Annotated in this window: 56 protein-coding genes and 4 tRNA genes (1 of these 60 running past the window's edge); 22 read left to right on the forward strand and 38 right to left on the reverse strand. The window is 59.7% G+C overall.

Annotated features, from left to right (window positions below; translation table 11 throughout):
* Positions 1-48 precede the first annotated feature (48 nt).
* From sugE to rdgC, 3 genes are all read right to left on the reverse strand, one after another.
* Entirely contained in the window at positions 49-363 is a 315-nt protein-coding gene (gene sugE / locus BSF44_RS21390) for a quaternary ammonium compound efflux SMR transporter SugE (protein WP_007977599.1), read from the reverse strand.
* Between the two features lie 118 nt (positions 364-481).
* Entirely contained in the window at positions 482-1,447 is a 966-nt protein-coding gene (locus BSF44_RS21395; protein WP_095945199.1) for a bile acid:sodium symporter family protein, read from the reverse strand.
* A gap of 147 nt (positions 1,448-1,594) precedes the next feature.
* The gene (rdgC, locus tag BSF44_RS21400; protein ID WP_007969735.1) at positions 1,595-2,515 is read right to left on the reverse strand and encodes a recombination-associated protein RdgC; all 921 of its coding nucleotides are present in this window, start codon (positions 2,513-2,515) and stop codon (positions 1,595-1,597) included.
* 159 nt (positions 2,516-2,674) lie between these two features.
* Between rdgC and BSF44_RS21405 the strand changes: the two genes are divergently transcribed.
* The 4 genes from BSF44_RS21405 to BSF44_RS21420 all read left to right on the forward strand — a co-directional run bounded on the left by BSF44_RS21405 (position 2,675) and on the right by BSF44_RS21420 (position 3,217).
* Positions 2,675-2,750: transfer RNA gene (locus tag BSF44_RS21405), tRNA-Val, on the forward strand.
* A gap of 19 nt (positions 2,751-2,769) precedes the next feature.
* Positions 2,770-2,846, forward strand: a tRNA-Asp gene (locus tag BSF44_RS21410).
* Positions 2,847-3,045: 199 nt separating this feature from the next.
* Positions 3,046-3,121, forward strand: a tRNA-Val gene (locus tag BSF44_RS21415).
* 19 nt (positions 3,122-3,140) lie between these two features.
* A tRNA-Asp gene (locus BSF44_RS21420) sits at positions 3,141-3,217 on the forward strand.
* A 190-nt stretch (positions 3,218-3,407) separates the two neighbouring features.
* Here BSF44_RS21420 and BSF44_RS21425 read toward each other — a convergent pair.
* Together BSF44_RS21425 and BSF44_RS21430 are read right to left on the reverse strand one after the other, a co-directional pair.
* Complete coding sequence (locus BSF44_RS21425) at positions 3,408-4,544, reverse strand: catalase family protein (protein WP_095945200.1); 1,137 nt, start codon at positions 4,542-4,544, stop codon at positions 3,408-3,410.
* 28 nt (positions 4,545-4,572) lie between these two features.
* Entirely contained in the window at positions 4,573-6,375 is a 1,803-nt protein-coding gene (locus BSF44_RS21430) for a di-heme-cytochrome C peroxidase (RefSeq protein WP_095945201.1), read from the reverse strand.
* A gap of 269 nt (positions 6,376-6,644) precedes the next feature.
* On the opposite strand from BSF44_RS21430, the gene BSF44_RS21435 reads away from it, so the two are divergent.
* The 5 genes from BSF44_RS21435 to BSF44_RS21455 all read left to right on the forward strand — a co-directional run bounded on the left by BSF44_RS21435 (position 6,645) and on the right by BSF44_RS21455 (position 9,341).
* On the forward strand, positions 6,645-7,361 hold the full coding sequence (locus BSF44_RS21435) for an FKBP-type peptidyl-prolyl cis-trans isomerase (protein ID WP_007974985.1): 717 nt from the start codon (positions 6,645-6,647) through the stop codon (positions 7,359-7,361).
* Positions 7,362-7,653: 292 nt separating this feature from the next.
* Positions 7,654-8,109 carry a YkvA family protein gene (locus BSF44_RS21440; protein ID WP_095945202.1) on the forward strand — a complete coding sequence of 152 codons (456 nt, stop codon included), beginning with the start codon at positions 7,654-7,656 and terminating at the stop codon, positions 8,107-8,109.
* Between the two features lie 114 nt (positions 8,110-8,223).
* On the forward strand, positions 8,224-8,565 hold the full coding sequence (locus tag BSF44_RS21445; protein ID WP_095945247.1) for a helix-turn-helix transcriptional regulator: 342 nt from the start codon (positions 8,224-8,226) through the stop codon (positions 8,563-8,565).
* Positions 8,562-8,933 carry a hypothetical protein gene (locus BSF44_RS21450; protein WP_007898892.1) on the forward strand — a complete coding sequence of 124 codons (372 nt, stop codon included), beginning with the start codon at positions 8,562-8,564 and terminating at the stop codon, positions 8,931-8,933. The genes BSF44_RS21445 and BSF44_RS21450 overlap by 4 nt, the downstream gene beginning before the upstream one ends.
* On the forward strand, positions 8,934-9,341 hold the full coding sequence (locus BSF44_RS21455; protein WP_095945203.1) for a hypothetical protein: 408 nt from the start codon (positions 8,934-8,936) through the stop codon (positions 9,339-9,341).
* A gap of 24 nt (positions 9,342-9,365) precedes the next feature.
* Here BSF44_RS21455 and BSF44_RS21460 read toward each other — a convergent pair whose 3' ends face one another.
* A complete protein-coding gene (locus tag BSF44_RS21460; RefSeq protein WP_095945204.1) occupies positions 9,366-11,156 on the reverse strand; it encodes a bifunctional diguanylate cyclase/phosphodiesterase in 1,791 nt (596 codons plus the stop codon).
* 145 nt (positions 11,157-11,301) lie between these two features.
* Positions 11,302-13,383, reverse strand: a complete 2,082-nt coding sequence (locus tag BSF44_RS21465) for a carboxy terminal-processing peptidase (RefSeq protein ID WP_172435380.1) — start codon at positions 13,381-13,383, stop codon at positions 11,302-11,304.
* 138 nt (positions 13,384-13,521) lie between these two features.
* Between BSF44_RS21465 and BSF44_RS21470 the strand changes: the two genes are divergently transcribed.
* Positions 13,522-14,484, forward strand: coding sequence for a zinc-binding dehydrogenase (locus BSF44_RS21470; RefSeq protein WP_095945206.1), 963 nt, complete (start codon positions 13,522-13,524; stop codon positions 14,482-14,484).
* 114 nt (positions 14,485-14,598) lie between these two features.
* Here the strand turns inward: BSF44_RS21470 and BSF44_RS21475 are convergent, their stop codons facing one another.
* The 6 genes from BSF44_RS21475 to BSF44_RS21500 all read right to left on the reverse strand — a co-directional run bounded on the left by BSF44_RS21475 (position 14,599) and on the right by BSF44_RS21500 (position 19,952).
* Positions 14,599-15,252: an HAD family phosphatase gene (locus tag BSF44_RS21475; RefSeq protein WP_095945207.1), complete on the reverse strand. Its 654-nt coding sequence runs from the start codon at positions 15,250-15,252 to the stop codon at positions 14,599-14,601.
* 34 nt (positions 15,253-15,286) lie between these two features.
* Complete coding sequence (locus BSF44_RS21480; RefSeq protein WP_095945208.1) at positions 15,287-16,276, reverse strand: ABC transporter ATP-binding protein; 990 nt, start codon at positions 16,274-16,276, stop codon at positions 15,287-15,289.
* The gene (locus BSF44_RS21485) at positions 16,273-17,073 is read right to left on the reverse strand and encodes an ABC transporter permease (RefSeq protein WP_095945209.1); all 801 of its coding nucleotides are present in this window, start codon (positions 17,071-17,073) and stop codon (positions 16,273-16,275) included. The genes BSF44_RS21480 and BSF44_RS21485 overlap by 4 nt, the downstream gene beginning before the upstream one ends.
* The gene (locus tag BSF44_RS21490) at positions 17,060-17,896 is read right to left on the reverse strand and encodes an ABC transporter permease subunit (protein WP_172435381.1); all 837 of its coding nucleotides are present in this window, start codon (positions 17,894-17,896) and stop codon (positions 17,060-17,062) included. The genes BSF44_RS21485 and BSF44_RS21490 overlap by 14 nt, the downstream gene beginning before the upstream one ends.
* Before the next feature lie 5 nt (positions 17,897-17,901).
* Positions 17,902-18,708 carry an alkaline phosphatase family protein gene (locus BSF44_RS21495; RefSeq protein WP_095945211.1) on the reverse strand — a complete coding sequence of 269 codons (807 nt, stop codon included), beginning with the start codon at positions 18,706-18,708 and terminating at the stop codon, positions 17,902-17,904.
* A gap of 179 nt (positions 18,709-18,887) precedes the next feature.
* Positions 18,888-19,952 carry an ABC transporter substrate-binding protein gene (locus BSF44_RS21500; RefSeq protein WP_095945212.1) on the reverse strand — a complete coding sequence of 355 codons (1,065 nt, stop codon included), beginning with the start codon at positions 19,950-19,952 and terminating at the stop codon, positions 18,888-18,890.
* Between the two features lie 363 nt (positions 19,953-20,315).
* On the opposite strand from BSF44_RS21500, the gene BSF44_RS21505 reads away from it, so the two are divergent.
* Positions 20,316-21,029: a UTRA domain-containing protein gene (locus BSF44_RS21505; protein ID WP_095945213.1), complete on the forward strand. Its 714-nt coding sequence runs from the start codon at positions 20,316-20,318 to the stop codon at positions 21,027-21,029.
* A gap of 183 nt (positions 21,030-21,212) precedes the next feature.
* Complete coding sequence (locus BSF44_RS21510) at positions 21,213-21,761, forward strand: hypothetical protein (RefSeq protein WP_095945214.1); 549 nt, start codon at positions 21,213-21,215, stop codon at positions 21,759-21,761.
* A gap of 82 nt (positions 21,762-21,843) precedes the next feature.
* On the opposite strand, the gene BSF44_RS21515 is transcribed toward BSF44_RS21510, so the two are convergent.
* The 7 genes from BSF44_RS21515 to minC form a co-directional block, all read right to left on the reverse strand.
* Positions 21,844-23,949, reverse strand: a complete 2,106-nt coding sequence (locus BSF44_RS21515) for a mechanosensitive ion channel domain-containing protein (RefSeq protein ID WP_371918289.1) — start codon at positions 23,947-23,949, stop codon at positions 21,844-21,846.
* 126 nt (positions 23,950-24,075) lie between these two features.
* Positions 24,076-24,252 carry a hypothetical protein gene (locus tag BSF44_RS30400; protein ID WP_172435382.1) on the reverse strand — a complete coding sequence of 59 codons (177 nt, stop codon included), beginning with the start codon at positions 24,250-24,252 and terminating at the stop codon, positions 24,076-24,078.
* Between the two features lie 171 nt (positions 24,253-24,423).
* Positions 24,424-25,713, reverse strand: a complete 1,290-nt coding sequence (locus BSF44_RS21520; protein WP_095945216.1) for a M18 family aminopeptidase — start codon at positions 25,711-25,713, stop codon at positions 24,424-24,426.
* Between the two features lie 213 nt (positions 25,714-25,926).
* On the reverse strand, positions 25,927-26,562 hold the full coding sequence (locus BSF44_RS21525) for an RluA family pseudouridine synthase (RefSeq protein WP_046037585.1): 636 nt from the start codon (positions 26,560-26,562) through the stop codon (positions 25,927-25,929).
* A 141-nt stretch (positions 26,563-26,703) separates the two neighbouring features.
* A complete protein-coding gene (gene minE, locus BSF44_RS21530) occupies positions 26,704-26,958 on the reverse strand; it encodes a cell division topological specificity factor MinE (RefSeq protein WP_007974947.1) in 255 nt (84 codons plus the stop codon).
* 3 nt (positions 26,959-26,961) lie between these two features.
* Positions 26,962-27,774: a septum site-determining protein MinD gene (minD, locus tag BSF44_RS21535; protein ID WP_007974946.1), complete on the reverse strand. Its 813-nt coding sequence runs from the start codon at positions 27,772-27,774 to the stop codon at positions 26,962-26,964.
* A 202-nt stretch (positions 27,775-27,976) separates the two neighbouring features.
* Positions 27,977-28,714 carry a septum site-determining protein MinC gene (gene minC / locus BSF44_RS21540; protein ID WP_095945248.1) on the reverse strand — a complete coding sequence of 246 codons (738 nt, stop codon included), beginning with the start codon at positions 28,712-28,714 and terminating at the stop codon, positions 27,977-27,979.
* A 118-nt stretch (positions 28,715-28,832) separates the two neighbouring features.
* Here minC and BSF44_RS21545 point away from each other — a divergent pair, with 118 nt between their 5' ends.
* Positions 28,833-29,765, forward strand: a complete 933-nt coding sequence (locus BSF44_RS21545) for a lipid A biosynthesis lauroyl acyltransferase (RefSeq protein WP_095945217.1) — start codon at positions 28,833-28,835, stop codon at positions 29,763-29,765.
* A gap of 164 nt (positions 29,766-29,929) precedes the next feature.
* On the forward strand, positions 29,930-31,102 hold the full coding sequence (locus tag BSF44_RS21550; protein WP_095945218.1) for a patatin-like phospholipase family protein: 1,173 nt from the start codon (positions 29,930-29,932) through the stop codon (positions 31,100-31,102).
* Positions 31,103-31,216: 114 nt separating this feature from the next.
* On the opposite strand, the gene BSF44_RS21555 is transcribed toward BSF44_RS21550, so the two are convergent.
* The 8 genes from BSF44_RS21555 to puuE form a co-directional block, all read right to left on the reverse strand.
* Complete coding sequence (locus BSF44_RS21555) at positions 31,217-32,002, reverse strand: outer membrane protein OmpK (RefSeq protein WP_095945219.1); 786 nt, start codon at positions 32,000-32,002, stop codon at positions 31,217-31,219.
* A 377-nt stretch (positions 32,003-32,379) separates the two neighbouring features.
* Complete coding sequence (locus BSF44_RS21560; protein ID WP_095945220.1) at positions 32,380-33,165, reverse strand: outer membrane protein OmpK; 786 nt, start codon at positions 33,163-33,165, stop codon at positions 32,380-32,382.
* A 167-nt stretch (positions 33,166-33,332) separates the two neighbouring features.
* Positions 33,333-34,691, reverse strand: a complete 1,359-nt coding sequence (locus BSF44_RS21565) for a nucleobase:cation symporter-2 family protein (protein WP_095945221.1) — start codon at positions 34,689-34,691, stop codon at positions 33,333-33,335.
* A 164-nt stretch (positions 34,692-34,855) separates the two neighbouring features.
* Positions 34,856-36,160 (reverse strand): urate hydroxylase PuuD, encoded by a 1,305-nt coding sequence (locus tag BSF44_RS21570; protein ID WP_095945222.1) that lies wholly within the window; start codon positions 36,158-36,160, stop codon positions 34,856-34,858.
* Positions 36,161-36,210: 50 nt separating this feature from the next.
* Positions 36,211-36,714 (reverse strand): ureidoglycolate lyase, encoded by a 504-nt coding sequence (locus BSF44_RS21575; protein ID WP_007960046.1) that lies wholly within the window; start codon positions 36,712-36,714, stop codon positions 36,211-36,213.
* A gap of 121 nt (positions 36,715-36,835) precedes the next feature.
* Positions 36,836-37,831, reverse strand: coding sequence for an allantoicase (gene alc / locus BSF44_RS21580; protein ID WP_095945223.1), 996 nt, complete (start codon positions 37,829-37,831; stop codon positions 36,836-36,838).
* 87 nt (positions 37,832-37,918) lie between these two features.
* A complete protein-coding gene (gene uraD, locus BSF44_RS21585; RefSeq protein WP_095945224.1) occupies positions 37,919-38,434 on the reverse strand; it encodes a 2-oxo-4-hydroxy-4-carboxy-5-ureidoimidazoline decarboxylase in 516 nt (171 codons plus the stop codon).
* Positions 38,431-39,357, reverse strand: a complete 927-nt coding sequence (puuE, locus tag BSF44_RS21590) for an allantoinase PuuE (protein ID WP_095945225.1) — start codon at positions 39,355-39,357, stop codon at positions 38,431-38,433. The genes uraD and puuE overlap by 4 nt, the downstream gene beginning before the upstream one ends.
* Positions 39,358-39,791: 434 nt before the next feature.
* Between puuE and uraH the strand changes: the two genes are divergently transcribed.
* On the forward strand, positions 39,792-40,145 hold the full coding sequence (uraH, locus tag BSF44_RS21600) for a hydroxyisourate hydrolase (protein WP_095945227.1): 354 nt from the start codon (positions 39,792-39,794) through the stop codon (positions 40,143-40,145).
* Between the two features lie 202 nt (positions 40,146-40,347).
* Here uraH and BSF44_RS21605 read toward each other — a convergent pair whose 3' ends face one another.
* The 7 genes from BSF44_RS21605 to BSF44_RS21635 all read right to left on the reverse strand — a co-directional run bounded on the left by BSF44_RS21605 (position 40,348) and on the right by BSF44_RS21635 (position 45,617).
* Positions 40,348-40,974 (reverse strand): LysE family translocator, encoded by a 627-nt coding sequence (locus BSF44_RS21605; RefSeq protein WP_046037555.1) that lies wholly within the window; start codon positions 40,972-40,974, stop codon positions 40,348-40,350.
* Between the two features lie 72 nt (positions 40,975-41,046).
* Positions 41,047-42,396: an NCS2 family permease gene (locus BSF44_RS21610; RefSeq protein WP_008048392.1), complete on the reverse strand. Its 1,350-nt coding sequence runs from the start codon at positions 42,394-42,396 to the stop codon at positions 41,047-41,049.
* 443 nt (positions 42,397-42,839) lie between these two features.
* Complete coding sequence (locus BSF44_RS21615; RefSeq protein ID WP_095945228.1) at positions 42,840-43,211, reverse strand: glutathione S-transferase N-terminal domain-containing protein; 372 nt, start codon at positions 43,209-43,211, stop codon at positions 42,840-42,842.
* Between the two features lie 104 nt (positions 43,212-43,315).
* The gene (gene folE / locus BSF44_RS21620) at positions 43,316-43,861 is read right to left on the reverse strand and encodes a GTP cyclohydrolase I FolE (RefSeq protein ID WP_003204506.1); all 546 of its coding nucleotides are present in this window, start codon (positions 43,859-43,861) and stop codon (positions 43,316-43,318) included.
* A gap of 77 nt (positions 43,862-43,938) precedes the next feature.
* Positions 43,939-44,496: a Smr/MutS family protein gene (locus BSF44_RS21625; RefSeq protein WP_095945229.1), complete on the reverse strand. Its 558-nt coding sequence runs from the start codon at positions 44,494-44,496 to the stop codon at positions 43,939-43,941.
* Between the two features lie 78 nt (positions 44,497-44,574).
* Positions 44,575-44,895 (reverse strand): hypothetical protein, encoded by a 321-nt coding sequence (locus BSF44_RS21630; protein ID WP_008048404.1) that lies wholly within the window; start codon positions 44,893-44,895, stop codon positions 44,575-44,577.
* A gap of 131 nt (positions 44,896-45,026) precedes the next feature.
* A complete protein-coding gene (locus tag BSF44_RS21635) occupies positions 45,027-45,617 on the reverse strand; it encodes a cysteine hydrolase family protein (protein ID WP_095945230.1) in 591 nt (196 codons plus the stop codon).
* Between the two features lie 238 nt (positions 45,618-45,855).
* On the opposite strand from BSF44_RS21635, the gene prmB reads away from it, so the two are divergent.
* Entirely contained in the window at positions 45,856-46,764 is a 909-nt protein-coding gene (gene prmB, locus BSF44_RS21640; RefSeq protein WP_095945231.1) for a 50S ribosomal protein L3 N(5)-glutamine methyltransferase, read from the forward strand.
* Positions 46,765-46,890: 126 nt separating this feature from the next.
* Here the strand turns inward: prmB and BSF44_RS21645 are convergent, their stop codons facing one another.
* Positions 46,891-47,682 carry a hypothetical protein gene (locus tag BSF44_RS21645; RefSeq protein ID WP_095945232.1) on the reverse strand — a complete coding sequence of 264 codons (792 nt, stop codon included), beginning with the start codon at positions 47,680-47,682 and terminating at the stop codon, positions 46,891-46,893.
* 99 nt (positions 47,683-47,781) lie between these two features.
* The gene (locus BSF44_RS21650) at positions 47,782-48,780 is read right to left on the reverse strand and encodes an alpha/beta hydrolase (RefSeq protein WP_095945233.1); all 999 of its coding nucleotides are present in this window, start codon (positions 48,778-48,780) and stop codon (positions 47,782-47,784) included.
* An 83-nt stretch (positions 48,781-48,863) separates the two neighbouring features.
* Between BSF44_RS21650 and aroC the strand changes: the two genes are divergently transcribed.
* The 5 genes from aroC to mtnC are packed head-to-tail and all read left to right on the forward strand — an operon-like array spanning position 48,864 to position 52,999.
* On the forward strand, positions 48,864-49,955 hold the full coding sequence (gene aroC, locus BSF44_RS21655) for a chorismate synthase (protein ID WP_095945234.1): 1,092 nt from the start codon (positions 48,864-48,866) through the stop codon (positions 49,953-49,955).
* A gap of 29 nt (positions 49,956-49,984) precedes the next feature.
* The gene (locus BSF44_RS21660; RefSeq protein ID WP_095945235.1) at positions 49,985-51,136 is read left to right on the forward strand and encodes an MFS transporter; all 1,152 of its coding nucleotides are present in this window, start codon (positions 49,985-49,987) and stop codon (positions 51,134-51,136) included.
* Positions 51,133-51,753, forward strand: a complete 621-nt coding sequence (locus tag BSF44_RS21665; RefSeq protein WP_095945236.1) for a methylthioribulose 1-phosphate dehydratase — start codon at positions 51,133-51,135, stop codon at positions 51,751-51,753. The genes BSF44_RS21660 and BSF44_RS21665 overlap by 4 nt, the downstream gene beginning before the upstream one ends.
* A 12-nt stretch (positions 51,754-51,765) precedes the next feature.
* Positions 51,766-52,311, forward strand: coding sequence for an acireductone dioxygenase (locus tag BSF44_RS21670; protein WP_095945237.1), 546 nt, complete (start codon positions 51,766-51,768; stop codon positions 52,309-52,311).
* 4 nt (positions 52,312-52,315) lie between these two features.
* On the forward strand, positions 52,316-52,999 hold the full coding sequence (mtnC, locus tag BSF44_RS21675; RefSeq protein ID WP_095945238.1) for an acireductone synthase: 684 nt from the start codon (positions 52,316-52,318) through the stop codon (positions 52,997-52,999).
* A 120-nt stretch (positions 53,000-53,119) separates the two neighbouring features.
* Here the strand turns inward: mtnC and BSF44_RS21680 are convergent, their stop codons facing one another.
* Positions 53,120-53,398 carry a DUF3509 domain-containing protein gene (locus BSF44_RS21680; RefSeq protein ID WP_095945239.1) on the reverse strand — a complete coding sequence of 93 codons (279 nt, stop codon included), beginning with the start codon at positions 53,396-53,398 and terminating at the stop codon, positions 53,120-53,122.
* Between the two features lie 357 nt (positions 53,399-53,755).
* Between BSF44_RS21680 and BSF44_RS21685 the strand changes: the two genes are divergently transcribed.
* On the forward strand, positions 53,756-55,328 hold the 5' portion of the coding sequence (locus tag BSF44_RS21685; RefSeq protein WP_095945240.1) for a long-chain-acyl-CoA synthetase. It continues 266 nt past the right edge of the window; the window shows 1,573 of its 1,839 coding nt (coding positions 1-1,573); it begins with the start codon at positions 53,756-53,758; the stop codon falls past the right edge of the window.

The raw sequence follows: 55,328 nt of genomic DNA on the forward strand, positions 1-55,328 counted from the left end.
CCCGCGATCCCTTTAGGAGTGAGCCTGCTCGCGATTGGCGGTAGTCGCTTAAGCGCTGACCTTGAGCCCAACGAGTCCGCTAATGATCAACGCCACACTCGCCAACCGCACCAGCGCCATGGATTCGCCAAACAGAATGATCCCGGCGATCACCGTGCCCACGGCGCCGACCCCGGTCCAGATTGCATAGGCCGTACCCAGCGGCAATTCCTTCATTGCAAGGCCGAGCAAGCCAAGGCTGATCGCCATGGCCGCAACGGTCAACACAGTGGGGAGCGGGCGGGTGAAGCCGTCGGTGTACTTGAGGCCGACGGCCCAGCCCACTTCGAACAGGCCGGCGAAAAACAGAATGATCCAGGACATGAAGACCTCCATCGTCTGACGGGGTCGTCCCCTGATTAATGACTCGATCGAGCCGCGAGGTCGTCCTCGCGATGGGCAATAGAGTGCCCAGCATTAACCCGGGGATCAAGTTTTTGAATCAGTCAGTCGCCTGCTGTGCAGCCATTTCCCGATCCTGTTTCTCGCTCATGCGGCGGAAATACGTGGAGAGCAATGCCCCGGAAATGTTGTGCCAGACACTGAACAGTGCACTTGGCACTGCCGCCAGCGGTGAGAAGTGTGCGCTCGCCAACGCGGCACCCAACCCGGAATTCTGCATGCCGACTTCCAGGGCCAGGGACTTGCGCTGGGCCAGAGGCAGCTTGAACAGGCGCCCGGTGAAGTAACCCAGCAGGTAGCCGAAGCTGTTGTGCAGCATGACCACGGCCATGATCAACAGGCCGGACTCTGCGATCTTCGCCTGGCTGGCGGCGACGACTGCGGTGACGATGATCACGATGCTGACCACCGATACCAGCGGCAACACGTCCACGGCGTGGCGAACCTTGTCGCCGAGCACCCGTTGGGCAACCACGCCCAGCACGATCGGCAACAGCACCACCTGCAGGATCGACCAGAACAACTCCATGAACGACACCGGCAACCAGGCCGAGGCCAGCAGCCAGATCAGCGCCGGCGTCAGCAGCGGGGCGAGGAGGGTGGTGACGGCGGCGATGGCTACCGACAGCGCCAGGTCGCCACGGGCCAGCCAGGTCATCACGTTCGATGAGGTGCCGCTCGGGCAGCAGCCGACCAGAATCACGCCGACGGCGATTTCCGGTGGCAAGTGGAACGCCTGGCAAAGCAACCACGCCACGCCGGGCATGATCACGAAATGGGCAACCACGCCCAAGGCCACGCGCCATGGATGGCGAGCGACTTCGGCGAAGTCTTCGAGTTTGAGGGTCAGGCCCATGCCGAACATCACCAGCCCCAGCAAGGGCACGATGGCGCCCCTGAGGCCGAGGAACCACGCCGGCTGCAGAAACGCCACGACAGCGAAAATCAGTACCCAGTAAGCGAAGGTGTTGCCGACAAAACGACTCAATGCAGCCAGTGCGCGCATGGCTTGATCCTTTTTTATAAGTAGCATCACTAAACCAATGTAGGAGCGAGCCTGCTCGCGATTGCGGACTGACATTCAACAATGATGCTGACTGACATTCCGCTATCGCGAGCAGGCTCGCTCCTACAATTTGGACATCGCCAGGGTTTAGATGCCCTGCGGAGTCTCTTCGCCGCCCAGCGCTTCAACCAGCGCCGGCAGGAAGTCGCCGAAGGTCAGCATCATCAGGGTGAAGCTGGCGTCCAGTTGGCCCAGGGCTTCGTCGCCGCCGTCCTGTTCGGCCTGGTCTTGCAGCAGGTCTTCGAACTTCAGGCGCTTGACCACCATTTTGTCGTCGAGGACGAACGACAGTTTGTCCTGCCAGGCCAGGGACAGTTGAGTGACCACTTTGCCGGTGCTCAGGTGCAACTGGATTTCTTCGCTGGTCAGGTCCTGGCGCTTGCAACGCACGATGCCACCGTCTTCGTGGGTGTCGCGCAGTTCGCACTCGTCCAGCACAAAGAAATCGTCCGCGGCTTTCTGGGTGGTAACCCACTCAGTCATGGTTGCGGTCGGGGACATCTTCACGGTCAGCGGGCGCACCGGCAGGGTGCCGATCACTTCACGCAGGGTCGACAGCAAGTCTTCGGCGCGTTTCGGGCTGGCCGAGTTGACCAGAATCAGGCCCTGTTTCGGCGCGATGGCGGCGAAGGTCGACGAGCGACGGATAAAGGCGCGGGGCAGGAAGGCCTGGATGATTTCATCCTTGATCTGATCGCGTTCCTTCTTATAGACCTTGCGCATTTGCTCGGCTTCGATCTCTTCGACCTTTTCCTTGACCGCGTCACGCACGACGCTGCCCGGCAAAATACGTTCTTCCTTGCGCGCGGACACCAGCAGGAAGTCACCGCTGACGTGCACCAGTGGCGCATCTTCGCCTTTGCCGAACGGCGCGACGAAACCGTAGGTGGTCAACTCCTGGCTTGCACATGGGCGCGCCAGTTTGGTGGCCAGTGCAGTTTCCAACGCCTCGGCATCAACAGGCAGATCTTGGGTCAGGCGATAGATAAGCAGGTTTTTGAACCACATGGGGTGAGTCTCTCCTTTATACAAAGGGGGGCATTATTGTCTTCGCCGTGCCATAGGCCAACCTTTCTCTAAGCCTTTGGAAGGGCTCGGAAAATTATTTTAAAAAGTGCTTGCCAGAGGTTGGGTCGCTCCGTAGAATGCGCGCCACACCGAAGCGAAGGGTGATTAGCTCAGCTGGGAGAGCGTCTGCCTTACAAGCAGAATGTCGGCGGTTCGATCCCGTCATCACCCACCATTCGTTTTCAGTGTTACGCGCAGCGGTAGTTCAGTCGGTTAGAATACCGGCCTGTCACGCCGGGGGTCGCGGGTTCGAGTCCCGTCCGCTGCGCCATATTCGGTAACCTGGAACACTGAACGCCAGGTCACCACGGGAAAGCCCGCTTAGGCGGGCTTTTTTCTGCCTAAAGTTTGACTGTTGTTCCTGTGGGTTGCATCGTTTCACCGGGTTTTTAGATTTTTTGAAAAAAACTTCAAATAAATCAACACTTTATAAAAACCTGTGGCATAATGTGCCCCGCAACGAAGGTAAAGGGTGATTAGCTCAGCTGGGAGAGCGTCTGCCTTACAAGCAGAATGTCGGCGGTTCGATCCCGTCATCACCCACCACTTACTTTCAACGCTACGCGCAGCGGTAGTTCAGTCGGTTAGAATACCGGCCTGTCACGCCGGGGGTCGCGGGTTCGAGTCCCGTCCGCTGCGCCATATTCGGTAACCTGGAACACTGAACGCCAGGTCACCACAGAAAGCCCGCCTTGTGCGGGCTTTTTGCTGTCCGGGATTTGGCTTTCCTCGCTCTGTGTAGGAGCGAGCTTGCTCGCGAAGGTCGTGAACGATAACGCGTAAATTCAGGTGCCCAGTGGCGGCCATGAGTTTTTCGCGAGCAGGCTCGCTCCTACAGTTCGGCATTGCGGGCGTGCCGGTAGTCACTGACGGCTTCGTAGACGGCCTTGCGCAGGCGATTGATCCCGCCGATGGGGCGGTGCGCCTCGACGCCAAACCAGGGATTGAACGACTGGTTGTCGCATTGCAGGTTCAGCGCCGGTGTATCGAAGTCCTGCGCCGGCACTTTGATTCGCGCCACTGTCTCGAAGGGCGCATCGCTTTCACGCCACTCAATGCTGGTGTCTTCAATCGGCATGTACTTGTTGGCGTTCTGTCGCTGGATTTGCAAGGCGAAACACGCCGGCACACGGTCAGTCGACAGCTGTTGGTTCAGCGCATTGCGCAGAAAGTTCGGCAGCTTGCGATTCTGTTCCGGCAGGTAGTAGGCCGGGCAGCTATCCGGATCGGGCATGACCCGGAACTTCGCATTGGCTTCACCGAACTTGTAGGGTGAAACCGAAAAATACGTCGTCTGGGTCGGGCTCGACGGGGCGGGGGCCAGTGTCGCCAGGGCAATGAACAGGTGGCGAACCTGCCACGTGCGTGGATCCCGGCCGGGGAAGAAGGCCATCATCTTTTTACCGTCGGCCTGGGCGGCGACGTTCTGACGGTATTCGGCGACATTACTGACAAAGAAGTTCGGGTGGCTGAACATCACAAAGTCCTGTTCGCTTCGCCCCTGCTGATCGCTCAACAGTTGCTTGCCCGGCACATCGAACAGTTTGATCGCCATGCCCCGGGCATCGCGGATGCTGTCGAACTGCGGGTAGGCATTGCCGTTGGACAGCCGCATCGTCGCTTGCCAGGTTTTGCCCGGCTCGCTGAACACGCCCTGGCGCAGTTCGCCTGGCAATTCCGGCAGCACCTGAACTTCGGCCTTCACACAGCCGTGGGCCTTGGCATGGGCGTCGCGCAAATAGCGGGTGCTTTCACGGTGCTGATCGACGATGCGCACGGCGGTCTGGATGATGTCCCGGGTCATCGCGGCTTCGTTGTCCGCAATCAACTCCTGCGTCGAGACCGGCCCGCGCTGCTGCCAGGCAAACCAGGCGCTGGCCAGGGCCCAGCCAAGCACGCCGAGACCCAGTAACCACAGCAACAGCTTGCCGAGAAAGGCGCCCAGGCGCAGCCAAAGTGTAATCAGCATGGGAAAGTCCTTTTGACTGAGGTGGTGGTCATGGCAATTGCGCTTCCAGCGGGCCGCCCAGCACTTTCAGGTATTCCAGCAGGGCCCAGCGTTCTTGCGGCTGCAACCCGCGGCCGATTACACCATTGCCGAGTTTGCCGGCGCGGAATTCATGGCCACTGTTGTGGTTGCCGGTGATTCGCGTATCGAACAGAAATCCGTTGGTAAAGGCTTCGGTGCGATAGCCCAGGTGTCCCGGGTCGTATTCGAACGTGCCTTTATAGAACGTGGTCGCACGCTCATCCTGAGGCGACAGCAATTGATAAAGGCTCGGCACCGAACCGTTGTGCAGGAACGGCGGTGTCGCCCATACACCCGCCAATGGCCTGGCCTTGTACGAACGCAACTCGCGCACACCGATTGGCAGGCCGAAACCGTCCATTAAAGGACGCTCAGCAGGGGTGACATTGGCGTCTTGATACGCGCGGTCCCGGACAAATGCGGTGACGTAGGCCAGCCCCTTGGCCACGGACATCTTGCTCAGGTCCAGTGGTTCGTCGGGTTTTGGCTCGACATCGAGTTTTTCCAGTTCCGCCTGCTTCCATTGCAGCGCTGTCAGGTCGAAGCGGTGGTCAGCGATGTTGTTGGCCGCGCCGGGGTCGGTGCCGATGTAATCCACCGGGAGCATTTTCAGGTGCTGAACGTATCGCCCCTCGCCCTGGGTGGTGCGCGGTACATGACAACCTGCGCAGTTTTCGGCGAACAAGGCGCGCCCCTTGGCTGCCAGGGGTTTGTCGACCGCGCCCAACAGTTCTTCCGGCCAGGCTGGAGGCGCGAGTCGTTGCAGGGTTTGTTCGATCAGGTGCAGATCGCGCACGCGGACACTGGAGGGATAGCGGGCATCGCCCGTCAGCGGCTGGCCGTTCTTGTCGAAGAAGTTCAGCGTGGCACCGACGCCCAGCGCCTCGCCGATGTTGCGGGCCATCGGTTGTTTTGCCGAGCCGTTCCACTGCACCCATTCGAACGTCCACATGTCCCACAACTGCGGATAATCGACCGGGGCATTGGCTACGCGGTAGTTGTCGGGGGATATCGCATCACCGAAGCTGGCATTGGCGATGCGCCCGAAGGCGTCTGTGCGCCCCGGGCCTTCCTCGGTCGGATAGAGCCCGCGATGGGTGTCGTTCCAGGCCACCTTGAGGAAGGTGTCCAGTGAAGATTTGAAATCTTTGCGCAACTGTTGGTGGCGCGTCTCGTAGTCCTGACCGAGCACGTTGCGTGCGAAGCGTTCGAATTTCCACGGGTTGTAGTAAGTGGAGGCGAGGCTGGCCACCAGGGCCTGTCCGAAACTGCCCCCTTTGAGCGTAGGAACACTGGACGGCAGCACATGCTGCGCCGAGCCGCCGTCGATACGCACGGCCTGGCCCTTGAAACGCAGTTCACCGGTGTGACAGGCCGCGCAGGTGATATCCAGAAACACATCCGGGCTCCCCGCGTTCTGGTGCCGGGTAAAGCCTGCGGGGAGGTTGCCAGGGTTGTTCGGTATCGGTTTCTGGCCGGGGTCCACCAGGAAACCGAAGCGGGCGAGGTATTCGGGGGCGGCGAATCGTTGTTGCGAGAAGGGCAGTTCGAGGGCGGTGAACCAGTCGTAGCGCAAGCCTTTGACCTGAGTGCCCTGGGGGGTGAGGTAATAGGTCTCGCGATCGGCGGCGCTCCATTGCTCCAGGTAATGCACCTGTTGTGCAGGCGACCAGGCCGGCAGCTTCGGGTTGGCGACGTAGTAAAGCACCACGGCCATGATCAGCCCGAGCAGTACTGTGATGAGAACCAGCAAGCGAAGGAAGAGGCGCAAGATAAACGTCCTTGTCGAATGATCATGCCGTTATGCCCGAGTACCCAGGATGCGGCAAGAGGCCATTACGCCAGATGTTGTAGGTTCAGGAATCGGCCTGCGTCGGATCAAGATGAAAGAAGCTTCATCAGCCGAATTGTGAAAAGCGTTTAAACACCTGAACTTATCAATTGTTTCCAGCTCTCATGCCGGTAGCCATTGGTCGTGGCGGCCTGATAAGCTCGCGGCTTTACTCGATTGCCCTTTAGGCGCATGAACAAGGAAATAGCATGAAACAGCATCGGTTGGCGGCGGCGGTAGCCCTGGTTGGCCTGGTACTCGCGGGTTGTGACTCGCAGACCAGCGTAGAGCTGAAAACTCCGGCGCAAAAAGCTTCCTACGGCATTGGTCTGAACATGGGCAAGAGCCTGGCTCAGGAAGGCATGGATGACCTGGATTCCAAGGCTGTAGCCCAGGGCATCGAAGACGCCGTCGGCAAGAAAGAGCAGAAGCTCAAAGACGAAGAACTGGTCGAGGCGTTCGCCGCACTGCAAAAGCGTGCCGAAGAACGCATGGCCAAGATGAGCGAAGAGTCGGCAGCCGCCGGCAAGAAATTCCTCGAAGAAAATGGCAAGAAGCCTGGCGTGACCACCACCGCTTCGGGCTTGCAGTACGAAGTCGTGCAGAAAGCCGATGGCCCTCAGCCAAAGCCGACTGACGTAGTGACCGTTCACTACACCGGCAAGCTGACCAACGGCACCGTATTCGACAGTTCCGTCGAGCGTGGCAGCCCGATCGATCTGCCGGTCAGCGGTGTGATCCCGGGTTGGGTCGAAGGCCTGCAACTGATGCACGTTGGCGAGAAGTACAAGCTGTACATTCCTGCTGACCTGGCTTACGGCGCTCAAAGCCCAAGCCCGGCGATTCCAGCCAACTCGGTGCTGGTATTCGACCTGGAACTGCTGGCCATCAAGGATCCGGCAAAAGAAGACGCCGCTGCCAAGTAACCAGCGCCTGCTTCGATAACAACGCCTCGCTCATGCGGGGCGTTGTTGCATCTGGCGTTCGGCGGGGGTAAACAAAACGAACAGACGCTCTAGGCCGGAGTCTTAGGCATAGTGGTGTTGGCGGTAGTCGCACAAGGCCGCCAAGTCAATGAAATTATGGGTTTTTTTTGATGAGTAAAAAACGCCCGATCTGAACGCAGACCTTGTAAAACGGGGCTTACAGCGATGAAAAGCAGCTCTGTTCACAAGGTTATCCACAATTTGTGTGGATAACATTTCAACGGGAGGAATGATGAAAGCACCCTGGAGTTTCGCTCGTTTCCTGCCACTGGCCGGACGCCTGTTGGCACGCGGTCGATTGCCGACCCTGTTGTTCGCGGTCGCCAGTAAAGTTGCAAGCCAGGGCAACCGGTTGGGCAAGCTCAAGGATGACTTGCGCCTGATGCAGGCACTCTGCCTGGCCTACTGGCGTGGTGAGTATCGCGCCATCAGCCCCAGGGCGCTGGTTTCGGTGGTTGCGGGCCTGATGTATTTCCTCAGTCCGGTGGATGCGATCCTGGATTTCATTCCAGTATTTGGCATGCTCGATGACATCGCGGTACTGGCATGGCTGATGAAAGTGCTCGACGACGAGCTCAATGCCTTCCGCGCCTGGCGCAAACGGCAAGTGCCGGAGAAGCTCGCGGTGGTTGAGCGTCTGCCTGATACCCCCGAGCAACTTCAACTTCAAGGCCCGAAAAAACACTGAGTCGATTTTGACCTGTTCACAGATTGATGTCCCCCGCGACCTTGGCCGCTGTTAGGATTACACTTCTAGGGAAAAGTGCTGACTCGCTAAGTGTTGTTGTCCTACGGGGTAGTGATGGATATTCAGATAATTACACGCGAAGGCGAGCCCGAATATGCGGTTCTGCCATGGGCTCAGTATCAGGCGTTACTGAAAGCAGCGGGTATCAAGGAGCAAGCGTCACCTCAAGCTGCAAAGCTTCAGGCGGCAACACCAGACGCGATTCTTCCGGGTCTGGATCAACTACGCAGTTTGCGTGAGGGGAAGGGCATCGCCATCGAGGCGTTGGCCCGCACGGTAGGCATCAGCCCGTCTTACCTGGCCATGATCGAAAGTGGCGAGCGTCTGCCCGACGCCGCGATTCGTCGCAGCCTGGCCTGGGAATTGACGGTGCCTGGGTGGAGGGATGAATCGTGAGCGTACGCATCAGTCGTCAACACTGGGACGGATTGTTGGGCGAACTGGATCAGGCGCGTCGCCAGCGCCATCTGTTGACGTATCGGGCATTGCTGGAGCGTTTGCAGCTGCCGACCCCGGCCATGCAGACCCTGACCGCGGCCCTTGAGCATCTGGCGGCCCTGGACGCCAGGGCGGAGCAGCCATTGCGCAGTTCGCTGGTGATCAGTCAGGGCGCCAGCCGCTTGCCGCGCACCGGGTTCTTTGAATGTGTCGAGCGTCTCGGGCGTTTTTCCGGGCCGTCGGACGGCGTTGCCGCCGCGTCCTGGCATGCTTCGGAAGTGGTGCGGGTGTTCGAGTACGAATACCCGGAATCGGCGGAGGCCTGAGTGTTCTTGCAACTCAAGGCGCGGGTCGGTTACTGGCTCGCGCGCCGATTGTTTCACTGGTCATGGTTTGTCCGTCAGCCTCGGGGCTGGCACTGGCTCGAAGGCCAGTTCGCCCGCATGGCCAGCCTCGGCGATGTCGGCGCCCAGAGCTTCTATGGGCACATCCTGGCGTTTCGCGGCGTCGGCCTCGGTGCTCGTGAGGAGGGCGTGCGTTTGTTGCGCCTGGCGGCCTTGGCGGGCGATGGCAAGGCGGCGTATCAAGTGGGCGTGATCAGTTTGGCCGGGACGGCGAGCAAGGCTCCGGATCCGGTTGAGGCCGCGCGGTTCTGGGAGATTGCGTTGAAGGCCGGGCATCCGTTGGCGTCGATCAAGCTCGAAGAGCTGAAGTCTTCCTCGGCGCCTCGCTGATTGGACTGTTGCCGAAAAGCTCCCTTATCGATGCCCGGAAACGAGCAGCTCTTCAACCGTCGACACTACCCGGCTATCAATCACATGCACGCTATGGCCCTGCACATTCTTGGCATGGTGCTTGGCCTGTGATGCCATCTCGGCCAACTGGCTCGCATCGAGTTGTTCACAGGCCTGTGGATGCAAATGCACAACGCCGATCGACAGTGACAACAACGCAAACTCCTGGCGCTGTCCCTGGCGATTCGGTGCGATGAAGCAGCCGGCTTCCAGGTGTTCGCTGCGGTAGAAGCGCCGGCACTGACTCTGGAAGTCGCCCTGCAACTGGTTCAAACGTTTGCGCCAGTCTTCCGGGCCAAGCACCAGCAGGAAATCATCGCCGCCGATGTGTCCGACGAAGTCGCGGGACGGGTCGACGCGGTCGTTCAGGCATTGCGCCAGGCACAGCAGGACTTCGTCGCCGCGACCATAGCCGTAGATGTCGTTGAAGGGCTTGAAACTATCGATGTCCACGTAGCAGATCACCGATTCCCGTCGCTGTTGCAGCAGCCGCGTCAGGCATTGCTGGATCGGCACGTTGCCCGGTAGCAAGGTCAGCGGGTTGGCGTAGCGGGCCTGCTGGATCTTGAGTTCCGTGATCAGCTTGAGTACGTCGATCACCCGGCCCAACCCCAGATAACCGCCGTTGAGGGTGATGATGAAATCTTCTTCGATGCGCTGTCGGGCGCGGCTGGTGATCAGGCGACTGACCTGTTGCAACGACTGGCTCAGCTCGACAGCGAGGAAGTCATCGTTCATCAGGCGGCTGATGGGCTTGCGCGCGAACAGGTCGGTGGCAAAGGGCTTGAGCAGGGCGTCGGAGAGTGAATGACGATGGACAATGCCGCAGGGCTGACCCTGTTCATCCAGGACCGCCAGCGAGTTCAGGTTGGCCTGGCGGCGAAAGGCTTCGAGCACTGTGGCGGTCGGGGTGTCGCGGTTCACCGCGGGTAGTTCGTTAAGCAGGGCGCTGAGGTCGCTGCCGTCTTCGCTCAGTACGACGGCGGTGCTGTCCTGGCGGGGCATCAATGCCCGGGCATCCCGGGGTGGGTGTTCCTGGGGGCGGCAGAGCAGATAGCCCTGCACCAGGTCCACGCCCATTTCGGTCAGCACCGCGAGTTCTTCGGGGAGTTCGATACCTTCGGCGATGACTTGCGCCCGGGAGGCTTTGGCGATTTGCAGGATCGAGCCGACGAACTCGCGCTTGAGCGCATCCTGATGAATGCCATCAATGAAATGCCGGTCGATTTTCACGTAATCGGGCCGCAGCTCGGACCACAGGCGCAAACTCGAATAGCCCGCTCCCAGATCATCCAGCGCAATCGAAAACCCCATCGCCCGATAGTGATGCAGGGCGGTTTGCAGCAGCTGGAAATCGTCCGTCGGAGTCTGTTCCGTGAGCTCGATGACCACCTGGCTCGGCGCAATGCCGAAGTCCTGCAGCAATTGCAGGGTGCGCCCCGGTTGATGGGCCGCTTCGAGCAGGGACTCCGGGGACACGTTAAGGAACAACAGGCCAGGCAGTTGTTGCTCATTGAAGCGTCGGCAAGCGCTTTCGCGGCAGGCAATTTCCAGCTCGCTCAGGCGTCCGGCCTGGCGGGCGACGGCGAACAGGGCGATAGGGGAGTGCAGAGGGCTGTTGGAGGGGCCGCGACTGAGGGCTTCGTAACCGAGGATGCGTCGCTCAGAGAGGCTGATGATCGGTTGGAACAGACTGTGTAAACCGCTTTGACTCAGGATCGAGTTCAAGGCGCTCAGCTGTTCGGTTGTGGTCATGGCGATCTCTGGCAATAAAAAAAGGACCGGGCGTGCCCTTGGTAAAAAGAGCACGCCCGGTCCTTTATTTCACGACAGAATGATGACTGTTTGATGACGCTACAGGGCCGTCAGCATTAAATTGCCATCAGTTGTTTGTACAAACTCAGTGCTTGGCCACTGCCGTGTTGAGTTTCAGGTAGTCCAGCAGAATCCGCCCTGTTTCGCTGAGGTAGGCGTCGTCCTCCGGCTTGGTCTTGTCGTCCTCGGCCGCAATGGCGTCCTCGTCTTCTTTCTTCAGCTCTTTGAGCGGTTCTTCGCCCTTGGCCTTGCGACGGATGTTTTCCATGGTCAGCTGTTTGGCTTCGATGTCGGCGTGCTGGGCGCGACGCTCGACTTCATTGAGGCTGACGGTTTTCTCGGTCATCAGTTTCTGCGCCAGGGCCAGCTTGTCGCGGATGAACACGAACTCCGCATCTTTGGCCGTGCGCACGTCATGCTCGGATTGGAGCTGCGAAATGTACGGTTTGAACGGGTCGAGCGCAGGTTTGATCGCCGCCTTGATGGTGTCCCACGGCATGGCTTCCGGCAGGGCGCTTTCACCGATTTCCTTGGTGTCGATGATCGACGGGTAATCGATGTCCGGCAAGACGCCCTGATGCTGGGTGCTCTGCCCGGAAACCCGGTAGAACTTGGCCAGGGTCAGTTTCAGTTCGCCATGGTTGAGCGGCTGAATGGTCTGCACGGTGCCTTTGCCGAAGGTCTGGCCGCCGATGATCAGTGCGCGGTGGTAGTCCTGCATAGCACCGGCAAAAATCTCCGAAGCCGAGGCGGACAGGCGGTTGACCAGCAACGCCATCGGGCCTTTGTAGAACGCGCCCGGGTTTTCATCTTCCAGTACATCGACCCGGCCATCGGCGTTACGCACGAGCACGGTCGGGCCTTTGTCGATGAACAGGCTGGTCAGCTCGGTGGCTTCTTGCAAGGAACCGCCGCCGTTGTTGCGCAAGTCGATGACCACGCCGTCAACTTTCTCTTTCTGCAACTCGGTCAGCAGTTTCTTGACGTCGCGGGTGGTGCTCTTGTAATCCGGGTCGCCGGCACGGAAGGCCTTGAAGTCCAGATAGAACGCCGGGATCTCGATGATGCCGAGCTTGTAGTCCTTGCCGTCCTGCTTGAGATTCAAGACCGATTTCTTCACGGCCTGATCTTCGAGCTTCACCGCTTCACGGGTGATCGGCACGATCTTGGTGGTCTGGTCGTTCGGCGCATTGCTGGCCGGGATGACTTCCAGGCGCACCACGGTGCCCTTCGGACCACGGATCAGCTTGACCACTTCGTCCAGGCGCCAGCCCACGACGTCGACCATTTCCTTGTTGCCCTGGGCAACGCCGATGATCTTGTCGGCCGGTGCAACCTGCTTGGTCTTGTCCGCCGGACCTGCCGGCACCAGGCGCACGACTTTCACCTGGTCGTTATCGCTCTGCAACACGGCACCGATGCCCTCGAGGGACAGGCTCATGTTGATGTCGAAGTTCTCCGCGTTATCCGGCGACAGATAGTTGGTGTGCGGGTCGTAGGACATGGCGAAGGTGTTGATGTACGCCTGGAAGATGTCTTCCGCGCGGGTCTGGTCCAGGCGCGCCAACTGGTTCTTGTAGCGCTTGGTCAGGGTTTCCTGGATTTGCTTGGAGTCCTTGCCGGCGATCTTCTGACGCAGGACTTCGTCCTTGACGCGTTTGCGCCACAGGTCGTCGAGTTCCGCGGTGGACTTGAGCCAAGGGGCATCCTTGCGATCGATCAGCAAGGTTTCCTTGGTGGTGAAGTCGATCTTGTCGACGCCCTTGTTCAGCTCGGCAAGGGCGAAGTCCAGACGCGCCTTGACGCGGTCCAGGTAGCGCTTGTAGATGGTGAACCCGGCGTTAAGGTCGCCGCTCTTGAGGAAATCGTCGAACTGCGTCTTCCACTTGTCGAATTCGGCAATGTCGCTGGCCATGAAGTAGCTGCGCGACGGATCCAGCAGCTTGAGGTAGCTGTCGTAGATGATCACCGAGCGCGCGTCATCGAGTGGCGGCTTGCTGTAGTGGTGGCGCTTGAGCAACTCCACGACGTTCAGGCTGGCGATCACTTCGTCACGATCGGGTTGAAGCTTGTCCCAGCTATTGGCTGCGAATGTATTGCTCGACATCGGCAGCAAGCCGATACCGATGAACAAGGCGAGGGCAGTGCTGGGGAACAGATGCTTCATGCTGATTCGACGCGGGGACAATTGATAACGCATATTAGGCCGTCTTTGAAGTCGCCGGTTCTTTGGGAGCCGGTCGCATAATGCAAAAAGCCCGGCGCTACAGCTTCGGGCTCAGTCCAGACTCACTATGGAGGCACTGTGAAAGCATTGCAAGGCGTTGACGGTCAAGTGGTGTGGGTTGATGAGCCGAGTCCTACATGCGATGTAGGGCAAGTTCGCATCCGAGTGTCGGCAGCGGGTCTCAATCGCGCCGATTTATTGCAGAAAGCCGGCCTTTACCCGCCACCACCGGGGGCTAGTCAAGTGCTCGGTCTAGAGTGCTCGGGGGTCATCAGCGAGGTGGGCGCCGGGTCCTCCTGGCAGGTTGGTGATCGGGTTTGCGCCTTGCTGGCCGGGGGTGGGATGGCCGAAGAGGTGGTAGTCGACGGGCGGCATGTGCTGCCAGTTCCCGACGAAGTGTCACTGGTCGAGGCGGCTGCATTGCCAGAAGTTTATGCAACAGTCTGGTTGAATTTGTTTCAACTGGCTGCGCCCAAACCGGGTCAGAAAGTGCTTCTGCATGCCGGGGCAAGTGGAATCGGTTCAGCGGCCATTCAGCTGTGCAAGGCGTTCGGCAACCCCTGCTGGGTCAGTGTCGGCTCCGCCGAGCGATTGGCGTACTGCGAAGCACTGGGCGCCCAGGGCGGCGTGTTGCGTAATGGCGATCTGGAGAGCCTGAGGGATCTGGGGCCGTTCGATGTGATTCTCGACCCGGTGGGCGGCAATTACTCGGCATTGAACCTCAAGCTGTTGGCCCAGGATGGCCGCTGGGTATTGATCGGTCTGATGGGCGGCCGTGAGGCCAAACTGGATCTGGCCCAGGTGCTGGCCAAGCGTGTGCAGTTGCTGGGTTCGACCCTGCGCAGCCGTGACGATCAATTCAAGGCCGATCTGTTCAGCGATCTACGCCTGCATGTGTGGCCGCTGTTTGCCGAGGGGCGCTTGAGCCCGCAACTGGCCAGGACATTCCCGATCAAGGATGCCGAGGCAGCGTTTGCCGAGCTGGCGAGCAATACCGTAGCGGGGAAGGTGGTGTTGGTGATTGACGAAAGCCTGAGCTGACAACACAAAAACCTGTAGGAGCGAGCCTGCTCGCGAAAGCGGTGGATCACTCGACGTTAATGTTGACTGACCTTCCGCAATCGCGAGCAGGCTCACTCCTACAAGGGATACGAGTTACTTCCAGAGATGGATCGGCCAGCCCGCCTTTTCAGCCTGCTCGCGCAACACCGGATCCGGGTTCACCACATGCGGATAATCCACCTTCAGCAACAGCGGCAGGTCATTGCGTGAGTCGGAATAGAAACTCGCGCCTTCGAGGTTTTCCTCCTCTGCATCCAGCCACTCCAGCAAACGGGTGATCTTGCCTTCGCGGTAGGTCAGGGTGCCAACGGTATGGCCGGTGTAAACGCCATGGTCCACTTCCAGTTCGATACCGAGAATCTCGTCGATGCCCAGGCGTTCGGCGATGGGGCCGACCAGGTGGGTGCCCGAGGCCGAAATCACCAGAATCCGGTCACCGGCCTTACGATGCGCCGCGATGGTTTTGGTGGCGTCGCTGAAGATGATCGGTTCGACGAAGTCTTCCACCCATGGGCCAACCAGATGCTCGACCTCTGCGGGCGTACGACCGATCAACGGTTCCAGGCTGAAGGCCATGTAGTCCTCCATGGCCAGATGGCCCCTGCCGTACGCATCCATCAACTCCTTGTCGCGACGCAGGAACGATTCGCCATCGACCCAGCCGAGGCGGACCATTTGCTCGCTCCAAAGCGAGGCGCAATCGCCGTGGATCAGGGTTTCGTCCAGATCAAAAATTGCCAGGGCCATCAGTGCAGTTCTCTCTTCAGCATCAGCAAAGGCATCAGGCTACCTCACACAGGGCCGTCGGATCGATGGAAAGCGCCAGGCGCTGACCATCGGGATGCAGGTCGGCCGCCGAGCGGTTCAGCACATCCACCACCAATTCCACGCCCCGGGCTTCGACCCGGTAGCGAATCACATTGCCCAGCAGGCTGTGGCTGCGTATCTGTGCGTCCAGTTCGCCGTCAAGGCTCAGTTCGATGGCTTCCGGGCGAATGGCGATGCGCTTGCTGATCGGTCGCTGCAGCAGCTTCGAAGCGCTGTCGGCATCCAGCAGGTTGTAGTTGCCGATGAAACCGGCTGCGAACACATCCACCGGTGCGGTGTAGAGGGTTTCGGCATCGCCGCTCTGTACGATCTTTCCCTGATTCATCAGGAAAATCCGGTCAGACATGGTCAGGGCTTCTTCCTGATCGTGTGTGACGAAAATCGTGGTCAGGCCCAGTTCACGCTGGATCTGACGAATCTGTTCACGCAGGTGTTTGCGAATCCGCGCGTCCAGGGCCGACAGCGGCTCATCCAGCAGCAACAGGCGTGGCCGGGTCACCAGGGAGCGGGCGAGGGCAACGCGCTGGCACTGGCCCCCCGAGAGCTGATGCGGGTAACGCGCGGCAAAGTCATTGAGCTCCACCAGTTTGAGTACTTCGGCGACACGTTTGCGGCTGTCGTCGGCATTGACCTTTTGCATGCGCAGGCCGAAGGCGACGTTCTGTTCCACGGTCATGTTGGGAAACAGCGCATAGCTCTGGAATACCATGCCGATCCCGCGTTTCTGCGGACTCAGGGGCACTATGTCCTGGCCGTCGAGCAGGATCTTGCCGCCATCCACCGAAGTCAGTCCGGCGATGCAGCGCAGCAGCGTGGATTTGCCGCAACCGGACGGGCCGAGCAGGGTGACGAACTCACCTTTCTGGATTTCGCAATTGATGTCGCTGAACACCGTGGTGCCCGCGAAGCTTTTCTGAAGATGTTGGACGCTGACATAGCTCATTCGCTTTTGTCCCTGTTCAAGATATTGGCAATCCAGGTCAGAACCAGCACAAAGAAGAAGTAGGAGATCACCAGCGCACTGGTGAAATGGCCGCTGCTGTTGCGCATGTTGTTGAGGTAGACCTGCAGGGTTTCGTAGCGGGTACCGACCAGAATGTTGGCGAACACGAACTCACCGAACAGGAACGAGAACGACAGCAGCAACGCCACCATCAGGCCCTTGCGCAGGTTCGGCAGCACCACCAGGAGGGCTGCCTGGAAGGTGCTGGCGCCGAGCAACTGGGCGGCGTCCATCAGGTCGCGCAGGTTGATCGCTTGCAGGTTGTTGGTGATCGCCCGGTACATGAACGGCAGCGCCACGGTGAAGTAGCAACCGATCAGGATCCACGGCGTCCCGACCATGGCGAACGGTCCGGAACCGTAGAGCTGCAACAGCCCCACCGACGACACCACCGGCGGCACGGCGAAGGGCAGCAGGATCAGGATGTTCATCAGCGCGTCGAGTTTCGGGAAGTGGTAATGCACCACGAACAGCAACGGCAGAATCAGCACCACCGAAAGGATCAGCGAACCGACGCAGACCAGCAGCGATTGTCCGAACGCATTCAGGAAGCGCGGATCGCTCCACAACTGGATGTACCACTTGAGGGTGAAACCGCTGGGCAGGATGGTCGCCGACCAACTACTGGCGATCGAGTAGATCAGCGTGCCGGCCAGCGGCAACAGCAGGATGGCAAACAGCAAGTACACCACGACCCGGTGGTAGACACCGGCGGGCCCCAGTTCAGCGCGTGACATGGTAGCTCCTCTTCAACAGCAACTGATGCACGATGGTCACCAGGGTCATCAAGGCCACCAGCACCACGGCCAGGGCGCTGGCCAGGTTCGGGTCCAGGGAAATGTCACCGGACACCATTGCCGCGATGCGAATCGGCAGCACGTTGAAGTTACCGGTGGTCAAGGCGTACACCGTGGCGTAGGCCCCGAGGGCGTTGGCCAGCAGGATCACGAAGGTGCCCAGCAGTGCCGGCGTCAATACCGGCAAGCCGATGTGCCGCCAGAATTGCCAGCCGCTCGCGCCGAGCAGTGAAGCAGACTCGCGCCAGTCTTCGCGCAGCGCATCGAAGGCCGGGTACAGCAACAGCACGCCGAGGGGAATCTGGAAGTAGGTGTAGAGAATGATCAGTCCGGTTTTCGAGTACAGGTTGAAGTCCTGAATGATGCCGGCCTGCTTGAGCATGATGGTGAAGCTGCCGTTGAAGCCGAGCAGAATGATGAACGCGAAGGCCAGGGGCACACCGGCGAAGTTGCTGGTCATGTTGGCGAAGGCGTTGACGAAGTTGCGCAGTTTCGAATCGACCCGGCGCAGGGAGTAGGCGCCCAGAATTGCGATGACGATCCCGAACACGCTGGACCAGAAGCTGATCTCAAGGCTGTACTGGATGGCCTGCAGGTAAAACTTCGAGCTGAAGATCTTGCTGAAGTTGGCCAGGCCCCAGCCGAATTCTTCCGATTGCAGGCTGTTGATCATCACCCAGGTCAGCGGTGCGATCTCGAACACGATGAAGAACAGCGCGAACGGGACCAGGCATAAGGCTGCCAGCCATTTACTGCGTGTCATGGCATTCACTTCAACAGCTCCCGGCAGACCGGTTTGTCGTGGGGCACGCCGAGCAACTGGCAGACGGTGCCGCAGATCTCGGTCTGTTTCGGCGCGGCACCGGCGTCGAAGCTGAACGCGTCACCGAGAACGAACAGCGGCACCTCACGTTCTTCCGGCAGCAGGCCGTTGTGGGAGCGGTCGTTGTTCATGCCGTGGTCGGCGGTGACCAGCACCTGGTAACCGGCATCGAGCCAGCCTTGCAGGTAGTCGGCCAGGATGATGTCGGCCGAGCGGGCACTGTTGCGGTACTGCGGGGTGTCGAGGCCGTGCTTGTGCCCGGCGTCGTCGATGTTCATCGGGTGGATCAACAGGAAGTTCGGCGTGTGGCGCAGGCGCAGGTTTTCGGCGTCGGCGAACAGGTGCGAGTCCGGGTAGTGATCGTTCCAGTAGAAATGCCCGTGCTGGATCGGCAGTTTCGGGTCATCGGTGTGACGATCCCTGGCCGCGACGAAGGGCGAACGGTTGTACAGCTCACTGACCCAGTGATAGGCCGCCGCTGCAGTGACAAGGCCTGCGTCAGTGGCGTAGTGATAGATGCTGCGCTGGTTGGACAGGCGCGAGACGTTGTTGTGGACGATACCGCTGTCGATCGGCGCGACGCCGGTCAGGATGCATTCGTACAGCGGTCGGGACAGGGCAGGCAACTCGCACTCCAGTTTGTAGAGTGCGGCGCGTCCGGCGCCGACGTAAGCCTGCAGGTGCCCCATGGCGTGGCGGGCGACCTCGTAGTTGAGGCCGTCGAGCACGACAAGGATGACGTTGTGCTTCATAGGGGCAAAAACTCCGTGGAACAGGAATTCGGAATTCACTCGGTCCACTGTGGGAGCGAGCCTGCTCGCGATGAGGGACTACCATTCAACATCCATGTTGAATGTCTAATCGCTATCGCGAGCAAGCTCGTTCCCACAGGGATTCTCATTGGCCCATCAAAAAATGGTGGGCCACAGGGTTATTGCATATTGATGATGACTTCTTCCTGCCACTTCTGAGGAAGGGCCTTGGAGGTCTTTTCCCAGGCGTCCGCGTCTTTGATCGGCGTGACCTTCTTGTACTGCTCGTTCGGCAGCAGCTTGGCCTTCACGTCTTCCGGCAGTGTGATGTGCTCGGCACGGATCGGACGGGCGTTGCCTTTGGCCAGGTTGATCTGGCCGGCGTCGCTGAAGATGTATTCGCGGGTCAGCTTGGCGGCGTTCGGGTTTTTCGCGTATTTGTTGATGATGGTGGTGTAGCCGGATATCACCGAGCCGTCGGACGGAATCAGCACCACGTAGTCATCCGGATTGGCCATCTTGGCCTTGTAGCTCAGGCCGTTGAAGTCCCAGACCACGCCGACTTCGATTTCGCCTTTTTCCATGGCACCAATGACCGGATTGGACATTGACAGTCGACCCTGCTTGGCGATGTCGGCGAACAGATCCAGGGCAGGCTTGAGGTTTTTCTCGTCGCCACCATTGGCCAGTGCCGCCGCCAGAACGCCGTTCGCAGCCTGGGCAGCAGTGCTCACGTCACCGATGGAAACCTTGTACTTGCCGGTCTTGAGGTCTGCCCACTTGGTTGGCACTTCGGAACCGTGCAGCAATTTCTTGTTGACGACGAAAGCGATGGTGCCGGTGTAAGCCAGTGCCCAGTTGCCGTCCTTGTCCTTGGCCCAGGCTGGAATTTGATCCCAGGTCGAAGGCTTGTAAGGCTGGACCACGCCTTGCTTGACCGCGATCGGGCCGAACGCTGCACCGACGTCGCCGATGTCGGCGCTGGCGTTGTCTTTTTCCGCGGCGAACTTGGCGATTTCCTGGGCCGAACTCATGTCGGTGTCGATGTGCTTGAGGCCGTACTTGTCGCTCAGGTCTTTCCAGGTGCCGGCCCAGTTGGCCCAGTCATTGGGCATGCCGACGCTGTTGACGGCGCCTTCCGCTTTTGCAGCGGCTTCCAGGGTTTTCAGATCATCGGCCGCCATGGCGGCGGTGCACATTGCGATGGTCGAGCCTAACAGTGATGCCAGGAAAAACTTTTTCATTCCAAAGCTCCTTGGGTCGTGTTCAACGCTGCGATTGCGGTTCGTGTTGGTCTAGGTCAGCAATACCTGAGCCAATTTAAGGGGGCTGGATGACACTTTGATGTCGCTCGTCGCCCGGAATGACTTTTTGCTCAGCGGTATAGCGACTGGCCTGCTAAGCGTAGACCATGGTCAAGGCCCCGGAAGGCAAGGGACTTGGCCGATGAATTGCAGGTTGTTGAGGGCAGAGGATGGCGACCGTTGGGCAGCTTTGTCACATCGCGGTCATCTGCACTGCCTACGCTTGCAGACTATTGAATGAGCCGGTTTACGCTGTGGTTCTGCCCTGAAATGGTGCTGGTCTAGTCCAGAAAGGAAACATTGATGCGTGAAGAGGCAACAAAAACGGTAACAGCCATCGGCCAGGTGCTTCAGGAGCAGATCGACCACGGACTGTTGACTCCCGGCAGCAAATTGCCGGCCGAGCGCAAGCTCAGTGAATTGTTCGGCACCACGCGGATCACCTTGCGTGAAGCGTTGTTGCAGTTGGAGTCACAGGGTCAGATTTATCGCGAGGAGCGTCGCGGCTGGTTCGTCTCGCCGCCACGCCTGGCCTACAACCTCATGCAGCGCAGCCACTTTCACGCGATGGTCAGCGCCCAGGGGCGGGTGCCGTCCACCGAGGTGATTTCGGCGCGATTGCAACCGGCCTCGGCGGCGGTGTGTGCCTGGCTGCAATTGCCGGCGCTGTCGAGCGTGATTCAGATCTGCCGCTCACGGCGGATCGACGGGCGACTGGTGTTGTATGTGGAGCACTATCTGAACCCGCAGTACTTTCCCGGGATCCTCGATTTCGATTTGAATCAGTCGATCACCGAGTTGTATGCGCGGCATTACGACTTGCACTACGGGCGGGTGCGCTTCGAGATTGTGCCCACGGCGTTGTCAGTGGATGCGGCGGCGGCGTTGAAGGTATCGGTGGGCAGTCCGGGCCTGCGGATTGCCCGGGTCAACTATGACCAGCATGAACGCCTGATCGACTGCGATCTGGAGTTCTGGCGACATGATGCGATTCATGTCGGTGTGGATGTGGTTTGATTCTGCTTCAGTTGTTCGTGAAGTAAGCGTGAGCTAAGGCGCGGCAAGTGCGTGTTTGATCTGATGGTTAAATATTGATATTAATTAATGCGCTGTTTTGCTGTTTTTGTTTGTGTTTTCTGAGTAGGTTTAGGGGCGCCGCTACACAGGCGGTATTGGAGCTATTTATATAAGGATATTGTTATGACAGCATCGACTTTTTCATTTTCTGCCACCCTGCATATTTCCGGGTACCCGGTCAGGGTGCTGGAAAATGGAAGTATAGGAACGCAATGGAACGGTGGCGAACCAACACTGTTTTATTTTAATTTTGTAGGTAGTTACTGCAGTATCTATGTGGCTGGGGAGCAGGCTGCCTGCGTAAGTTGCGATGAGAGAGGGTATCTGGTGCTACGCGCTCAGCCGACAATTTTTCATCTGCAAGATACCGAGACGGGCTCAATGGAGTGGAGTGGTGTTGCCGCTGGGAGCGCTTTGATTAATCTGTCTACAGTTTACGGTGGGCCGGTTCTGCAGTTTGGTGGGGATGATGCTTTCAATGATAGAGATACACTCTATAACTTTCTGATAGCCGCCCAGAAAGTCAAGGTAGAGACCATTCGGGACACTGTTAAATATATAGTGCCAAGCGGGGAGGATAGCTGGAAAAGTATTTCTGAAAAACAATCATACTCTCCAAAGCCAGTGTCGATTGGGCTGAGCATTAAAAATATTGGAGTACCCGGCTCTTGAAGTTGATGCCTGGCAAATCGTAATGCTCTTTAAGGTGAAATCAGGCAGCGTTGGGTTATTCCCATGCTGCCTTTTCGTTTGATTACTCTTGTGACCCCGTGCCGGCTGTCATCACCTGCACGCTCATTCGCGGCATCGCCAGATCCAGCCCAGCCTCATCCATATGCCGTTTCAGTGACAGATTGAACGCCCGCGAAACCTCCCACTGCTTGATCGGCGCCGTCTTGAAGCGGGCGCGCAGGATTGCATTGCCCGACTCGAAACTTTCCACCCCCTGGAACTCCAGCGGCGACCAGATATTGCGCCGCTGCAGTGGATCGGTGCGCATTTTCTGGCCGACTTCGCGCATCAGTTTGATGGCATTGTCGATGTCCATGTTGGCCGGCACCGCGACCCGGAAGATCGCGTAGCCGAATTCCCGGGAGTAGTTCTTGATGCTTTTGATTTCACTGAACGGAATGGTGTGAACGATGCCGTCGATGTCCCGCAGACGCACGGTGCGGATGGTCAGGCCTTCGACCGTGCCGAGATGGCCGCCGACATCCACGTAGTCGTCGATGGCCAGGGAGTCTTCGATGATGATGAACAACCCGGTAATCAGGTCGGCTACCAGCGACTGCGCACCAAAACCGATGGCCAGACCGATCACGCCGGCACCGGCCAGCAGGGGCGTGACGTTCATGCCCATGTTCGCCAGGGCGACAATCAGCGCGATGATAAAAATCGCTATGAACAGCACGTTGCGAATCAGCGGCATCATTGTCTGTGCGCGGGCGTTGGCCAGGCCTTTGCGCGAGCGGGTCAGCGCGTGATGCACCGCGGTATCGCTGAGAATCCAGATCAGCCAGGCGAACAGCAATGTGCCGGCGAGGCTGAACAGTTTGACACTGACTTCGTGGCCGTCGCCTTCGGTAAAGCGGATCAACGACATGCCCCAGACCCGCAGGCCAAGTTCGATGAAGGCCAGCCACACCAACAGGTGAACGATGGTGTAGAAGAAGTTTTTCAGCCGTTCCGAATACACGGCGTAGCGCCGGATACCGCGTTGGGGTTTGAGGCCTTGGCGGCGTACCAGTCCGTTGATGACCATGCACAGCACCAGCAAGACGGTGCAGATCAGCGACTGGCGCAGGGCGGTGCTGGTGTCGCCGGCGGAAATGAACGTTGCGAACAGGGAGATGGCCACCAGCACCAGCGCCGGCACGTACCAGAAGGTGCCGAGAATCGACAGGGTGTCGTTGAGCGCGCGGCGAGTCAGGCGCCGGGACAACGGCTGGTTGCGGATCAGGTGGGCGATCGGCCGGCGGAAACGCAGGATGAAGCGCCCCGTGGAGAGCGCTGCCAGGACATTGGCAACTGTTGCGGCGGTGTGGGCCAGATGGCTGCCGAGGCTGTTGACCAGTTGCGGATCGCTCAGTGCTTCGCCAAACGCGGCAAAGCTGCCGATCAGCCACAGCGGTCGAAACGCCTGGTGCCGCAGGATGTACAAGGCGCGGTGGCGGTGTGGGCCGTCGAGCAGGGAAAAGGCAATCACGCAGATGGCGGAGAAGCAGGTGCCGACCACCAGTGCATAGGCCAGCACCATCGCCAGGCTCTTGCCCAGGGACGAGGGCAGGGCGTAGCTCATGTAAACCGTGATCACCAGGGCGATCAGCCATGGCCCGAGTTTGCGCAGGGCAAAACGCAGCATGTCCAGGGCCCGGGGGTGTTGCGGCAGTTCTTCGGTCAGGCCGAAACGCATCCGCACGCGGTGGCTGATCCAGATCAGGGCGGCGGCCAGCAGGCTCCAGACCATCAGGATCATGGCGAAGGCGAACAGCATGGGCAGCCATTCATTGGCCGGCAGCGCCAGCGCCGCCAGTTCTTCCCTGGCCTGATCGAACTCACTGGACCAGCGCGTGAGCGGACTGTCGTCGCCGGTAAATTTCTTCTCGATAGTGGTCAGGGTTCCGCCAATCAGGCCCAGCACGCCTTCTTCGGTAATCGGCTGGGCCTGTTTGGTGGTGTCGCGGAGCTTTTTCAGGTCGGCCAGCAGCTTGCTGCGTTGCTGGTCGTTTTCCAGCGACTTGATCACTTCGTCCAGGGATTGCCCCAGCGGTTCCTGTGCTTCGGGCTGGGCCTTGGCCTGGTTGTTGAGCAGGCCCGGCAGGCCGGCCGCCTGGGCAGACGCCACTGACAGCAGCGTCATCAGGCAGACAAGGACAATACACGGGAGGGCAGAAAGACGAGCGAACACTAGGCGGTCAACCTCGCAGGGAGCGGATCGACCGAGTGTACGAGCCCGTCAAAATCAATGCGAGCCAAGGGTGATGAATTATTCGTTGAGTTTGGCGAGGATCTTGATCACCACGGTCGCGAGAATGGTCAGCATGCCGATCCACATGGCAAACACGCCGGCATTTTTATCGCGAAAGTTGAAACCGATGGCCAGCAGGAGCATCCCGGCAAGAATCGGAATCAACATGGCGTGGAAGGTAGACATCGAAATCATGGAGACAGCCTTGTCGAAGGGATACTTGAAGTCTAGGCCGCTTTTGATGCGGCTGGTGTGATGTGTGCAGGAACGAGCTTGCTCGCGATGGGCGTGAACGATGATGGGGACTGCCTGAATGAGCGCGGCGCCCTGACGTTCTTCGCGAGCAAGCTCGCTCCTACAGGGTTGTTACGGCAACTCGCGGCAGGCGTAGAACGCGCTCAGCACCTTGATCAGATGCGCCAGGTCGTGGCTGCCGCACAGTTCGCGGATCGAGTGCATGGCGAACGTCGGCAGGCCGATGTCCACGGTGCGCACACCCAGGTGGCTGGCGGTGATCGGGCCGATGGTCGAACCACAGCCCATGTCGCTGCGCACCACGAAGCTTTGCACCGGTACTTCTTCAGCCATGCACAGGTGACGGAAGAACCCGGCGGTTTCGCTGTTGGTGGCGTAGCGCTGGTTGCTGTTGACCTTGATCACCGGGCCGGCATTGAGTTTCGGGCCGTGGTTGGCGTCGTGCTTGTCGGCGTAGTTCGGATGCACGCCGTGGGCGTTGTCAGCCGACACCAGCAGGGATTTCTGAATGGTGCGTACGAATTCATCACCTTCAGGCAGCAGGCGGCGTAAGGTTTGCTCGAGCATCGGGCCGTCGGCGCCGCAGGCCGAGCAGGAACCGACTTCTTCGTGGTCGTTGCAGACGAGCACGCAGGTTTCGTCGGTCTCGGCCGTCAGCAGCGCTTGCAGGCCGGCGTAGCACGACAGCAGGTTGTCCAGGCGTGCGCCGGCGATGAAGTCGCCATGCAGGCCAATGACCGCAGCGCTTTGGGTGTCATAAAAACTCAGCTCGTAATCGAGCACCACGTCGGCATTCAGGCCGTGTTCGCGGGCGAGCTGGTCGGTAAGCACCGCGCGGAAGTCCACGCGCTCGTCACCGGCAAATTGCGCGAGGATCGGCGGCAGTTCGGTCTGGGCGTTGATGGCCCAACCCATGTTGGCTTCACGGTTGAGGTGAATCGCCAGGTTCGGAATGATCGCGACCGGAGCCTTGAAGTCGATCAACTGGCTCTCGACCTTGCCATCACGACGGAAGGTTACGCGGCCTGCCAGAGACAGGTCACGGTCGAACCATGGTGCCAGCAGCGCGCCGCCATAGACTTCGACGCCCAGTTGCCAGAAGCCCTGGCGTTGCAGTTCCGGTTGCGGCTTGACGCGCAGGCACGGGCTGTCCGTGTGGGCGCCGACCAGACGAATGCCGCCGTGCAGCGGTGAATGGCGGCCCATCTTGATCGCGACAATCGAAGAGTCGTTGCGGGTGACGTAGTAGCGACCGTTGGCTTCGGTATTCCACGGCTCGCGCTCGTCGAGGCGTTGATAGCCTGCCGCTTCCAGACGATGGACAAGGCTGGCGGTGGCATGGAACGGGGTAGGGGAGGCCTTGAGGAAATCGATCAGGCCTTGGTTCAACTCTTCGCGCATAAGGTAGCTCCAGACAGCAGTGGCGCCAGTTTAACGTATTGGCCTGGTAAATGGCGTCGCACTGAATGTAGGGCTGGTCATCGAAATTGAATCTGGAGGAGATCCCTGTGGGAGCGAGCTTGCTCGCGATAGCGTCGGCCCATCCAACATTGATGTGACTGAAAGGCCGCTATCGCGAGCAGGCTCGCTCCCACAGGGTCTTGCGTAAAGTGCCTAGAAAGGTGCCGGGCACTCGAAGCGCAGGCGCTCGCCACTTTGCGGGTGGGTGAAGCTGAGCATGCTTGCGTGCAGGCACAATCGCGGCCAGGCCGCCAGCGCCTGTTCATGGGCATAGAGGCCGTCACCCAGCAGCGGATGGCCAATCGAGAGCATGTGTACGCGCAACTGGTGGGAGCGGCCGGTGATCGGTGTCAGCTCGACGCGGCACCAGTCGCCGCAACGTTCGAGCACGCGCCAGAAGGTCAGCGCATGTTTGCCGAACTCATGGTCGACCACGTGGCGCGGCTTGGTCGGCGGGTCGTAACGCAAGGGCAGGTCGATGCTGCCGCTGTCCAGTTCCGGCTGACCCCAGCACAGGGCGGTGTAGGCCTTTTCGGTTTCCCGGTCGTGAAACTGCCGGGACAGTTCGCGATGGGTGTCCGGGTCGCGGGCCAGCAGGATGATGCCGGACGTCTCCCAGTCCAGCCGGTGGACGATTCGCGCTTCCGGGTAGCCGTTTTCCTGCAGGCGGGTAATCAGGCAGTCCTTGTTGTCATCGGCCCGGCCAGGGACAGAGAGCAACAGGGTCGGTTTGTTCACCACCAGTACGGCGGCATCCTGATGGATGATGTGGATGTTGGACAACGGCATTAAAACAGCCTCGTAACAAACGCCAACGGCGGCTGTAGGAGCGAGTTTGCTCGCGATGGTGTGTCAGCGAAATCAATGTGGCTGACACACCATCGCGAGCAAGCTCGCTCCTACAACCGCCGTGGCTCCTGGCGGATCGACTCAGCGATCAGGCAGGGTGATATTGAGTTCCAGAATCGAGCAACTGCCCTGGCTTTCCAGTGCGACATGCACGTCATCGGACCCGATATTGACGTACTTGCGGATCACCTCGACCAGTTCCTTCTGCAAGGCCGGCAGGTAGTCCGGGGTACTGCGTTGGCCGCGTTCGTGCGCCACGATGATCTGTAGACGCTCTTTCGCTACCGACGCGGTGCTTTGCTTTTTGTTGGCACGAAAGAAGTCAAAAAGGTTCATTGCTTAGTTGCCTCCAAACAGGCGCTCGAAGAATCCCTTCTTCTGTACATCGAGGAATCGATGATCCACGGTTTTGCCCAGCAGGCGGTCAACGGTATCGCTGTAGGCCTGGCCGGCATCGCTCTGGTCGTCGAGAATCACCGGAACACCCTGGTTGGATGCCTTGAGCACCGCCTGGGATTCAGGGATCACGCCGAGCAGGGTCACCGAAAGGATTTCCTTGACGTCTTCTACGCCGAGCATTTCGCCTTTGCTCACACGTTCCGGGTGATAACGGGTAATCAGCAGGTGTTCCTTGATCGGGTCTTCGCCACGTTCGGCGCGACGGGACTTGCTCGCCAGCAGGCCGAGCATGCGGTCGGAGTCACGTACCGAGGAGACTTCCGGGTTGGTCACGACGATCGCTTCATCGGCGAAGTACATGGCCAGGTGGGCGCCTTTCTCGATGCCCGCCGGGGAGTCGCAGACCACGAACTCAAAGTCTTCCTTGAGTTGCATCAGGACTTTTTCCACGCCTTCGACGGTCAGCGCGTCTTTGTCGCGGGTCTGGCTGGCGGCCAGCACGTAGAGGTTTTCCAGGCGCTTGTCTTTGATCAGGGCCTGTTGCAGGTTGGCTTCGCCGTTGACCACGTTGACGAAGTCATACACCACGCGGCGCTCGCAACCCATGATCAGGTCGAGGTTACGCAAGCCCACGTCGAAGTCGACGATCACTGTTTTGTGGCCGCGCAGAGCGAGGCCGGTACCGATAGCGGCGCTGGTGGTGGTCTTACCCACACCACCCTTGCCGGATGTAACCACGAGAATCTTGGCCAAGGTGTTTCACCCCTAAGGAAAAAGGACTTTTCAGTCCCTGAAAAACATCTCCTGAAAAACTACTGCAGTCGGACAGCCTTGGCTGGAATCCGGTTTTGAGCGGCGTTTACCCCCGGTAAACACTGCTTTCGGCCTTTTTCCTACTTCGTTTGAGCCGTTTTCGCTACGTTTTAGAGATGCTTGGAAAATGCGGCAGTATCCGTTAAAGCCGAATGATGTTCAACACGTCGCCGGACAGGCTGACCTGCACACCCGAACCCCATAGAGGGTCGCGGCGCAGATCTTCGGAAACCTTGTAATGCCCGGCGATGGAAATCAGCTCAGCACTCATTTGCTGACAGAAAATCCGCGCCTTGGTGTCGCCCTTGACGCCGGCCAACACGCGACCACGCATCGGGCCGTATACATGGATGTTGCCATCGGCGAGAAGTTCCGCCCCCGGGCTGACCGAGGAGATCACCACCAGATCGCAGCCCTGGGCATAAATCTGCTGGCCGCCGCGTACCGGCGAGGTGATGATTTTCGTCGGCTTGATGGTCGGCTCGGGCGGTTTTTCCGGTTTTTTCTTCGGTTCGCCTTCGGTCAGGTCCAGTGGACGCTCCCGGGCGCCGGACGGTGGCAGCACGGGCAGGTCGACCGCGATGGCGGCGGCTATGTCTTCGATGCGGCTGGCGCGGATCGCCAGGGTACGCAGGCCATGCTGGCGGCAGACGCGCATCAGCCCTGGCAGATCGACCGCGCCTTCGCTGGCCGGGAGTTTGTCCAGGGCCAGTACCAGCGGCGCGTTGCTGAAGAAGTTGGGCGCCTGGGCGACCTTGGCGGCCAGTTGCCGATCAAGGCTTTCGAGGTCGTTACGGGCCAGTTCCAGCACCGTAATGGCCAGCATGCTGCCCTTCAACTGGAACACGGGATCTTGGTCTAGCGGTTCGGTTTGGCTCATGGTCGGCATACAACGACTTGTCACTAAAAGTGCCGAGACTTATAACGAGAACGCCCGCGGGCCGCAAGCCGGGTCGAACGATGTAGAATGCGCGGCCATTGTCATTCCGGAAGCATTAATGGACCGCCCGCGTTTTCGAAAAGCATTTCTATCTCCACGTTTCTGGCCGCTGTGGTGTGGCCTGGGGCTGTTGTGGCTGATCGTCCAGTTGCCGTATCCGGCACTGCTGTGGGTCGGCCGTGTCCTGGGCGCCTTGATGTATCGGGTGGCCGGCGACAGACGGCGCATTGCCAAGCGCAATCTGGAACTGTGTTTTCCGGAAAAAACCGCCGCCGAACGCAAACGCCTGCTCAAGGAAAACTTCGCCTCCACCGGCATCGCTTTCTTTGAAATGGCGATGAGCTGGTGGTGGTCGCGCAAGCGCCTGGCGAGCCTGGCTCATATCGAAGGGCTGGAGCATTTGCAAAAGGCCCAGCGCGAAGGCAAGGGCGTGATCCTGATGGCCCTGCACTTCACGACGCTGGAAATCGGCGCGGCGTTGCTCGGTCAGCAGCACACCATCGACGGCATGTACCGCGAGCACAAGAATCCGCTGTTCGACTACATCCAGCGCCAGGGCCGCGAGCGACACAACCTCGATTCGCTGGCGATAGAACGCGAAGACGTGCGCGGCATGCTCAAATTGCTGCGTTCGGGCCGGGCGATCTGGTACGCACCGGATCAGGACTACGGCGCCAAGCAAAGTGTTTTTGTGCCGCTGTTCGGCATTCAGGCTGCGACTGTCACCGCCACGAGCAAGTTTGCGCGGCTGGGCAAGGCGCTGGTGGTACCGTTCACCCAGGAACGTCTGGCGGACGGCAGTGGGTATCGCCTGGTGATCCATGCGCCGCTCGAAGGCTTCCCCGGCGAAACCGAAGAAGAGGACTGCATTCGCATCAACCAGTGGATCGAAAGCGTTCTGCGCGAGCATCCCGAGCAATACCTGTGGGCCCACCGCCGCTTCAAGAGCCGTCCACCGGGCGAGCCCAAGCTGTACGCCAAACGTCGTTGAACCCCGATACCCTGTAGGAGCGAGCTCGCTCGCGATGGTAGCCAACGATAACGCGGGGCACCTGACACCCCGCGGCGTTTTCATGACCATCGCGAGCGAGCTCGCTCCTACAGGGGAACAAGTCGAAACAACGAAATCCCATCAAGCACCATGGAGAGTTGTGCATGAGTCCAGTTGAACCGGTAACAGGGTTGATTCTTTCCGGTGGCGGGGCTCGGGCGGCCTATCAGGTCGGGGTGCTGGCGGCGATTGCCGAATTGCTGCCGCCGGGGGCCCGCAATCCGTTTCCGGTGATCGTCGGCACCTCGGCGGGCGCGATCAACGCCGTCAGCCTCGCCAGCGGTGCAATGGACTTTCGTAACGCCATCGAACGCCTGACGGCCTTCTGGCAGGGCTTTCGCAGTCATCTGGTGTTGCGCAGCGACTGGCCCGGGGTGATTCGCCAGGCCAGCCGCTTTGTCAGCCACAGTTTGCTCGGCATCGGTACCCAGGTGCCGGTGGCGTTGCTCAACAGTTCGCCACTGCGGGATCTGCTCAACGACAAGTTGCAGATGGGCGGCATCGCCGAGGCGATCGCACAGAAGCAATTGCATGCGGTGGCGGTCACCGCGTTCGGCTATGAGTCCGGCCAGGCAGTCACCTTCTATGAGGGCGGCGGCAAGATCGATGCCTGGTTGCGCCATCGCCGCATCGGCGTTCCTACTCGCTTGTCCGTTGAACACCTGCTCGCCAGCTCGGCCATTCCGCTGCTGTTCGCTCCGGTGAAAATCGACGAAGAGTATTTCGGTGATGGCGCGGTGCGTCAGTCGGCGCCGATCAGTCCTGCGCTGCATCTGGGCGCCAGTCGGGTGCTGGTGGTGGGCGTCAGCGGCAACCCCCGTGGAGTCGACCCGCAACAACCCTTGCTGCGCAGCTACACCGGTCAGCAGCCGACCCTGGCGCAGATCGGCGGGCACATGCTCAACAGTACGTTCATTGACAGCCTGGAAAGCGACATCGAGCTGTTGCAGCGCCTGAACCAGTTCAGTCACCTGATGCCCGACGGTACGCCCATCCGCGCGTTGGGCGTGGCCCCGGTGGACGTGTTGGTGATTTCACCGAGCCAGCCGATCGATGAGATTGCCGCGCGCCATCGCCAGGAGTTGCCGGCGGCGTTGCGCCTGTTTCTGCGCGGGCCGGGTGCGACCAAGACCAGCGGGGCAGGGGTGCTGAGTTATCTGCTGTTCGAGGCGGGGTATTGCAGCGAGTTGATCGAGCTGGGGCGACGGGATGCGTTGGCCAAGCGCGGCGAGTTGTGCCGGTTTCTCGGATTGGCGGAGCCTGTGCTTTCGGTTTGAGATAGGCAGTCTGCAGGAGCGAGATTGCTCGCGATGGACGTTAACGATGACGCTGGGAGCCTGACATCCCGTGGCGCTCTCTAGTCCATCGCGAGCAAGCTCGCTCCTACATGATCAGAAGTGAACCTTGACCAGGAAGCTGGTCACGCTCTGATCAGTCTTGAATCCCTGGCTGTCTTCGATACCGTACTTGTTTTTCCAGTAGTCATACTCGACACCCACGTACAGCTGCTTGGCACCCAGGTTCAATGCCTTGCCCAGGTCATATTTGACCTGCGGATTGAAGTGCAGGTTGGCGTGGTACTCGCCTTTGCTGTTGACGTCGTTGTCGACCACCCAGTCCATGAAGCCGTCGATCAGCACGTCCGAGCCACCCACCGGAATGGTGTAGGACCAGACCGGCGAGACCTGCCAGATGTCGTCGCCCGGGCGGTCGCCTTCGGTGTGACGGTTGTAGAAGTTCAACTGGAAGTAATCGAAGCCCGGGATGGCCAGGTCGAAACCAGGACCGATCAGGTACGACTCGGTATCGTCCTCGCCGAACTCGTAGGTCATGGCCAGCAGCACGTCCTTGATCGGGCCGAACTCGAACTTCTGGTCGAAGATCTTGTTGAACGACAGGCGCGGACTGAGCTCACCGTAGTGGGAGTTCTCGCCCGCGAAATGGTCTTCCTTGCCGTTGTAGAAGATCTTGTCGATGAAGAAGAAGTTGTCGCCGTACTTCCAGCCATCGGCGTGTTCGAAGGTCACCGTCTGCTGGATGCGCGGGTTGACCTGGAAGTCCTTGCCATAGAGGTAGCTCAGGCTGTTGTTCTGCCACTGCAGCAAATCGCCGGCCATGGCCTGGCCCCCGGCCAGCATCGATCCCGCCAGCATCAGGCTAGTGCACGTACGTTTCATTCGGTTGCTCCCAAAAAGTAGGTGGTTCCACGTTATTTTTTTAAGGTCGGCACTCTGGTGTGGCGCCTGTTTATGTAGCGGTAAAAAGTCATCCATTCGGTCAGCTTTAATGCTGTTAGCAAGAGCTGGGCCAAGGCTTTCAGAAAGCAAAAAAACTCCCGTTCGGCGGCTCAGGAGCGGTCGATTGAGAGGGGTTTTGGGGTGCCTTGGTGCCTGCCAGAGCCGGGGTAAGTTGGCTTTCTGGTCAGGTTTTACATCCGGGCTTTTTTTTAAACCGGATTCGGGCGGCCGCGGAGAATACTGACTCCTCGGCCAGGTCTCAAGTGCTCCGCAACGGCGCACCGACGACAGGCTTGGGGCACGGTTGCGGGGCAGCATCAGAAGTGCACCTTTACCAGCAGGCTGGTGGTGTTTTCATTGGTGTCGAAGCTGGAACTGTTTTCGATGCCGTACTTGTCTTTCCAGTAGCTGTATTCGACGCCGACGTACACCTGTTTCTCCCGCCAGCCCATGGCCTTGCCCAGGTCGTACTTGATCTGCGGGTTGAAGTGCAGGTTGGCGTGATAAGTGCCGTGGTCGTTCTGGTCGTTGTCCACGACCCAGTCCATGTAGCCGTCGATCAACAGGTTCGAGCTGCCCAATGGAAGGGTGTAGGACCAGGCCGGTGTGATCTGCCAGACGTCATCGCCGGGACGCGAGCCTTCGGTCTGGCGATAGTAGAAGTTCAGGGTGAAAAAGTTGAAGCCCGGTACCGCGAGGTCGAAACCGGGGCCGATCAGGTAGGCCTCGGTGTCGTCTTCGCCGTTCTCGTAGGTCATGGCCAGCAGCACGTCCTTGATCGGGCCGAATTCGAAACGGCGGTCGAGGATCTTGCCCAAGGAGAGGCGCGGACTGAATTCGCCGTAATAGGCATGAACGCCTTTGTTTCGGTCTTTCTCGCCGTTGTAGTAGGTGCTGTCGATAAACATGAAGTTGTCGCCGTACTTCCAGCGGTCGGCGTGTTCGAAGGTTATCGTCTGCTGGATGCGCGGGTTGACCACGAAATCCTTGCCATACAAGTAGCTCAGGCTGTTGGTCTGCCACAGCAGCAGGTCGCCGGCCATGGCCTGACTCGCGGCCAGCAGGCCGGCACCCAACAGCAGGTTGGTTTGTGTCCGAATCATCTGTTGCTCCCTCTTGTTTTTATTTTTAAGGCGCAGGCAACCCTGCCCCTGTAGGAGCGAGCCTGCTCGCGATGAACTACAGAGCGCCGCGTTTATCCAGAAAACACGCGTTATCGTTAGCGACCATCGCGAGCAGGCTCGCTCCTACAGGGGTTGTGGTGTCTCACTTAGTGCGGGTGAGCGTGACAGTCGTTGATGGCCGCGCGTTCGGCGCCACCCAGGATGTTGAACAACAGGTTCAGCGTCAGCGCGCTGAGGGTGGCCATGGCGATGCCACTGTGGGTGATCGGGCTCATCCACACGGGCAGGTGGGCGAAAAATTCCGGGCGTACGACCGGGATCAGGCCCATGCCGATGCTCACCGCCACCAGCAACTGGTTGCGACGATCACCAATGTCCGCTTCCTGCAGGATCTTGATCCCGGTGGCGGCGACCATGCCGAACATCGCAATCGCTGCGCCGCCCAGTACTGCCGGAGGAATCGACGCCACCAAAAACGCGGCTTTGGGCAGCAGGCTCAGCACGATCAGCAACCCGCCGGCAACGATGGTCACCGAACGGCAGCGCACGCCGGTCATCTGCACCAGGCCGATGTTCTGGGCGAAGGAGGAGTGGGTGAAGGTGTTGAAGAAACCGGCGAAGAACGAGGCGCCTGCATCGCACAGCAAACCGCGCCGCAGCATCCGTGGGCAGACTTCCTGGCCGGTGATCTTGCCCAGCGCCAGAAACATCCCGGTGGACTCGACGAAAATGATCACCACCACCAGGCACATGGACAGGATCGGCGCCAGTTCGAATTTCGGCATGCCGAAGTGCAGCGGGGTGACAAATTGCAGCCATGGCGCCTGAGCCATGCCACTGAGGTCTACCATGCCGAGCAGGCCGCAGAGCACATAGCCCAGGCACATGCCGATCAGCACGGAAATGTTGACCCAGAAGCCGCGCATGAAACGGTGCACCAGCAAGATGGTACCCAGTACCAGGGCGGCGATGGTCAGGTAGATCGGTGAACCGAATTGAGCGGCGCTGGCACCGCCGCCGGCCCAGTTCACGGCCACGGGGAACAGCGACAAACCGATCGAGGTGATGACCGTCCCGGTCACCAGTGGCGGGAAGAAGCGCACGACCTTGGACATGAACGGGGCGATGAGCATGCCGAAGAACCCGGCGGCAATGGTCGCGCCGAAGATCCCTTGCAGGCCGATACCGGGCATGCCGGCCATGGCGACCATGCTGCCGACGGCGGCGAAACTGGCGCCCATCATCACCGGCATGCGAATGCCCATGGGGCCGATGCCGAGGGACTGGACGATGGTGGCGATACCCGCCACCAGCAGGTCGGCGTTGATCAGGAAGGCGATTTCTTCACGACTCAGGCCAGCGGCCTGCCCGATGATCAGCGGTACCGCGATGGCACCACCGTACATCAGCAGAACATGTTGCAAACCGACCAGGATCAGTTGCAAGAGGGGCAAACGCTGAATGGCGGGTGCGTCGGGGATGCGCGCTTCGGATAGCTCGGACATGCAACACCTCGGATCTTTTTATTCTTGTGATTTACAGCTGCAGTGCTGCCGGCAGCTGTATTCGAATCTGGTGGGCCGTTTTGCGGCCATTCGCAGGCAAGCCCGCTCCCGCACAGGTCATGCAACACCTGTGGGAGCGAGCCTGCTCGCGAAGCTTTCAGCGATTAATTGGTCTGGGCTCCCTGCACAATCCAGGCACCGATCAGGTCACGTTCCTGCTGGGTCATCTGCGTGATGTTGCCCAGTGGCATGATCTGGCTGGTGACGGCTTGCGCCTGAATCCGCGGTGCGTTCTGGCGGATCTGCTCGGGGGTGTCGAACATCACACCGGCAGGGGCCGCACTGAACAGCGGGCTGGTCGGCTTGGCCGAATGGCAAACCGCGCAACGTTCCTGGATCACGCTGTGCACTTTGTCGAAACCCGGACCGGCATTGGAGGCCTGAACCGGAGCGGCTGTGGGCGCTTCTGCGGGTTTGGCTTCAGCAGGTTTCAATCCACCGCCCACTGCGGTTTCCGGCAGCGGCTGGTATTCGATTTTCGCTGGAGCGTTGGCCACTTCAGGGGCGCTGGACATCGGCTTCGGACCGGTCACATAAGCCAGGCAGATCATGCCCACCGCTGCAACAGGCAGGGTCCAGGCAAACTTGTGGCTGTCGTGACGGGTGTTGAAGTAGTGACGGACCAACACCGCCAGTACCGCGATCCCGGCCAGGATCAACCAGTTGTACTGGCTGCCGTAGGTGCTCGGGAAGTGGTTGCTGATCATGATGAACAGCACCGGCAAGGTGAAGTAGTTGTTGTGACGTGAACGCAGCAGGCCTTTGGCCGGCAATGCCGGATCGGGCGTGCGGTTCTCGGCGATGGCCGCTACCAGTGCGCGTTGCGCCGGCATGATAATGCGGAACACGTTGCCGACCATGATGGTGCCGATGATGGCGCCGACGTGCAGGTACGCACCCCGACCGCTGAACACTTTGCTGAAGCCGTAGGCCGCGGCAATGATCAGGGCGAACAGGATTGCGCCAAGCAGGGCAGGGCGTTTGCCCAGGGCCGAGTCGCACAGGAAGGAGTAGACGAACCAGCCGACGAACAGCGAGCCGATGCCCAGCAGTACGCCTTCAGGACCGCTCAGTGAGCTGCCCGGAGCCAGCAGGTAGAGCGTCGGGTTGGAGTAGAACACCACGCACAGCAGCGCGATACCCGACATCCAGGTGAAGTAGGCTTCCCATTTGAACCAGTGCAGGTTGTCCGGCATGGTCGGTGGAGCCAGCTTGTATTTTTCCAGGTGGTAGATACCGCCACCGTGGATTGCCCATAAATCGCCGGCCAGGCCGCTTTTCGGGTTGACCCGGTTGAGGTTGTTTTCCAGCCATACGAAATAGAACGACGCACCGATCCAGGCCACGCCAGTAATCATGTGAACCCAGCGCACGCTCAGGTTCAGCCATTCCAACAGATGTGCTTCCACAGTCTTTACCTCTCGCCTGTCACTCTGTTGTCGAGTGATCAGACCTTCTCTTATTGGTGGGGGGCGAGGATCAAACGCTCATCCTCTTTGAAAAAATGCTCATCGCAGTTATTGCCTGTGCCACTGCGATCAACCACCAGGAAGTCATCCCGCTTTTCGATCGTCAGCACCGGATGGTGCCAAACGCCGCGATGGTAATTAATGCCCTGCCTGCCGTTGGTGACGAAGGCGCGGACCAAGCCTGATACAGGTTCATCGCCAAGTGGCGCGACCACGATCAGAAAGGGGTTGCCGAGCAGCGGAATGAAAGCCTGGCTGCCCAGCGGATGGCGCTCCAGCATGCTCACGGTCAGCGGCATGTCCTGCGCGTCGGCGCGGAAGATGCTGATGATCGCGTTGTCCTCTGGCGTTGCGGTTTCGACCGTCGCCAGTTTATGGAAGCGCATGGTCGAACCGTTGTTGATCATGAAGTGATCGCTGCCGTCGGTTTCGATCACGTCACCGAAAGGGGCGAAGGCTTCTTTGGTCAGCGGTTCAATCGTCAGTGTGCGCATGCTGTTCTACTTACCTTGAATTCGTTGTTGTCTGTTCTATTGCTATCGCTAGCAGGCTAGCTCCCACAGGGGAATGCATTCCAAATGTGGGAGCTAGCCTGCTAGCGATTGGGTTCAGCGCTTATTTAGCGACCTTGCCCAAAACACGCAGGCGGCTCACACCACCATCCGGGAACACGTTCAGGCGGATGTGGGTGATCGGCCCCAGTGCCTTGATCTGCTCGGCAAAGGTGTGTTCGGCGTGCATTTCCAGTTTTTGTGCTGGCAACAGTTCACGCCAGAACAGCGACTGGGTTTCGATCTGGCTGTCGGTACCGCCCTTCACGAAAGCGCCCTGGATCGAGCAGGTGTCCGGGTAGTTGCCCTTGAAGTGCAGGGTGTCGACGATGACTTTCTCGACTTCGCCGGCATGACCCAGCGCGACGATGACCCAGTCGTTGCCCGGAGTACGACGACGTGCGGTTTCCCAGCCGTCGCCCATGTTGATGCCACGGCCCGGGTTGAGGATGTTGCTCATGCGGCCGAAGTGTTCGTCGGAGCAGGCGAGGGCGCGGCCACCGTTGAGGGCTGAGGCCAGGTCGACTTGTTCGTTGTCACCAACAGCGGACCAGTCGCGGAACGGAACGCCGTACACGCGCAGACGGGCCACACCGCCGTCCGGGTAGATGTTGAAACGCAGGTGGCTGAAGGCCTGGTCGTTGTTGATTTCGTGGACGTGGTGGCTGTTGCCCTGCAGCTCGACGGCGGACAGCACTTCAGTCCACTGGGTGTTTTCATCAGGCTCGCCCGAGGCCAGGAAGCAGGCTTCCAGGGACGCCGACGGCGGGAAGTTGCCGGTGAAGAATGAAGTGTCGATGTCGACGCCCTTGATCGAACCCGGTACGCCCAGGCGGATCACTGCGCTGTCGAAGCCTTCGAAGCGCTTGCGGCGCGATTCCCAGCCGTCCATCCACTTGCCGTTGTCATCGAACACGCCCTCCTTCCATACGGCCGGGGTCGGTTGGAACAGACGGTTGGCGTCTGCGAACCAGTCATCGGTGACCGAGATGATTTTGGTGCCCAGGCGGGCATCGGCCAGGTTGACGAACTTCTCGAAAGGTACGGCGTAAGCTTTCATTCTTCTTGTCTGCCTTTAAATAAGTGGCTTGGGATGCTTGCAAGGCCCGGAGCGTTTTTTGCGTTCATCAACGTCGGGCCAGGCTTGCTATAGGGTCAGTAATCGGAACAGGGCGATCTTGTTGATCTCCGCCAGCGCGCACTTGAACTCGGTGTCGACCGGGTTGTGGATGCGCGTTTCGAACGCTGCGAGGATCTGATGCCGGTTGCTGCCTTTTACCGCCATGATGAAGGGAAACTTGAACTTGGCCTTGTAGGCGTCGTTCAGCTCGGTGAAGCGCTGGAACTCTTCGGCCGTGCATTGGTGAATACCCGCGCCAGACTGTTCTTCAGTGCTGGCTGCGGTCAGCTGGCCCTGGACGGCGGCTTTGCCGGCCAGGTCCGGGTGAGCGTTGATCAAAGCCAGCTGGCTTTCGTGATCGGCGCTCAACAGGATGTCGCTCATGCGCTGGTGCAGGGTTTCGATCTCGTCGATCGAGGCATCCTGGCCCAGCTCGTAGGCCTTCTCGGCCACCCATGGCGAATGTTCGTAGATGTCGGCGAAAGTCGCGACGAAGGCATCGCGGCTCAGGCTCGAAGGTTTGACGGTTTGAAAGGTGCTCATTTGGCAGCCCCTGTGTACGGGTGGGTTTCTTGCCAGTGACGCGCGATGTCGACGCGACGGCTGAACCACACCTGTTCATGACTTTTAGCGTATTCGATAAAGCGCTTGAGTGACGCCAGACGCGCCGGACGGCCGATCAGGCGGCAGTGCAGGCCGATTGACAGCATTTTCGGTGCCTCGGCGCCTTCGGCGTAGAGCACGTCGAACGCATCCTTGAGGTATTCGAAGAAGTCGTCGCCCTTGTTGAAACCCTGGACCTGGGTGAAGCGCATGTCGTTGGTGTCCAGGGTGTACGGGATCACCAGGTGCGGCTTGCCGGTCGGGTTGTTCGGTTCCCAGTAGGGCAGGTCGTCGTCGTAGGTGTCGCAGTCGTAGAGGAAACCGCCTTCTTCCATCACCAGGCGACGGGTGTTCGGGCCGGTGCGGCCGGTGTACCAGCCCAGTGGGCGTTCGCCGGTGATTTCAGTGAGGATGCGGATCGCTTCGAGCATGTGCTCGCGTTCCTGGGCTTCGTCCATGTACTGGTAGTCGATCCAGCGATAGCCGTGGCTGCAGATCTCGTGGCCGGCATCGACCATGGCACGGATCACGTCCGGGTGACGCTGGGCGGCCATGGCCACGGCGAAGATAGTCAGGGGAATGTCGAATTCCTTGAACAGCTTGAGGATCCGCCACACGCCGGTACGGCTGCCATACTCGTAAAGGGATTCCATGCTCATGTTGCGCGCGCCTTGCAGCGGCTGGGCAGAAACCATTTCCGAGAGGAAGGCTTCGGACTCTTTGTCGCCGTGCAGGATGTTGCGCTCGCCGCCTTCTTCGTAATTGAGTACGAACGACAAGGCAATGCGGGCATTGCCCGGCCAGTGTGGGTGAGGAGGGTTACTGCCGTAACCGACCAGGTCGCGTGGGTAGTCAGCGCTCACTGCAGGCTTCCTTCTTGTTCGATGATGACGGTTGGTGTGACGCAGCTGAAAAGTGGATGGCAGGCTGGCGTCACAGCGATGGGCTGATTGTATACAACTTTATATTCACTTTGTAAGCCTGATTTTTCGCATTTTTCACCGACTGTCATCTTTTACTGCTATTGGCGGGAGCCTGCAAGAAATCTGCCTGACTGGTCAATTATTGATTGAAGGGCTCATAGGTGGTGCGGTTTGGCGGGAAATCGACGGAAAATATGCCGATGGCGGGAGTCATGCGAAAAATGTCGTTTTTATTGTGTACAATTTTTTTGAAAAGTGTCTTAATCAGTCGCTCGCCGCAGCTTTTCGTGCTCCGAATCGGTGCGGTCTCCTTTTCAACTGACTTCGGGAGGCGCGAAGTCTGACTGCTCCACGCAGGCAGGCGCGCAGAATCAATGGGACGTTTGACTACACACGTTTTGGACGCAGCACACGGTTGCCCGGGCAGCTCGATCAAGGTCGAGTTGTACCGCGTTGAAGGATCGCAGCTGGAATTGGTCGCCAGCGCGATAACCAACAGCGATGGCCGTGTCGATGCACCGCTGCTGCAAGGCGATGACTACCGCTCCGGGGTCTATCAGGTTCAGTTTCATGCCGGCGATTACTACCGCGCCCGTGGCGTTCAGCTGCCGGAGCCTGCCTTCCTGGATGTCGTGGTGCTGCGTTTCGGCATCTGCGCCGAGCAGGATCACTACCATGTGCCGTTGTTGATTTCGCCTTACAGCTACTCCACGTACCGCGGCAGCTGATCCCCCAGGCAGCAGCTGCACCCTGGAAGCGACTGCGCATATAGCTTCTTTGGTCTTTCGCCCGCTCACACTGCGGGCTTTTTTTTGTCTGAGAAATGTGGTGCCTGTGCTGACGCCATCGCTAGCAGGCTAGCTCCCACATTGGATTTTCGGTGTTCACCAATCCCTTGTGGGAGCTAGCCTGCTAGCGATGCTTTTGCTCTTAGCGGCTCAGCAGGGACGCTGCACCCGCACCGCTGAACAAACCGGCACTGATCCGGTTGAACCAGCTCTGCCCCTTGCCGCTGCGCAGATACCGCGCCGCGCCATGGGCGCCGAGGCCGTAGGCCAGTTTGCACAGCAGGTCGAGCACGGTCCAGGTCGCGATCATCACCAGCAGTTGCGGCAGGAATGGCTGTTCGGCACTCAAGAACTGCGGCAGGAAAGCGGCGAAGAACAGAATGTCTTTCGGGTTGCTCGCGCCCAGCATGAACGCCCGCCCGAACAGCGCACGAAAGCGTGGCACCGGCGCGGCTTGTGGCACTTCAGCGCCATGGGAAGGCAGGCGCGATTGCTGCCAGCTCTGCCAGGCAAGGTAGAACAGGTAGAGGGCGCCAAGAATCTTCAGGGCACTGAACAGCTGTTCAGAAGCCAGCAGCAACGCACCCAGGCCCAGCGCCGAAGCACTCAGCAGGCAGATCGAGGCCGATACGCCGCCAAGAAAGGCCGGGTAAGAGCGGCGCAGGCCGTAATTCAGACTGTTGCTGATCATCAGCAACGACAGCGGCCCCGGGATCAGGATCACTATCAGCGCAGCGCCGCTGAACAGCAGCCAGGTTTCCAGACTCATCACTTTCCTCCATTTGCACAAAAGCCCCACCCGACGGGGTGAGGCTGTTTTCAAGCGGGTCCCGCGTAAGGTTTACAAGAAGATGAACTTGGCGATGAAGATCGCGCAGAGCACCCACAGGCTTACGGAAATTTCCTTGTACTTGCCGGTGCCGGCCTTCAGCGCCACGTAGGTGATGAAGCCCAGCGCGATGCCGTCGGCGACCGAGAAGGTCAGCGGCATCATGATCGCGGTGACGATCGCCGGAATGCTGTCGGTCGCTTCGTCCCATTCGATGTGGGCCATGCCGCCCATCATCAGCATCGCTACATAAATCAGTGCACCCGCGGTGGCATAGGCAGGAATCATCCCGGCCAGCGGTGCGAAGAACATGGCTGCAATAAATAGCACACCTACGGTCACTGCGGTAAGACCAGTCCGACCACCCGCAGCTACACCAGCGGCACTTTCAACGTAGCTGGTGACTGGCGGAACGCCGACTACCGCACCGAATACGCTGGAAGCACTGTCGGCTTTCATGGCGCGGGAGAGGTTTTCGATGCGACCGTCAGCACCGACCAGGTTGGCGCGCTGGGCAACACCCATCAAGGTACCGGCGGTGTCGAACATGTGTACGAAGAGGAACGCCAGGACCACGCTGATCATGCTGACGTTGAACACGCCGGCGACGTTCATGGCCATGAAGGTAGGGGCGAGGCTCGGTGGAGCCGACATGATGCCCTCGTAGTGCACCAGGCCCAGACCCCAGCCGGCGAGGGTCACGGTGATGATGCTGATGAGGATTGCGCCGAACACCTTGTGATAGCTGAGGATGGAGATCATCAGGAAGCACACGGCAGCGAGCAGCGGGCCGGGTTCGCGCAGGGAGCCAAGCTTGATCAGGGTAGCCGGGCTATCGACGACGATACCCGCGGTTTTCAGGCCGATCAGCCCCAGGAACAGACCCACGCCGGCGCCCATGGCGAAGCGCAGGCTGACCGGGATGCTGTTGAGCAGCCATTCGCGGATCCGCGAGAAGGTCAGGATCATGAACAACACACCGGACACAAACACCGCGCCGAGGGCGGTTTCCCAGTTGTAGCCCATGGTGCCGACCACGGTGTAGGTGAAGAAGGCGTTCAGTCCCATGCCTGGTGCCAGGCCGACCGGCCAGTTGGCGTACAGGCCCATCAACAGGCAACCGAGTGCCGCGGCGATGCAGGTGGCGACGAACGCCGCACCGTGATCGATCCCGGCGTCGGCCATGATGTTGGGGTTGACGAAAATGATGTAAGCCATGGTGATGAAGGTTGTCAGACCGGCAATCAGCTCGGTCTTCACCGTGGTGCCGTGCAAGCTGAGTTTGAACAGACGTTCCAGCAAGCCATTGCGTAATGGCGGCGAGAGATCCAGCGTCGATGCTTCGGATTTGCGGCTTTCCACAGCGAATACTCCTCAAGAGTTTTATTGTTATTTCCAGGGCCGGATCCGAGAGGGGTGGCAGCGGCCCTTTGAGGTACTTGCGAATTTGTTGACCGCTTGGTCAGGAACTCGCACGAAGTGGATTATGCTTTTGTATACAAAGAATGCAAATAATGTTTTTGGTTTTGTTTACGAAAAGTTTGGCTTTAGGGATATATCGCCTTTGGTCTCATCGCCAGCAGGCTGGCTCCCACAGGTTTTGTGTACGCCCAGATCACTGTGGGAGCCAGCCTGCTGGCATTGGGGCAAGAGCAATCATCTGCGGCCTCGGGCGATTGGCGGCAGTGGTTCGACAGGCGCAAACGGCCAGATAAAAATAAACCGGCTCAGGGGCCGGTTTATTTTTATCTGGAATTGACGGCGCTTGTACCGGCCTTATCGCCAGCAGCCCCATCACAGAAACATCAGGCTGCAGCGAAACGCTTGTCCAGATAATCAATGATCACCTTGGACTCATACATCCAGGTGGTCTGGCCATTCTCTTCAATGCGCAGGCACGGCACCTTGATCTTGCCACCTTGCTCGAGCAAGGCCTGGCGATCCTGTTCGTTGTTCTTCGCATCGCGAAGGGCCACCGGCACATTCAGGCGGCGCAGGGTGCGGCGAGTCTTCACGCAGAACGGGCAGGCGTGGAATTGATACAGGGTCAGACCCTTTGCGGCGGATTCGACCTGAGCCTGAGCAGCGGCGGGGCGCTTCTTCTTGCTTGGGCGAGTAATGAAGTCGATGAAGATGATCAGTTGGCCAAGGCCGACACGAAGCGCTTTTACGAACACGTTGAAAGCCTCACGGTGCGAATGAAGAAGGGCGCGCAGCTTACCTGATTTTTTGCAGGCGAAAAAAAACCGGCGATGAATGCCGGTTTTCTTCGTGCCGCGAATTACTTGATGAGGCTGAGGAATTCGCTGCGGGTCGCGGCGTTCTCGCGGAACTCACCGAGCATCACTGAAGTGATCATCGACGAATTCTGCTTTTCCACACCGCGCATCATCATGCACATGTGCTTGGCCTCGATCACCACCGCTACGCCCAGGGCGCCGGTGACCTGCTGGACCGCATCGGCGATCTGGCGGCTGAGGTTTTCCTGGATCTGCAGGCGGCGAGCGTACATATCGACGATGCGCGCGACCTTCGACAGGCCCAAAACCTTGCCGCTCGGGATGTAGGCAACATGCGCCTTGCCGATGAACGGCAGCAGGTGGTGTTCGCACAACGAGTACAGCTCGATGTCCTTGACCAGCACCATTTCGCTGTTGTCGGAGCTGAACAGGGCACCGTTGGTGACCTCTTCGAGTGTCTGTTCATAGCCGCGGCAGAGGTACTGCATGGCTTTGGCGGCACGTTTTGGCGTGTCGAGCAGGCCTTCGCGGGAAACGTCCTCGCCGAGCTGGCCGAGGATCGCCGTGTAATTCTGTTCCAGGGACATGAAACTACCTGTGGGATTTTACGCAAAGGGCAAGGGTACGGTGACGGACACGACGCTGCAAGCGTGACGCATCAGCTTTACTCGTCGCGACCTTCCATCATGGTGCGTTTGAGCATCACATAAACGGCGCCGGCACCGCCATGTTTCGCCTGGCACGAGGTGAAGCCGAGCACCTGTGGATGCTGGCGCAGCCAGGTGTTGACGTGGCTTTTGATCATCGGCCGCTTGCCGTCCAGGCGCACGGCCTTGCCATGGGTGACGCGCACGCAGCGGATTTCGAATCTGGTGGCTTCAGCCAAAAATGCCCAGAGGGTTTCCCGGGCCTTTTCCACGCTCATGCCGTGCAGGTCGAGGCTGCCTTCGAACGGAATCTGTCCGATCTTGAGCTTGCGCATCTGGCTTTCCTGCACGCCATCGCGAGCCCACATCAGATCGTCTTCAGGGCCGACGTCGATGACGAACTGATCGGACAGCCCGTCGACGGTGGTGGATTCGGTACGTACGGTCGCCGCTTGACGCAGCTTGGCAATCTGCGCGCGGTCAGCCTTGGGTTTGCCGGTTTCGGCGCGATCATGCTTGATCGGCTTGACGCCTTGGATCGCGCTTTTGAACAGGGAAAAATCGTCGTCTTGCATGTCAGCCTCCGCGAAGGGCGGCCAGTTTACCCAACTCGAAGCGAATCGGGCGCGACAAAAACGCGCGCGACGCTTGGCTCAGTCGTGTTTTTTCATCAGGTGCGGCGACATGGCCAGTTCCCGGGACTGTCGCGAGCGACGACGGCAACGGCGCCATAGCCAGACACCGAGGTACAGCACGAACAGGCCGATGGCCAGGATCACGGCGGCACCGGTGCGGCTGGTGTTCAATTCACCCAGGGCGGGTGCGTGGCCGAGCAGGCTGGCGGCACCGGCCATGGCGAGCAACACGCCGCACATCGCCAGCAACGCCGCGAACGTCGCGCCGATTCGAAAACGCCAGTTGCTTTGGCCTTTGGGCCGCAAGCGGCGAGCGTCAAAACCATCGGATAACTTCATTCCGACCTTCCTCAATGGGTATCGGCCCTTCGACCGGGAGTTGACCGGGATGTTCCTGAGGCTAAGACAATTACGGCAAATGGGAGGCTTTTGCGGATGAGCGGCGTTCCAGGCCGCTCATTGAGCGTCGATCAGATCAGTTCACGGGTTAGCGCGAGGGTGGCGAAGTTGTCGCCCATGATCGCCATTTCCGTCTGATGAACGTGTGCGGCACTCAGCACGCCGCCCTTGTAGGGCAGGTCGCGGGTGGCGCAGGCGTCCTCGACCAGGGTGCAACGGAAGCCCAGGTTCTTGGCGGCACGCACCGTGGTGCTGACGCTGGAGTGGCTCATGAAGCCGCAGACGATCAGGTCAAGGGCGCCGAGGTCTTCCAGGCGTTTTGCCAGTTCGGTGCCGTGAAAAGCGCTTGGCAACAATTTGCCGATGACGGTTTCATCGCCCTGTGGCTCCAGGCCCGGAATGAACTCTCCACCTACGCCCTGGGGGTTGAACAACCCGCCGAGTGTACCGAGGTGGCGCACATGCACGATCGGCCGGCCGGCGGCGCGGGCAGCGGCGAGCAATTGCTTGATGTTCGCGACAGCTTCATCCATGCCGCTCAGGGCCAGGGGACCGCTGAGGTATTCTTTCTGGGCATCGATGATGACCAGCGTGGCATGGCTCAGATTGGCCGCTGCATAACCGCGGCCGCTGAGTTGAAACATCGTTTTTGGAACAGACATTCTGGGGCTCCTTGGAGTGGGGCTTTTGCGCCATTGTCCTCTGGCTGAGCGGTTCTGTGAATCGCTACGATCACAGGTGCCGTCGTTGCTGGCCTGTAGCCTTGTCAATAGTCACGTTTTGTTCAATAGCCTGGCGAAAAAATGGATAACTCCTACATTTGAATCGGTAGTTTCCTGCGTCGTCGTGACGTCGTTTGACTGGTAGAATCTCCCGTCGATTTTTCTGGAGTTTGCCGTCGTGATCACTTCCCGCCTTCGCACCCTGCGTGACCATATCCGTTGGGCCGTCAGCCGCTTCCATGGGGAGGATCTGTTTTTCGGCCATGGCACTGACAACGCCTGGGACGAAGCCCGGCAATTGGTGTTGGGCGCACTGCACCTGCCGTGGGAAATCGCCGACAGCTACCTCGACTGCAATCTGGAAGAAGAGGAAGTGGTTCACCTGCAGCTTTTGCTCAAGCGCCGTATCGAAGATCGGGTGCCGACCGCTTATCTGCTGGGCGAGGCCTGGTTCTGTGGCATGTCGTTCATCGTTGATGAGCGTGTGCTGATCCCGCGCTCACCCATCGGTGAGTTGATCGAAAACCGCTTTACCCCGTGGCTGGCTACCGAACCTGCGCGGATTCTCGATCTGTGCACCGGTTCCGGTTGCATCGGCATCGCCTGCGCCTACGAATTCCAGCATGCCGAGGTGGTGTTGGCGGACCTGTCGTTCGAAGCGCTGGAAGTGGCCAATCAGAACATCGAGCGTCATGGTGTCGATGAGCGTGTGTACACGGTGCAGGGCGACGGTTTCGAGGGTTTGCCGGGTCAGCGTTTCGACCTGATCGTGTCGAACCCGCCCTACGTCGATGCGGAAGATTTCGCCGACATGCCGGATGAGTACCAGCACGAACCGGAACTGGGCCTGGCCTGCGGCGATGACGGTTTGAACCTGGTGCGGCGCATGCTCGCCGAAGTGGCGGACCATCTGACCGAGAAGGGCCTGCTGATTGTCGAAGTGGGCAACAGCCAGGTGCACGTCGAGGCGTTGTACCCGGAAGTCGACTTCGCCTGGCTGGAGTTCGAGCGTGGTGGCCATGGTGTGTTCATGCTGAGCGCGCAGCAATGCCGGGAGCATCAGGTGTTGTTCGCTTCTCGCGTTTAACCCCCCTGTAGGAGCGAGCCTGCTCGCGATGGACTAAAGGGCGACGCGTTTTTCCAGAAAACACGCGTCATCGTTAACGACCATCGCGAGCAGGCTCGCTCCTACAAGGAATGGCCGCACCGCCAACTATCGGTGCGTGGCAATCCAGATCAACAACCCCGCCTGAAACACCGCAAACGCCACCAGGCAGGTGATGGTGAATCGCAGCCCGGCGTCTTCGCGTTTGTACTTGCTGACTTTCTCTTCGTGTTTCTTGAGTTTGACTTCCTGCTCGGCCAGATTCTGCTCGGCTTGCTGGAGCATCTGCGCCGCCTCGAGAATTTCCACGACCTGCAGTTTTTCGCTGTTCCAGTCGCCAGAGAGGTCGCCGACCTTGACCGGCTTGACGCTGCCTTTCAAATGCTGGGCATCGGCATACACCACGTCGAACCCATGCACGCGCAAAAAATGATCGCGGCGCAGGCGGGTGTCTTCGTTCAACGCGTCCTTGTTGTTCAGGTCAAAGCCGTCGACGGTGTAGGTCGGCCAGCGCTTTTTCGCCCAGTTGATGCCCTGGGCCGCCATGAATCGGCCAATGCCACGGTTCAGCGGTTCGATTTGCAAGCCGCTTTGCGGTCCGAAATGCACGCGTTTTTCGGCGTGATCGACCCACACGTCCAGATGATTCTGTTCCTTGCGCACGCGCTGGCCGGGCAGGGTGATGCTCATGCGCATCAGGCTGTGCGCCTTATCGTTGCGCTCGGCATAGCCGAACTCGACAAAGCGCAACGGGCGCCCGCCGGTGTTGCGGTCAGTTTGCAACGGCGCCAGACGGAGCATCTTGTGATGCTCGACGTGGACGTCCGCCCAGGGCAGCTCGACCGCTGGCGGTGCGTCTTTTTCAGCGCTGGTGTCGGGTGAAGTCTGGGTGTCAGTCATAACGGCGAGATCCTGTCCAAGCTCAGCTTGTCGCCAACCAATGTGTTGGCGACAAAGGCTTATCGGCCGTTTTTCCCAGGACTGGAGGGTAAAGAGGGGTTAACTGGCACGAAGTCCGTCAATAAACCCGAGGATTCGCGTGCCCAGTTCCGCCGCCAGGGGCAACTGCGGGTCTTTATAGGAGGCCATCTGGCGTTTGACGTCGTTGGGCACGATGCGCATGACGTGGTTCATGCCCTCGATCAGCGCCAGTTCGGCGTCCGGCTTGGCCGCCTTGAGCAACCTTGCGTCATTGACACCGACCTGGATGTCGTTGCTGCCCTGGATGATCAGCGCCGGCATCTTCAGCTTGGCAAACGCCGCGGCCGGGTCCTGGCGGAACAGGGAAATCAGGTAAGGCTGCACACTCGGGCGGAAAATCGCCTGCAAGGGTGGCGGCACATTGTCGTCGGGTTTCCCGGCCTTGAGGCTGTCGAGCAATTCATTGCTGCGCAGCATCAGCGGTTGTGGCAGGCGGTTGCCCAGTTGCTCGCGAATGACCTGATCCACCGGCCTTGCGCTGCCGGAGACAGAAATCACCGCATCGGCATCGATATCCGGCGCAGCGAGGCTGGCGACCAAAGCGCCTTCGCTGTGACCCAGCACGATCAGTTGGCCGAAACGCGGATCGGTCTTGAGCTTGCGGCCCCAGGCCTGTGCATCGGCCACGTAGGCTTCCACCGTCAGGTTGCGTTCATCCGGGGTCGCCGCCAGGCTCGCGGCCACGCCGCGCTTGTCGTAACGCACGCTGGCGATGTTGTGTTTGGCCAGCACCCAGGCCAGGCGCTTGAGGCTGTCATTGCGCCCGCCGTCGGTATTGTTTCCGTCACGGTCCGTAGGGCCGGAGCCGGAAATGATCAGCACAACCGGCACCGGATTGTCGGACTTTGGCAGCAACAGCGAGCCGAAAAGCTCGCCGGTGCCCGTATCCAGTGTGATCGGTCGTTGCAGGACAGTCGCCTGGGCGAAGCCGGAAATCAGGGTAAGGCTCAAGGCTAGAACTCGCAGCATCATCGCGCCATCATCCAGAAGATGCCAGTTGGACTCACCGGCACCCATAAGGTTCGAGGATGAACTACTTGGGTAGCCTGCGTATACTGGCGCGCATTACGTATTCAGGTTCATTTCACGGAGCGTCCTGCATGTCCGGCAATACCTACGGCAAGCTGTTCACTGTCACCACCGCGGGCGAAAGCCATGGCCCGGCGTTGGTCGCCATTGTCGATGGCTGCCCGCCGGGGCTGGAGATATCCCTGGAGGATCTGCAGCGTGACCTGGACCGCCGCAAGCCCGGCACCAGCCGCCACACCACCCAGCGCCAGGAAGCCGACGAAGTCGAAATCCTCTCCGGCGTGTTCGAAGGCCGCACCACTGGCTGCTCGATCGGCCTGTTGATCCGCAACACCGACCAGAAGTCCAAGGACTACTCGGCAATCAAGGATCTGTTCCGCCCGGCTCACGCCGACTACACCTACCACCACAAATACGGCGAGCGCGATTATCGCGGCGGTGGTCGCAGCTCGGCCCGGGAAACCGCGATGCGCGTGGCTGCAGGCGCGATTGCGAAAAAATACCTGGCCAGCCAGGGCATTGTCATTCGCGGCTACATGAGCCAGCTGGGGCCGATTGAAATCCCGTTCAAGACTTGGGATTCGGTAGAAGAGAACGTGTTCTTCAGCCCGGATCCGGACAAGGTGCCGGAACTTGAGGCCTACATGGACCAGTTGCGCCGCGACCAGGACTCGGTCGGTGCGAAAATCACTGTGGTCGCCGAAGGCGTGATGCCGGGCCTGGGCGAGCCGATCTTCGACCGCCTCGACGCCGAACTGGCCCATGCGCTGATGAGCATCAACGCGGTCAAGGGCGTGGAAATCGGCGCCGGTTTCGCCAGCGTCGCCCAGCGCGGCACAGAACATCGCGATGAAATGACCCCGCAAGGTTTCCTCAGCAACAACGCGGGCGGCATTCTCGGCGGCATTTCCTCCGGTCAGCCCATCGTTGCGCACCTGGCGCTGAAGCCGACGTCGAGCATCACCACGCCGGGCCGTTCCATCGACATCCATGGCAACCCGGTGGAAGTGATCACCAAGGGCCGTCACGATCCGTGCGTGGGCATCCGCGCCACGCCGATTGCCGAGGCGATGATGGCCATCGTGTTGATGGACCACCTGCTGCGTCACCGTGGGCAGAACGCCGATGTGCGTGTGAGCACGCCGGTGCTGGGTCAGCTGTAAATGGTTGACTTCATGGTCGCAGCCGTCTGATGGCGACTGCGGCGCTCCCGTACTGGCGGCTCTCCAGTTTCTATTTGTTCTATTTCGCCTTGCTCGGTTCGACAGCGCCGTTCCTGGCGCTGTACTTCGATCACTTGGGTTTCAGCGCCGCGCGGATCGGCGAGCTGGTAGCGATCCCTATGCTGATGCGTTGCGTGGCGCCGAATATCTGGGGCTGGCTGGGCGACTACACCGGTCGGCGACTGGCAATCGTGCGCTTCGGCGCGTTGTGTACGCTGCTGACCTTTTCGCTGATTTTCGTCAGCAAGACCTACGCCTGGCTGGCGATGGTCATGGCCTTGCATGCGTTCTTCTGGCACGCGGTGTTGCCGCAGTTCGAAGTCATCACCCTGGCGCACTTGCAGGGGCAGACCTCGCGCTACAGCCAGATTCGCTTGTGGGGCTCGATCGGTTTCATCATCACCGTGGTCGCGCTGGGCCGTTTGTTCGAATGGCTGAGCCTGGACATCTACCCGGCGGCGCTGGTGCTGATCCTGGTCGGCATCGTGGTCAGCAGTTTGTGGGTGCCTAACGCGCAACCGATTCAGGGTGAACGGTTGACCGGGGAGGGATTTCTCCAGCAACTGCGCAACCCTGGTGTGTTGGCGTTTTACGGCTGCGTGGCACTGATGCAGATGAGTCACGGGCCGTATTACACGTTCTTGACCTTGCACCTTGAACACCTGAGTTACAGCCGGGGCGTGATCGGCATGCTCTGGGCCGTTGGCGTGGTGGCCGAAGTGTTGATGTTTTTGGCCATGAGCAAGATCCTCGCGCGGTTTTCCTTGCGCCGGGTGCTGATGGCGAGTTTTCTGCTGGCGGCGTTGCGCTGGTTGCTGCTCGGGTCGTTGGCCGAATTCCTTTGGGTATTGCTGTTTGCCCAGGTATTGCACGCGGCGACGTTCGGCAGCTTTCACGCCGCTGCCATTTCATTCGTGCAACGTAGCTTCGGCGCGCGCCAGCAAGGCCAGGGCCAGGCGCTGTATGCCGCGTTGGCCGGCACAGGCGGTGCGTTGGGCGCGTTGTATTCCGGCTACAGCTGGAATGCCCTCGGCGCGGCATGGACCTTTAGTATTGCCAGTCTCGCAGCCGTCGCGGCTGCCGTTATCATTGCCACACGCATGCAAGAGGACAGGCCATGAGCCTTACCCGTGAACAACTCGCCCAGGAAATCATCGACGCCGGGCGTTTTCTGTATGGCCGCGGCTGGTCGCCGGCCACCAGCAGCAATTACTCGACCCGCCTGTCGCCGACCGAAGCCTTGCTGACCGTCTCCGGCAAGCACAAGGGACAACTGGGCATGGGCGATGTGCTGGCCACTGACCTGTCGGGCAGCAGCCTGGAACCGGGCAAGAAACCGTCCGCCGAAACCCTGCTGCACACCCAGCTCTACAGCTGGCGCCCGGAGATCGGTGCGGTGCTGCACACCCATTCGGTGAACGCCACCGTGCTGTCGCGCCTGACGCCGCAAGACTTCATCGAGTTCGAAGATTACGAGCTGCAAAAGGCCTTCAGCGGTGTGACGACCCACGAATCCCGGGTGCGCGTGCCGATTTTCGACAACGATCAGGACATTGCGCGCCTGGCCGCCAAGGTGCAGCCTTGGCTGGACACCCATCCCGATTGTGTCGGCTACCTGATCCGTGGTCATGGCCTGTACACCTGGGGCGCGCGCATGAGCGACGCCCTGCGGCAGATCGAGGCCTTTGAATTTTTGTTCGAGTGCGAGTTGAAGACGCGCTCCATCTTGTCCCGTTAAGGAGTTGCCCTGATGAGCAGCCTGTCCGTCTATCACGTCTCCAGCCCTGAAATCCCCAACAAGGTGCTGACCCATCTCGAAGACATTCAGTCGACCCTGGCCGAGCAGGGCGTGCGTTTCGACCGCTGGCAAGCGGCGGCGAAGATCCAGCCGGGTGCCAGTCAGGAAGAAGTGATCGCCGCCTACCAGGAGCAAATCGACCAGCTGATGACCGAGCGAGGTTACGTCACTGTCGACGTGATCAGCCTCAACAGCGATCACCCGCAAAAAGCCGAACTGCGAGCCAAGTTCCTCGACGAACATCGTCACGGCGAAGATGAAGTACGATTTTTCGTTGCCGGCCGTGGCCTGTTTACCCTGCACATCGACGATTACGTCTACGCGGTGCTCTGTGAGAAGAACGACCTGATCTCGGTGCCGGCCGGCACCAAGCACTGGTTCGACATGGGCGAGCACCCGCATTTCGTCGCAATCCGTCTGTTCAACAACCCGGAAGGCTGGGTCGCCAACTTCACCGGCGAAGACATCGCCAGCCAATTCCCGCGTCTTGAGGACTGAGTCAATGCCGATCAAAGCGATTCTCACCGATATCGAAGGCACCACCAGCGCGGTGAGTTTTGTGTTCGACGTGTTGTTTCCTTATGCCGCGAAACACCTGCCGGATTTTGTCCGTCAGCACGCCGAACGCGCCGATGTGGCGGAGCAAATGGCTGCCGTGCGCCGCGACAGCAACGAACCGAACGCCGACGTCGAGCGGGTCATCGAGATCCTGTTGGGCTGGATCGCTGAAGACCGCAAGGCCACGCCGTTGAAAGCGTTGCAGGGCATGGTCTGGGAGCAGGGCTATCAGGCCGGGCAATTGAAGGGGCACGTGTACCCGGACGCCGTTGAAGCGCTCAAGCGCTGGCACCGGGACGGCTTTCAACTGTTTGTTTATTCGTCCGGTTCGATCCAGGCCCAGCGGTTGATCTTCGGCTGCTCGGAGGCGGGGGATCTGACGCCGCTGTTCAGCGGCTATTTCGATACCACTTCGGGGCCCAAGCGCGAGGCCCAGTCCTACGCCAACATCAGCCAGGCGATCAACCTTGAGGCGGGGCAGATTCTGTTTCTGTCGGACATCGTCGAGGAGCTCGACGCGGCGCGCACGGCGGGGATGGCCACGTGCGGGCTGGCTCGCGAGGGTGGAGAGCTGGCAGGGCATGTCACCGTGGACAGCTTTGCGCGGATCAATCCTGCTGCCTTCTAAGCACTACACAATTTGTAGGAGCGAGCCTGCTCGCGATTGCGATCTGTCATTCAACATTGATGTTGATTGACACTCCGCTATCGCGAGCAGGCTCGCTCCCACATTTTTTTCCGCATTTTTTTACAGCGAGTGATAAGTCGGCAGGGCAAACCGTTGCTGGCTCTGCAGCATGGAAATCTGCGGCAATTCACTGGCTTGTTCGGCGAGGTCGCGGCGAATCGCACTGATCACCCACGTCAGTTGGTCGCCATTGTGCAATTGCTGATAGGAAATCGAGCGCTTGAACACTTTGCCTTCGCCGCCGCTCAGGGTCAGCAGGATCCCACCGTCGGGGCGGTCCTGGGTGGTGACTTCGAAGTTTGAGAACAGGGACGAAAATTTTTCCTGAATCAGGTTCATGTCTTTCAGCTCCGTTGGCTCTTGAATGGCAAGCATACGGAGAGGGTTGCAGTGATTGTGCCAGCCTTGTTTTTTTGTAAATCAACTTATAAAACAACAGGTTAGTATCTGTGGTGATTTTTGCTTTCGTGCATTCTGCATGAACGGCCGTCGTGCATCCTGCATTTTGCGCGGTCGTTCGGCGCTTCGATGGAACCATTGCGTGTGCGGGGGTTCACGATTGGCCCTGTATCAATCGCAGATCAAGATCGCAGATACAAAACATTTCAAAAACCGCGTGTACAGCTCAAGAACCGTTGACGTATTTTCGGGCTCAGTCATCGCAGCCCGACAATAAAAAGATCGAACGGGAGCATCATGAGTCGCACGTCGAACGACACGATTACCTGGAGCATGATGCTCCGCAAGTTGCCTTCCATCGCCAAGGCCATCCCTCGGGTGGTGAAAGGCATGAAGGCCGCCAACGTCAAGGACCCGACCCAAGCGTGTGGTTTGGGCTGGAGTTTCGAGCAAGCCACGTTGCGCAACCCGGATGGTCCGGCGCTGTTGGAAGGTGACGTAACGCTCAGTTACTCCGAGGTCAATCAATGGGCCAATCGCATCGCCCATCATCTGATCGGCCAAGGCATCGGCAAGGGTGATGTGGTGGCGGTCTTCATCGAGAACCGCCCGGAACTGCTGGTGACGATTCTGGCGGTGGCCAAGGTCGGCGCGATCAGTGCACTGCTCAATACCTCGCAAACCCGCGATACCCTGGTGCACAGTGTGAATCTGGTGGCGCCGGTGGCGATCATTGTCGGTGAGGAGCTGGTCCCGGCGTACCTGGCGGTGCGTGACCGGGTGTCGATCAAGGCTGATCGAACCTGGTTCGTCGCCGATCAGGACACCTCGCGCCAACCGGGTATCGCGCCTGAAGGCTTCATCAACCTGATGACCGTCAGTCTCGACGACGCCAGCGACAACCCGGCCAGCAGCCGGCAGGTTTTCTTCGACGATCCCTGCTTTTATATCTACACCTCGGGCACCACGGGGCTGCCCAAGGCAGGCGTGTTCAAGCACGGACGCTGGATGCGCAGCTCGGCGAGCTTCGGAATGATCGCCCTGGACATGCGCCCCGACGATGTCGTCTATTGCACCTTGCCGCTGTACCACGCCACGGGCCTTTGCGTGTGTTGGGGTTCGGCCGTCAGTGGGGCCAGCGGGTTCGCCATCCGCCGCAAGTTCAGCGCCAGTCAGTTCTGGAACGACGCGCGCAAGTACCGGGCGACCACCATCGGTTATGTCGGCGAACTGTGCCGCTACCTGGTCGATCAACCGCCCAGCGCCGACGACAGCCGGCACGATGTGAAGAAAATGATCGGCAACGGCTTGCGTCCCGGCGCCTGGAACGAGTTCAAGACCCGCTTTGCGGTGAATCACATCTGCGAGCTGTACGCCGCCAGCGACGGCAACATCGGTTTCACCAACATACTCAATTTCGACAACACCATCGGTTTTTCCCTGATGTCCTGGGAGCTGGTCGCGTACGACCATGACAGCGGCGCGCCGATTCGTCAGGCCAATGGCCTGATGCGCAAGGTCGCCAAGGGCGAGCAGGGGTTGTTGCTGGCAAAAATCGATGACAAGGCACCCCTGGACGGTTACACCGATCCGCAGAAAACCGCCAAGGTCGTGCTTGAGAATGTGTTCGAAAAGGGCGACCGTTATTTCAACACCGGCGACCTGTTGCGCAACATCGGCTTCGGGCATGCGCAGTTTGTCGACCGCCTGGGCGATACCTACCGCTGGAAGGGCGAAAACGTCTCGACCACGGAAGTCGAAAACATCCTCCTGCAACACCCGCTGATTTCCGAAGCCGTGGCCTATGGCGTGGAGATCCGCAACACCAATGGCCGGGCCGGGATGGCGGCGATCACTCCCGCCGAATCCC

Source organism: Pseudomonas sp. ACN8 (assembly GCF_002303925.1).
GTDB lineage: Bacteria > Pseudomonadota > Gammaproteobacteria > Pseudomonadales > Pseudomonadaceae > Aquipseudomonas.

Excerpts from the sequence above, each read along its gene's own strand:
- sugE (WP_007977599.1), bottom strand. The coding sequence starts at position 363 with ATGTCCTGGATCATTCTGTTTTTCGCCGGCCTGTTCGAAGTGGGCTGG.
- BSF44_RS21395 (WP_095945199.1), bottom strand. The coding sequence starts at position 1,447 with ATGCGCGCACTGGCTGCATTGAGTCGTTTTGTCGGCAACACCTTCGCT.
- rdgC (WP_007969735.1), bottom strand. The coding sequence starts at position 2,515 with ATGTGGTTCAAAAACCTGCTTATCTATCGCCTGACCCAAGATCTGCCT.
- BSF44_RS21425 (WP_095945200.1), bottom strand. The coding sequence starts at position 4,544 with ATGCTGATTACACTTTGGCTGCGCCTGGGCGCCTTTCTCGGCAAGCTG.
- BSF44_RS21435 (WP_007974985.1), top strand. The coding sequence starts at position 6,645 with ATGAAACAGCATCGGTTGGCGGCGGCGGTAGCCCTGGTTGGCCTGGTA.
- BSF44_RS21440 (WP_095945202.1), top strand. The coding sequence starts at position 7,654 with ATGAAAGCACCCTGGAGTTTCGCTCGTTTCCTGCCACTGGCCGGACGC.
- BSF44_RS21445 (WP_095945247.1), top strand. The coding sequence starts at position 8,224 with ATGGATATTCAGATAATTACACGCGAAGGCGAGCCCGAATATGCGGTT.
- BSF44_RS21460 (WP_095945204.1), bottom strand. The coding sequence starts at position 11,156 with ATGACCACAACCGAACAGCTGAGCGCCTTGAACTCGATCCTGAGTCAA.
- BSF44_RS21465 (WP_172435380.1), bottom strand. The coding sequence starts at position 13,383 with ATGAAGCATCTGTTCCCCAGCACTGCCCTCGCCTTGTTCATCGGTATC.
- BSF44_RS21475 (WP_095945207.1), bottom strand. The coding sequence starts at position 15,252 with ATGGCCCTGGCAATTTTTGATCTGGACGAAACCCTGATCCACGGCGAT.
- BSF44_RS21480 (WP_095945208.1), bottom strand. The coding sequence starts at position 16,276 with ATGAGCTATGTCAGCGTCCAACATCTTCAGAAAAGCTTCGCGGGCACC.
- BSF44_RS21485 (WP_095945209.1), bottom strand. The coding sequence starts at position 17,073 with ATGTCACGCGCTGAACTGGGGCCCGCCGGTGTCTACCACCGGGTCGTG.
- BSF44_RS21490 (WP_172435381.1), bottom strand. The coding sequence starts at position 17,896 with ATGACACGCAGTAAATGGCTGGCAGCCTTATGCCTGGTCCCGTTCGCG.
- BSF44_RS21495 (WP_095945211.1), bottom strand. The coding sequence starts at position 18,708 with ATGAAGCACAACGTCATCCTTGTCGTGCTCGACGGCCTCAACTACGAG.
- BSF44_RS21500 (WP_095945212.1), bottom strand. The coding sequence starts at position 19,952 with ATGAAAAAGTTTTTCCTGGCATCACTGTTAGGCTCGACCATCGCAATG.
- BSF44_RS21505 (WP_095945213.1), top strand. The coding sequence starts at position 20,316 with ATGCGTGAAGAGGCAACAAAAACGGTAACAGCCATCGGCCAGGTGCTT.
- BSF44_RS21510 (WP_095945214.1), top strand. The coding sequence starts at position 21,213 with ATGACAGCATCGACTTTTTCATTTTCTGCCACCCTGCATATTTCCGGG.
- BSF44_RS21515 (WP_371918289.1), bottom strand. The coding sequence starts at position 23,949 with ATGACGCTGCTGTCAGTGGCGTCTGCCCAGGCGGCCGGCCTGCCGGGC.
- BSF44_RS30400 (WP_172435382.1), bottom strand. The coding sequence starts at position 24,252 with ATGATTTCGATGTCTACCTTCCACGCCATGTTGATTCCGATTCTTGCC.
- BSF44_RS21520 (WP_095945216.1), bottom strand. The coding sequence starts at position 25,713 with ATGCGCGAAGAGTTGAACCAAGGCCTGATCGATTTCCTCAAGGCCTCC.
- BSF44_RS21525 (WP_046037585.1), bottom strand. The coding sequence starts at position 26,562 with ATGCCGTTGTCCAACATCCACATCATCCATCAGGATGCCGCCGTACTG.
- minE (WP_007974947.1), bottom strand. The coding sequence starts at position 26,958 with ATGAACCTTTTTGACTTCTTTCGTGCCAACAAAAAGCAAAGCACCGCG.
- minC (WP_095945248.1), bottom strand. The coding sequence starts at position 28,714 with ATGAGCCAAACCGAACCGCTAGACCAAGATCCCGTGTTCCAGTTGAAG.
- BSF44_RS21545 (WP_095945217.1), top strand. The coding sequence starts at position 28,833 with ATGGACCGCCCGCGTTTTCGAAAAGCATTTCTATCTCCACGTTTCTGG.
- BSF44_RS21550 (WP_095945218.1), top strand. The coding sequence starts at position 29,930 with ATGAGTCCAGTTGAACCGGTAACAGGGTTGATTCTTTCCGGTGGCGGG.
- BSF44_RS21555 (WP_095945219.1), bottom strand. The coding sequence starts at position 32,002 with ATGAAACGTACGTGCACTAGCCTGATGCTGGCGGGATCGATGCTGGCC.
- BSF44_RS21560 (WP_095945220.1), bottom strand. The coding sequence starts at position 33,165 with ATGATTCGGACACAAACCAACCTGCTGTTGGGTGCCGGCCTGCTGGCC.
- BSF44_RS21565 (WP_095945221.1), bottom strand. The coding sequence starts at position 34,691 with ATGTCCGAGCTATCCGAAGCGCGCATCCCCGACGCACCCGCCATTCAG.
- BSF44_RS21575 (WP_007960046.1), bottom strand. The coding sequence starts at position 36,714 with ATGCGCACACTGACGATTGAACCGCTGACCAAAGAAGCCTTCGCCCCT.
- alc (WP_095945223.1), bottom strand. The coding sequence starts at position 37,831 with ATGAAAGCTTACGCCGTACCTTTCGAGAAGTTCGTCAACCTGGCCGAT.
- uraD (WP_095945224.1), bottom strand. The coding sequence starts at position 38,434 with ATGAGCACCTTTCAAACCGTCAAACCTTCGAGCCTGAGCCGCGATGCC.
- uraH (WP_095945227.1), top strand. The coding sequence starts at position 39,792 with ATGGGACGTTTGACTACACACGTTTTGGACGCAGCACACGGTTGCCCG.
- BSF44_RS21605 (WP_046037555.1), bottom strand. The coding sequence starts at position 40,974 with ATGAGTCTGGAAACCTGGCTGCTGTTCAGCGGCGCTGCGCTGATAGTG.
- folE (WP_003204506.1), bottom strand. The coding sequence starts at position 43,861 with ATGTCCCTGGAACAGAATTACACGGCGATCCTCGGCCAGCTCGGCGAG.
- BSF44_RS21625 (WP_095945229.1), bottom strand. The coding sequence starts at position 44,496 with ATGCAAGACGACGATTTTTCCCTGTTCAAAAGCGCGATCCAAGGCGTC.
- BSF44_RS21630 (WP_008048404.1), bottom strand. The coding sequence starts at position 44,895 with ATGAAGTTATCCGATGGTTTTGACGCTCGCCGCTTGCGGCCCAAAGGC.
- BSF44_RS21635 (WP_095945230.1), bottom strand. The coding sequence starts at position 45,617 with ATGTCTGTTCCAAAAACGATGTTTCAACTCAGCGGCCGCGGTTATGCA.
- BSF44_RS21645 (WP_095945232.1), bottom strand. The coding sequence starts at position 47,682 with ATGACTGACACCCAGACTTCACCCGACACCAGCGCTGAAAAAGACGCA.
- BSF44_RS21650 (WP_095945233.1), bottom strand. The coding sequence starts at position 48,780 with ATGGGTGCCGGTGAGTCCAACTGGCATCTTCTGGATGATGGCGCGATG.
- aroC (WP_095945234.1), top strand. The coding sequence starts at position 48,864 with ATGTCCGGCAATACCTACGGCAAGCTGTTCACTGTCACCACCGCGGGC.
- BSF44_RS21660 (WP_095945235.1), top strand. The coding sequence starts at position 49,985 with ATGGCGACTGCGGCGCTCCCGTACTGGCGGCTCTCCAGTTTCTATTTG.
- BSF44_RS21665 (WP_095945236.1), top strand. The coding sequence starts at position 51,133 with ATGAGCCTTACCCGTGAACAACTCGCCCAGGAAATCATCGACGCCGGG.
- BSF44_RS21670 (WP_095945237.1), top strand. The coding sequence starts at position 51,766 with ATGAGCAGCCTGTCCGTCTATCACGTCTCCAGCCCTGAAATCCCCAAC.
- mtnC (WP_095945238.1), top strand. The coding sequence starts at position 52,316 with ATGCCGATCAAAGCGATTCTCACCGATATCGAAGGCACCACCAGCGCG.
- BSF44_RS21680 (WP_095945239.1), bottom strand. The coding sequence starts at position 53,398 with ATGAACCTGATTCAGGAAAAATTTTCGTCCCTGTTCTCAAACTTCGAA.